The organism is Sphingomonas degradans (genome assembly GCF_053502645.1).
This window is the reverse complement of record NZ_CP177172.1, coordinates 1,752,895-1,810,565: the sequence shown is the minus strand read 5'-3', so window position 1 is coordinate 1,810,565 and position 57,671 is coordinate 1,752,895. Positions and strand designations below refer to the sequence as shown.

General features: G+C 63.7%; 39 protein-coding genes, 1 tRNA gene and 3 pseudogenes (2 of these 43 only partly in view). 24 read left to right on the top strand and 19 right to left on the bottom strand.

All coding sequences use genetic code 11. The annotated features are described in order from the left end of the window. Both ACG3SL_RS08110 and ACG3SL_RS08105 read left to right on the top strand, forming a co-directional pair. On the top strand, positions 1-1,576 hold the 3' portion of the coding sequence (locus tag ACG3SL_RS08110) for a TonB-dependent receptor (protein WP_448664625.1). The gene continues 365 nt to the left of window position 1, outside the view; only the last 1,576 of its 1,941 coding nucleotides appear in the window; its start codon lies beyond the left edge, outside the window; it ends in the stop codon at positions 1,574-1,576. 76 nt (positions 1,577-1,652) lie between these two features. Beyond that, positions 1,653-2,360: a superoxide dismutase gene (locus tag ACG3SL_RS08105; protein ID WP_448664624.1), complete on the top strand. Its 708-nt coding sequence runs from the start codon at positions 1,653-1,655 to the stop codon at positions 2,358-2,360. A gap of 139 nt (positions 2,361-2,499) precedes the next feature. Here ACG3SL_RS08105 and ACG3SL_RS08100 read toward each other — a convergent pair whose 3' ends face one another. Continuing rightward, positions 2,500-3,075: an alpha/beta hydrolase family protein gene (locus tag ACG3SL_RS08100; RefSeq protein WP_448664623.1), complete on the bottom strand. Its 576-nt coding sequence runs from the start codon at positions 3,073-3,075 to the stop codon at positions 2,500-2,502. Positions 3,076-3,082: 7 nt separating this feature from the next. Between ACG3SL_RS08100 and ACG3SL_RS08095 the strand changes: the two are divergent. After that, a pseudogene (locus tag ACG3SL_RS08095) lies at positions 3,083-3,178 on the top strand (transposase); the annotation flags it as partial. Positions 3,179-3,264: 86 nt separating this feature from the next. Here ACG3SL_RS08095 and ACG3SL_RS08090 read toward each other — a convergent pair. After that, positions 3,265-4,665, bottom strand: a complete 1,401-nt coding sequence (locus ACG3SL_RS08090; RefSeq protein ID WP_448664622.1) for a short-chain fatty acyl-CoA regulator family protein — start codon at positions 4,663-4,665, stop codon at positions 3,265-3,267. A gap of 44 nt (positions 4,666-4,709) precedes the next feature. On the opposite strand from ACG3SL_RS08090, the gene ACG3SL_RS08085 reads away from it, so the two are divergent. Together ACG3SL_RS08085 and acnD are read left to right on the top strand one after the other, a co-directional pair. Continuing rightward, positions 4,710-5,063 (top strand): hypothetical protein, encoded by a 354-nt coding sequence (locus tag ACG3SL_RS08085; RefSeq protein WP_448664621.1) that lies wholly within the window; start codon positions 4,710-4,712, stop codon positions 5,061-5,063. Further along, a complete protein-coding gene (gene acnD / locus ACG3SL_RS08080) occupies positions 5,060-7,663 on the top strand; it encodes a Fe/S-dependent 2-methylisocitrate dehydratase AcnD (RefSeq protein ID WP_448664620.1) in 2,604 nt (867 codons plus the stop codon). The genes ACG3SL_RS08085 and acnD overlap by 4 nt, the downstream gene beginning before the upstream one ends. Here the strand turns inward: acnD and ACG3SL_RS08075 are convergent. After that, entirely contained in the window at positions 7,660-8,574 is a 915-nt protein-coding gene (locus ACG3SL_RS08075) for a helix-turn-helix domain-containing protein (RefSeq protein ID WP_448664619.1), read from the bottom strand. The genes acnD and ACG3SL_RS08075 overlap by 4 nt on opposite strands. Positions 8,575-8,624: 50 nt before the next feature. Between ACG3SL_RS08075 and ACG3SL_RS08070 the strand changes: the two genes are divergently transcribed. Both ACG3SL_RS08070 and ACG3SL_RS08065 read left to right on the top strand, forming a co-directional pair. Then, positions 8,625-10,817 carry a TonB-dependent receptor gene (locus tag ACG3SL_RS08070; RefSeq protein ID WP_448664618.1) on the top strand — a complete coding sequence of 731 codons (2,193 nt, stop codon included), beginning with the start codon at positions 8,625-8,627 and terminating at the stop codon, positions 10,815-10,817. Then, positions 10,814-11,662, top strand: coding sequence for a class I SAM-dependent methyltransferase (locus ACG3SL_RS08065; protein ID WP_448664617.1), 849 nt, complete (start codon positions 10,814-10,816; stop codon positions 11,660-11,662). The genes ACG3SL_RS08070 and ACG3SL_RS08065 overlap by 4 nt, the downstream gene beginning before the upstream one ends. 249 nt (positions 11,663-11,911) lie before the next feature. Here ACG3SL_RS08065 and ACG3SL_RS08060 read toward each other — a convergent pair. Beyond that, positions 11,912-13,083, bottom strand: a protein-coding gene (locus ACG3SL_RS08060) for an IS3 family transposase (RefSeq protein WP_448664616.1) whose coding sequence is annotated in 2 segments (ribosomal slippage) — positions 11,912-12,819 and positions 12,819-13,083 — 1,173 coding nt in all. Because the reading frame shifts where the segments join, the coding sequence is not laid out codon by codon here. Positions 13,084-13,144: 61 nt separating this feature from the next. Beyond that, positions 13,145-13,261, bottom strand: a pseudogene (locus ACG3SL_RS08055) (IS110 family transposase); the annotation flags it as partial. A 339-nt stretch (positions 13,262-13,600) separates the two neighbouring features. Here ACG3SL_RS08055 and ACG3SL_RS08050 point away from each other — a divergent pair. Genes ACG3SL_RS08050 through ACG3SL_RS08040 form a run of 3 tightly spaced genes read left to right on the top strand, consistent with a single transcriptional unit; the run spans position 13,601 to position 17,897 of the window. Beyond that, a complete protein-coding gene (locus tag ACG3SL_RS08050; RefSeq protein WP_448664615.1) occupies positions 13,601-15,877 on the top strand; it encodes a TonB-dependent receptor in 2,277 nt (758 codons plus the stop codon). Beyond that, on the top strand, positions 15,877-16,434 hold the full coding sequence (locus ACG3SL_RS08045; RefSeq protein ID WP_448664614.1) for a hypothetical protein: 558 nt from the start codon (positions 15,877-15,879) through the stop codon (positions 16,432-16,434). The genes ACG3SL_RS08050 and ACG3SL_RS08045 overlap by 1 nt, the downstream gene beginning before the upstream one ends. Then, positions 16,431-17,897, top strand: a complete 1,467-nt coding sequence (locus tag ACG3SL_RS08040; protein ID WP_448664613.1) for a PepSY-associated TM helix domain-containing protein — start codon at positions 16,431-16,433, stop codon at positions 17,895-17,897. The genes ACG3SL_RS08045 and ACG3SL_RS08040 overlap by 4 nt, the downstream gene beginning before the upstream one ends. 196 nt (positions 17,898-18,093) lie before the next feature. On the opposite strand, the gene ACG3SL_RS08035 is transcribed toward ACG3SL_RS08040, so the two are convergent. Continuing rightward, a complete protein-coding gene (locus ACG3SL_RS08035; RefSeq protein WP_448664612.1) occupies positions 18,094-18,309 on the bottom strand; it encodes a helix-turn-helix transcriptional regulator in 216 nt (71 codons plus the stop codon). Between the two features lie 735 nt (positions 18,310-19,044). Here ACG3SL_RS08035 and ACG3SL_RS08030 point away from each other — a divergent pair. The 3 genes from ACG3SL_RS08030 to ACG3SL_RS08020 all read left to right on the top strand — a co-directional run bounded on the left by ACG3SL_RS08030 (position 19,045) and on the right by ACG3SL_RS08020 (position 22,049). Beyond that, positions 19,045-20,787: a ParB/RepB/Spo0J family partition protein gene (locus tag ACG3SL_RS08030; RefSeq protein ID WP_448664611.1), complete on the top strand. Its 1,743-nt coding sequence runs from the start codon at positions 19,045-19,047 to the stop codon at positions 20,785-20,787. Positions 20,788-20,844: 57 nt separating this feature from the next. Beyond that, positions 20,845-21,078 carry a sigma-70 region 4 domain-containing protein gene (locus tag ACG3SL_RS08025; protein ID WP_448664610.1) on the top strand — a complete coding sequence of 78 codons (234 nt, stop codon included), beginning with the start codon at positions 20,845-20,847 and terminating at the stop codon, positions 21,076-21,078. 68 nt (positions 21,079-21,146) lie between these two features. After that, entirely contained in the window at positions 21,147-22,049 is a 903-nt protein-coding gene (locus tag ACG3SL_RS08020) for a HEPN domain-containing protein (protein WP_448664608.1), read from the top strand. Positions 22,050-22,069: 20 nt separating this feature from the next. Here the strand turns inward: ACG3SL_RS08020 and ACG3SL_RS08015 are convergent, their stop codons facing one another. The 3 genes from ACG3SL_RS08015 to ACG3SL_RS08005 form a co-directional block, all read right to left on the bottom strand. Further along, complete coding sequence (locus ACG3SL_RS08015) at positions 22,070-22,576, bottom strand: MucR family transcriptional regulator (RefSeq protein ID WP_448664607.1); 507 nt, start codon at positions 22,574-22,576, stop codon at positions 22,070-22,072. A gap of 111 nt (positions 22,577-22,687) precedes the next feature. Next, positions 22,688-22,900: a conjugal transfer protein TraD gene (locus ACG3SL_RS08010; RefSeq protein ID WP_448663834.1), complete on the bottom strand. Its 213-nt coding sequence runs from the start codon at positions 22,898-22,900 to the stop codon at positions 22,688-22,690. Between the two features lie 19 nt (positions 22,901-22,919). Next, entirely contained in the window at positions 22,920-23,240 is a 321-nt protein-coding gene (locus ACG3SL_RS08005) for a conjugal transfer protein TraD (protein ID WP_448663835.1), read from the bottom strand. Between the two features lie 171 nt (positions 23,241-23,411). Between ACG3SL_RS08005 and traA the strand changes: the two genes are divergently transcribed. The 10 genes and pseudogenes from traA to ACG3SL_RS07955 all read left to right on the top strand — a co-directional run bounded on the left by traA (position 23,412) and on the right by ACG3SL_RS07955 (position 43,617). Beyond that, a complete protein-coding gene (traA, locus tag ACG3SL_RS08000) occupies positions 23,412-26,432 on the top strand; it encodes a Ti-type conjugative transfer relaxase TraA (RefSeq protein WP_448664606.1) in 3,021 nt (1,006 codons plus the stop codon). After that, a complete protein-coding gene (locus ACG3SL_RS07995; RefSeq protein ID WP_448664605.1) occupies positions 26,429-27,220 on the top strand; it encodes a DUF6118 family protein in 792 nt (263 codons plus the stop codon). Before traA ends, ACG3SL_RS07995 begins: the two co-directional genes overlap by 4 nt. A 20-nt stretch (positions 27,221-27,240) precedes the next feature. Beyond that, the gene (gene tnpA, locus ACG3SL_RS07990; protein ID WP_448664604.1) at positions 27,241-27,696 is read left to right on the top strand and encodes an IS66-like element accessory protein TnpA; all 456 of its coding nucleotides are present in this window, start codon (positions 27,241-27,243) and stop codon (positions 27,694-27,696) included. Continuing rightward, entirely contained in the window at positions 27,693-28,046 is a 354-nt protein-coding gene (tnpB, locus tag ACG3SL_RS07985; protein WP_448664603.1) for an IS66 family insertion sequence element accessory protein TnpB, read from the top strand. Before tnpA ends, tnpB begins: the two co-directional genes overlap by 4 nt. A gap of 64 nt (positions 28,047-28,110) precedes the next feature. Next, a complete protein-coding gene (tnpC, locus tag ACG3SL_RS07980; RefSeq protein WP_448664602.1) occupies positions 28,111-29,751 on the top strand; it encodes an IS66 family transposase in 1,641 nt (546 codons plus the stop codon). A 441-nt stretch (positions 29,752-30,192) separates the two neighbouring features. Then, positions 30,193-30,974: pseudogene (locus ACG3SL_RS07975) on the top strand (IS5 family transposase). A 1,178-nt stretch (positions 30,975-32,152) separates the two neighbouring features. Beyond that, entirely contained in the window at positions 32,153-34,990 is a 2,838-nt protein-coding gene (locus ACG3SL_RS07970; protein WP_448664601.1) for a hypothetical protein, read from the top strand. Beyond that, positions 34,987-36,054: a hypothetical protein gene (locus ACG3SL_RS07965; RefSeq protein WP_448664600.1), complete on the top strand. Its 1,068-nt coding sequence runs from the start codon at positions 34,987-34,989 to the stop codon at positions 36,052-36,054. Before ACG3SL_RS07970 ends, ACG3SL_RS07965 begins: the two co-directional genes overlap by 4 nt. A gap of 12 nt (positions 36,055-36,066) precedes the next feature. Next, positions 36,067-41,610: a DEAD/DEAH box helicase gene (locus tag ACG3SL_RS07960; RefSeq protein WP_448664598.1), complete on the top strand. Its 5,544-nt coding sequence runs from the start codon at positions 36,067-36,069 to the stop codon at positions 41,608-41,610. Between the two features lie 18 nt (positions 41,611-41,628). Then, the gene (locus tag ACG3SL_RS07955; protein ID WP_448664597.1) at positions 41,629-43,617 is read left to right on the top strand and encodes an RNA helicase; all 1,989 of its coding nucleotides are present in this window, start codon (positions 41,629-41,631) and stop codon (positions 43,615-43,617) included. A 17-nt stretch (positions 43,618-43,634) separates the two neighbouring features. On the opposite strand, the gene ACG3SL_RS07950 is transcribed toward ACG3SL_RS07955, so the two are convergent. The 10 genes from ACG3SL_RS07950 to ACG3SL_RS07905 form a co-directional block, all read right to left on the bottom strand. Then, on the bottom strand, positions 43,635-45,656 hold the full coding sequence (locus ACG3SL_RS07950) for a Druantia anti-phage system protein DruA (protein WP_448664596.1): 2,022 nt from the start codon (positions 45,654-45,656) through the stop codon (positions 43,635-43,637). Between the two features lie 100 nt (positions 45,657-45,756). Next, positions 45,757-47,346 carry an ATP-binding protein gene (locus ACG3SL_RS07945; RefSeq protein WP_448664595.1) on the bottom strand — a complete coding sequence of 530 codons (1,590 nt, stop codon included), beginning with the start codon at positions 47,344-47,346 and terminating at the stop codon, positions 45,757-45,759. 337 nt (positions 47,347-47,683) lie between these two features. Continuing rightward, positions 47,684-48,913 (bottom strand): tyrosine-type recombinase/integrase, encoded by a 1,230-nt coding sequence (locus ACG3SL_RS07940; RefSeq protein ID WP_448664594.1) that lies wholly within the window; start codon positions 48,911-48,913, stop codon positions 47,684-47,686. A 163-nt stretch (positions 48,914-49,076) separates the two neighbouring features. Continuing rightward, positions 49,077-49,151: transfer RNA gene (locus tag ACG3SL_RS07935), tRNA-Glu, on the bottom strand. 43 nt (positions 49,152-49,194) lie between these two features. Continuing rightward, entirely contained in the window at positions 49,195-50,517 is a 1,323-nt protein-coding gene (locus ACG3SL_RS07930) for a PepSY-associated TM helix domain-containing protein (RefSeq protein WP_448664593.1), read from the bottom strand. Next, positions 50,517-52,493: a TonB-dependent receptor family protein gene (locus ACG3SL_RS07925; RefSeq protein WP_448664592.1), complete on the bottom strand. Its 1,977-nt coding sequence runs from the start codon at positions 52,491-52,493 to the stop codon at positions 50,517-50,519. Before ACG3SL_RS07925 ends, ACG3SL_RS07930 begins: the two co-directional genes overlap by 1 nt. 59 nt (positions 52,494-52,552) lie before the next feature. Next, a complete protein-coding gene (locus ACG3SL_RS07920; RefSeq protein ID WP_448664591.1) occupies positions 52,553-52,969 on the bottom strand; it encodes a hypothetical protein in 417 nt (138 codons plus the stop codon). 51 nt (positions 52,970-53,020) lie between these two features. After that, positions 53,021-53,374, bottom strand: coding sequence for a DUF952 domain-containing protein (locus tag ACG3SL_RS07915; RefSeq protein ID WP_448664590.1), 354 nt, complete (start codon positions 53,372-53,374; stop codon positions 53,021-53,023). Beyond that, on the bottom strand, positions 53,371-56,115 hold the full coding sequence (gene gyrA, locus ACG3SL_RS07910; protein WP_448664589.1) for a DNA gyrase subunit A: 2,745 nt from the start codon (positions 56,113-56,115) through the stop codon (positions 53,371-53,373). The genes ACG3SL_RS07915 and gyrA overlap by 4 nt, the downstream gene beginning before the upstream one ends. Before the next feature lie 141 nt (positions 56,116-56,256). Beyond that, positions 56,257-56,877, bottom strand: coding sequence for a hypothetical protein (locus ACG3SL_RS07905; RefSeq protein ID WP_448664588.1), 621 nt, complete (start codon positions 56,875-56,877; stop codon positions 56,257-56,259). Between the two features lie 198 nt (positions 56,878-57,075). Here ACG3SL_RS07905 and ACG3SL_RS07900 point away from each other — a divergent pair, with 198 nt between their 5' ends. Next, on the top strand, positions 57,076-57,671 hold the start of the coding sequence (locus ACG3SL_RS07900) for a tetratricopeptide repeat protein (protein ID WP_448664587.1). The gene runs 673 nt beyond the window's last position; the window shows 596 of its 1,269 coding nt (coding positions 1-596); it begins with the start codon at positions 57,076-57,078; its stop codon lies off the right edge, out of view.

Here is a 57,671-nt window from a genome sequence, read left to right as displayed (position 1 = left end):
CTATTTCGCGCAGGACGGCGACTTTTCCCTGGTCGCCGCCGCCGCGATGCGCACGCTGGACCGGGTCGACCGACCCTCGCTGACGATCGAGGGCGGGAGCTATGGCTATCGCCGGTCGGCCGCCATGGCCTCGACACCGCTGGCTGGCGGCGACCTGCTTCTGGCGGGAGACTTCGTTGCGAACAACGGCCCGTGGCAGTTGCCCGAGCGGCTGCGGCATTATGCGGGCTTCGCCAAATATTCGGCCGAAACCGGCTGGGGGAAGCTGCGGGCCAGCCTGTCCATCTATGATGCGCGCTGGCAGCCGACCGAGCAGATTCCGGTGCGCGCGATCGGCACCGTCGTGCCGGACCGGTTCGGCACGCTCGACCCCCATCTTCGCGGCATGACGCAGCGCCAGATCGCGACGCTGGGGCTGGAAGGCGATCGTTTCTCGGCTAGCCTGTATGCCCAGCATTATCGCTTCGCGCTGCTGTCCAACTTCACCTTCTTTCTCAACGATCCGCTCCGCGGCGATGAGCTGGAACAGGCGGAGGACCGCTGGACCTATGGGCTGATGCTGCAACGGCGCGTGCCGCTCGCAGAGCGCTGGCAGCTGAGCCTGGGGGCCGATGCGCGGAGCGACCGGATCGACGACCTCGCGCGCTACAAGACCGCGGCGGGGCAGCGCATCGCCACGGCCAGCCTGGCGGACGCCCGCAAGACATCGCTGGCCGGCTATGCCGAGCTGCGCTGGCGGCCGGTCGATGCGCTGACCGTCTCGGGGGGCGGCAGGATCGATCATTATCGCTTCAGTATCCGGGGTCGCGACGGAACGACCCCCGACAACAGCACCAGTGCGAAGATCGTGACGCCCAAGCTGAGCGCCGCGTGGAAGGCGATGCCGCAGGTCGAGCTCTTTGCCAATTACGGCCAGGGCTTTCATTCCAATGATGCGCGCGGGGTCCTTTCCAAAAGCGATGCCACTCCTGCATTGGTGCGCGGCACCGCCTATGAGCTGGGCGCTCGGGTCGAGCGCGGCCCGGTCGTGTTCACGCTGGCGCACTGGTGGACGCGTTCGGGCAGCGAGTTGGTGTATTCGGGTGACGACGGGACCGTCGAGCCGTCCGGGCCGAGCCGTCGGCGTGGCTGGGAGGGGACAATGCTCGTCCGCCCGACCTCGTGGCTGGCGATCGATGCGCTCTATGCGACCAACCATGCCCGGTTCGTCGATGCGCCGGGGCAGGACCGAATTCCGAACGCGCTTGAGGCCGCAGGCTCGCTCGGGCTCACCGCGACCAGCAAGGACGGCTGGGAAAGCGCCGTCCGGATTCGGCATGTCGGCGCGCGTCCGCTGATCGAGGACAACAGCGCACGCGGTCCGGCGACAACCGTCGTCAATCTGCGGCTCGCCAGGCATTTCGAGCGGTTCGAACTCGCCGCCGACCTTCTCAACCTGCTCGACACGAAGCGGGCCGATGCCGACTATTTCTATGCCTCCCGTCTCAAGGGCGAGCCACTCGGTGGCGTGAAGGGTATCCATAGCCGCTCCGTTGAACCGCGGCAGCTACGCTTGAGCGGAAAGGCATTTTTTTGAGTGCGCCAATGCCCTGCGCGCTGCGCAAGCGTTCTGGTTGGATCAATGACCCAAAGCCTTCCTCAAGGAGAAGCAAATGAAGCGGTTTTCCCTCTGCCTGGCTCTCGCGAGTGCCGCCGTTTCCCCTGGCGTCGTGTTTGCGCAAACCGCACCCGCGCCCGCCGCCTTCACCCTACCGGCGCTGCCCTATGCCGCGAACGCGCTGGAACCGGCGATCGATGCGCAGACGATGACGATCCACCACGACAAGCATCACCAAGCCTATGTCGATGTGCTGAACAAAGCGGTCGCCGCAGACAAGGCGCTTGCCGGCCAGTCGCTCGAACAACTGGTCGCCAAGGCGGGAACGTTGCCGACGCTGGTTCGCAACAATGCCGGCGGGCATTGGAACCACAGCTTCTTCTGGAAAACGATGGCGCCCGCCGGGCAGAGCGGCGCTCCTTCGTCCGCGCTCGCGGCGGCGATCGACGCCAGTTTCGGTTCGTTCGACGCCTTCAAGGCGGCGTTCAAGGATGCGGGTGTCAAGCGCTTCGGTTCGGGCTGGGTCTGGCTGATCGTCGCCGACGACGGCAAGCTTGCCATTACCTCGACGCCCAACCAGGACAATCCGCTGATGGACGTCGCCGAAACCAAGGGTATTCCGATCCTTGGCAATGACGTGTGGGAACACGCCTATTACCTCAAATATCAGAACCGGCGCGCCGACTATCTCGACGGATGGTGGCAGGTGGTGAACTGGCCCGAGGTGTCGCGGCGTTTCGCACAAGCGACGGCGCGGAAGTAGGGCAGTGGCGCTGTGAACGGTCTACACCTGTGGTGGAGTCGCCGCGCCGTTTACAGCGCAATTCTGCCGCCTCCGGCAGGGGCGGTGAGAGCATTCGAGTCCCGCCAGGCTTTATCTCCGGAGATTTGGGCTGTCGTGTCTACTCCATTCCGGTTTCTTCCGCAGACAATGCTGTAACGCCGTTCAGTGGTGCGGTGACGTGATCGCGGACATAACGGTCGAGCCAGCGGTCCATCTCTTGCCGGACATCCGCCCAATCGCCGATCAGATCGTGCGTGCCGCCTTCGTACAGTTTCATCCGGTAGGGTCGCTGAAGCTGCTGAAGCGCCTGCGCCATGCGAAGGGTGTCGCCAGGCTCGACGCGCGGATCGTCTCCGCCATGCAAAAGCAAGACCGGCGTTTTGGATGACAGGCGCTGCGCCCAGCGGAGGGGGGACAGCCGGGCGAGCGCACCCGCTTTGTCGTTAGAATAATCGCGGATCACGTGCGAGTAGATGAACCGGTCGAACTCGGCGCGTCGTCGCGCATTCACCAGGTCCGTCGGACCTGCAATGATAGCGGCGGCCGCTATGCGATCGGTTCGTGCCAACGTGCCATAGGTTACGAAACCGCCGCGGCTTACGCCCCACATGCCAATCCGGCGCGGGTCCGCGCCCGGGAGCCGATCGACCAGGTCGAGCATGGCAAGAACGTCGGAGACGTCGCCTCCGTCCATACTTGGCTGGGGATCAGCGCTCACACACCACCCGCATGTGCACATGATCGTGCCCGGCGGTGGGATCGCGCTGGACGGCACGCGCATCCGATCTCGGTCGCCACCTATGCCGTCGAGACGATCGCCGCGCTGGCGGCGACACCCCGCCATGCTTGCATCGTGGCGCGCCGCGGATTTGGAAAGCTCCGGTCAGGTGACAGGATAGGGAACCGGCACGGCCATATTCTCGTCGATCGTCACAGTGCGCCCGATCGGCGGGAATGCGCGTTGCGGACAGGCAGGGCGCTCGCACACCTTGCAGCCCGCGCCGATCGGCGTGGCGGCGGACGGATCGGCGATATCCAGGCCGCGTGCATAGACCAGTTGCCCGGCATGCCGGATGTCGCAGCCCAGTCCGATCGCGAAAGTCTTGCCGGGATCGCCGAAGCCATCGCCGCCGCTGGTCACGGCGCGCGCGATCCACAGATAGGTGCGGCCATCGGGCATTTGCGCGATCTGGCGAAGGACGCGGTTGGGCTGGGCGAACGCCTCATAGACTTTCCATAGCGGACAGGTGCCGCCGACCCGCGAGAAGTGGAAGTTGGTGGCCGACTGGCGCTTGGAGATGTTGCCGGCGCGATCGACGCGCACGAAGAAGAACGGCACCCCATGCGCGCCGGGGCGTTGCAGGGTGGAAAGGCGGTGGCACACCGTCTCGAAGCCAACGCCAAAACGCTGGCCAAGGCGCTCGATATCATAGCGTTCGCCTTCGGCTGCGGCGAGAAAATCGCCATAAGGCAGCAACAGTGCGCCTGCGAAATAGTTCGCCAGGCCGATACGCGCGAGGCGGCTGGCCTCTCCATCGGCGAGGATGGCGTTGTCGGTCAGGCGACCGATCGCATCGTCCAGTTCGAGAAAGGCAAGTTGCGTCGCCATCTGGAACGCCTGCTGCCCGGGTGTCAGCGCCGCCGAAAGATGGAAGACGCGGGAGACCGGATCGAAGCGTCGCTGCACCGATGCCGTATCGTCCAGGACGATCTCGACGTTGTGCTTGCGCTTCAGCCAGGCGGCGATGCCGGCATGGATATTTCGCGGCGTCAGACCCGCGTCCCGGTAGATGCGCTCCGCCGCCTCGTCGAGCAGCTCAACATGATTGTGCTGGGCGTAGAAGAAGTCGCGGACCTGCTCGAATGGCTGGCGGCTGCGCCCACCGGTCGTCCATTCATCGCCCAGTTCGGCGGCCATGGCATCGCCACGCTCGATCGCATCGCGATAGCGGCGGTGCAGCCCGATCAGCGTGCGTCCGACCGCCGGCATGTTCGCGGCCAGCTCGCGCAGTTCCGCGACCGATACGCTCTCGCCGCCTTCGGCGATGGCGTCGCGCATATCGGTGATCAGTCGGGCTTCCTCGTCGTCCGAGAAAAGCTGAACGTCGATGCCGAAGACTGAATTGAGCTTGAGCAGGATCGTCACGGTGAGCGGACGCTGATTCTGCTCAAGCTGGTTGAGGTAGCTGGGCGAGATGCCGAGCGCCTGTGCCAGTTCGACCTGCTTGAGCCTGCGTTCCTCGCGCAAGCGCCGCAACCGCACACCCATGAACGTCTTGCGCATATTCGTCCGATCTTCGCAAAATTTGCTAAGTTGCAAGCGCGTGTTTGCAGGCGTTCGCCCTTTTAGTTCTTCCAAAAAAACGTCGGCGTGCGGATTATGCGAATATGTTAGCAAGCGCTCTTCCGCAAGGTGCCGACCTGCTCAACCGTGTTGTTGAGGCCGCAACCGCGCGTGCGTGGATCGCGCTTGGTGACGGACTGGTGCTCGCCGGTTGCGACGCGATCGAGATTGGATCGTGCGAAGGCGATCTGACCTTCGAGGCATGGTCCGTGCGTCAGCAACCCGGCTGCACGACAATCGCGGCCTATGCGATGGCGCGCGACACTTGCGGCCGGGAGCGCATTGCCGCTTCGGGCCGGTTCACCTTCTCCTGCATCACGGACGGCCCGACAACATGAATAGCGCCCATCGCAAGCCGTTGGCCGGCACCGCGCTCGACTATTTCGATACGCGCGCCGCGATCGAGGCGTTGCGCCCCGGCGCTTACGACACGCTCCCCTATGTCTCGCGCGTTCTGGCTGAGCAGCTGGTTCGCCGCTGCGGTCCGGCGCTGCTGAGCGACGCGCTTCTGCAGATCGCCGACCGCAAGCGCGGTCTCGACTTCCCATGGTATCCCGCCCGCGTCGTCTGCCACGATATTTTGGGTCAAACCGCGCTGGTTGATCTGGCGGGCCTGCGCGACGCGATTGCCGACCAGGGCGGCGATCCCGCCAAGGTCAATCCAGTGGTGCCGACTCAGTTGATCGTCGATCACAGCCTGTCGGTCGAGCATGGCGGCCAGGATCCCCAGGCCTTCGCCAAGAACCGCGCGATTGAGGACCGGCGCAACGAGGACCGCTTCCATTTCATCGAATGGACCAAGCGCGCATTCGAGAATGTCGATGTGATCCCGGCCGGCAACGGCATCATGCACCAGATCAACCTGGAGAAGATGTCGCCCGTCATCCAGAGCCGCGATGGCATCGCATTCCCTGACACCTGTGTCGGCACCGACAGCCATACGCCGCATGTCGATGCGCTCGGCGTGATCGCGATCGGCGTGGGCGGGCTGGAGGCGGAGACGGTGATGCTCGGCCGCGCTTCGATGATGCGCCTGCCGGACATTGTCGGCGTGAAGCTCGCCGGACAGCGCATGCCGGGAATCACCGCCACCGATATTGTGCTGGCGCTGACCGAGTTCCTGCGGAAGGAACGTGTCGTCGGCGCGTGGCTGGAGTTCTTCGGCGACGGCGCGGACAGCCTGACCATCGGCGACCGCGCGACCATCTCGAACATGTGCCCCGAGTACGGCGCGACCGCCGCGATGTTCTACATAGACCAGCAGACGATCGACTATCTCAGGATCACCGGCCGCGAGCCGGAGCAGGTCGCGTTGGTCGAGAATTATGCGAAGACGACCGGCCTGTGGGCCGATGCGCTGAAGACCGCGAAGTATGAGCGCGTGCTGGAGTTCGACCTGTCGAGCGTCGTGCGCAACATGGCCGGGCCGTCCAATCCGCATCGCCGCCTGCCCACTTCGGCGCTGGGTGAGCGCGGGATCGCCGTCGATCTCGACAAGGCGCAGGCCGAGGAGCGTGAGGGGCTGTTGCCCGATGGCGCGGTCATCATCGCCGCGATCACCAGCTGCACCAACACATCGAACCCGCGCAATGTCGTGGCCGCCGCGCTGCTGGCGCAGAAGGCCAATGCGCTGGGCTTGACGCGCAAGTCCTGGGTGAAGAGTTCGTTCGCGCCGGGATCGAAGGTCGCGCGGCTGTATCTTGAAGAGGGCGGCTTGCTGAGTGAGCTGGAGCAGCTCGGCTTCGGCATCGTCGCCTTTGCCTGCACGACCTGCAACGGCATGTCCGGCGCGCTCGATCCGGCGATCCAGCAGGAGATCATCGACCGCGATCTCTATGCCACCGCCGTCCTGTCCGGGAACCGCAATTTCGACGGGCGCATCCATCCCTATGCCAAGCAGGCCTTCCTGGCCTCGCCGCCGCTGGTGGTCGCCTATGCGATTGCGGGCACGATCCGCTTCGATATCGAGCAGGATGTGCTCGGCGTCGTCGATGGCAAGGAAATCCGCCTCAAGGATATCTGGCCGTCCGACGAAGAGATTGACGCGATCGTCGCGTCGGCGGTGAAGCCGGAGCAGTTCCGCCAGGTCTATGAACCGATGTTCGGCGTGCGCCGCGTTGCTGCCGAGAAGATCAGCCCGCTCTACGACTGGCGGCCGCAATCCACCTATATCCGTCGCCCGCCTTATTGGGACACGCGGGGCGTCGGTGCGCTTGCGGCCAATCCGCGGACGCTCAAGGGCATGCGGCCGCTGGCGATCCTCCCGGACAATATCACCACCGATCATTTGTCGCCGTCCAACGCCATCCTGCCGAACTCGGCATCGGGCGAATATCTGACGCGGATGGGCGTGCCGGAGGAGGATTATAACTCCTACGCCACCCACCGCGGCGACCATCTGACCGCGATGCGCGCCACCTTCGCCAATCCGCAGCTGGTCAACGAAATGGCGGTGGTCGACGGCGCGGTGAAGAAGGGATCGCTGGCCCGGGTCGAGCCCGATGGCGTGGTGATGCGGATGTGGGAAGCGATCGAGACCTATTCCGATCGCCGGCAACCGCTAATCATCATCGCCGGCGCCGATTATGGCCAGGGTTCGTCGCGCGACTGGGCGGCCAAGGCGGCCAAGGGCGTACGGCTCGCCGGGGTCGAGGCGATTGCGGCCGAGGGTTTCGAGCGCATCCATCGCACCAATCTGATCGGCATGGGCGTGCTACCGCTGGAGTTCACATCGGGCGCGACCCGCCTAAATCTCGGCCTCGAGGGCACCGAGACCTACGACGTGATCGGCGAACGCAAGCCGCGCGCCGTTCTTACGCTGGTTATCCGGCGCAAAAATGGCTTCGTCACCCAGGTTCCGGTGATCTGCCGCCTCGATACCGCCGAGGAAGTCTCGATCTACGAAGCCGGCGGCGTGCTGCAACGTGGGCGGAACTAAAGATCCAAATTTTTTCGCCATACAGATGGCGAATGTCCGGTGATACGCTTGAAGGCTGAGGAGAATTTCCCTGGATTGGCGTAGCTCAACGCAGCCGCGATTTCCGTGACGGAGATTCCTGCGCGCAGCTGCATCATCGCTCGCCGCATCCGGCGCTGTGTGAGCCATGCATAGGGTGTGAGGCCCGTTCGTGCCTGCAGCGCACGTGAGAAGCCGCTGCTGTCGAGGCCGACGATCTCCGCCATCTCCGAGACAGAGAGGTCATAAGACAGGCGGTCTTCGACATATTGCACAAGGCGGCCAAAGCGAGTGTCCGACAGGGGATGGATATTTCGGACCGTGGCCTTGAAGCCCCTGAGCTCCGACAGACGCCTCAGAATAAGTGACTTGCCATGGTCGAAAAAGGCGGTGGATGCCCCGTGGGCGAGGGCGCCGTAGTGCAGGGCGGTGATGATCGACACCAATATCGCATCGTCGTGAAAATGGCCGGCAAGACCTGTGACATGGTCCAAATCAAAACCGCTGTCATCAGCCGGGGGCGATGCATCCAACGGTAACACGGCAAGTCCAATTACCGAAATGCTGCCTGTCTGCGCGATGCCTTTCGCGTTGGGTGGGCTGATTGTCAGGCTGCCCGAGCGCCACACGCCCTCAAGTTTTGCGCCGTCCACATGTTGGACGAGCCTTGTCGAAGATCCGGTGGCCAGAGCCAGACGAAGGAAGGGGCCGTTGTGGATAGCGCCTTCGAAACTCGGATAGTCCTTCGTTATCAGCAGCGCCGATCCATCCTGGCAGGTCTCTATGCGACCGCTTTTGCCGAGATGATGCTCAATGCGCGCACGGTCTGCCTGCGGACAGCGATTAATTCCTGTTTCGGAGCAGTCTGTCTCGGATCGGAGTGGCGCGCTCATGATATGTTGTTACACGGCACGAGAATCATTCTCAATAAGATTGTCCAAACATGCGGCCATCATCCCGTTTCATCGTATCGATTCTTGCTTTGTCCGCTGGCTTGGCACACCCCGCCCGCGCCCAGACCACAACAGGACAAGGGGAAGACCAAGCCAAGCCAGGCGAAATCATCGTCACTGGCACGCGCCGGGAAACGCGCCTGCAGGATGCTGACGTGTCCGTTACAGTCATCAATCGCGAAGCGCTGAATCAGGCGCGTATCAGGGATGTGCGCCAGTTGGATGCGGTGGTGCCCAATGTGCAGTTCAACGAAAGCGGTCAGCTTGGCAGCACATTCATTTCGATCCGCGGCATTGAGTCCAATCCATTCATCGTCAATCGCGCCGCCGTCTATATTGACGGAATTCCCTTTCGTGAGCTGTCCAACGCCGTTCTCAATCAGGTGGAATCCGTGGAGGTGCTGCGCGGGCCTCAGGCAACGCTTTACGGGGCCAACAGCGAGTCCGGCCTCATCGTTATCAATACACGTGCGCCGACTAACCATCTCGTTGCCGAGGCGCGCGCCACGGGAACACTCTTCAGCGGCGGCGCAGGGGGAACGGTCGACGGCTTCGTCGGCGGACCGCTCGCAGGTGGCCGCCTCACCGGATCGGTCGCTTTCAAATTATCACAAGCAGACAGCTTCCTGCGCAATATGCAGCGAGGTCAGCCCGAAGGTCGTATCGGCGAAACATTCCTGCAGGGGCGCCTCAAATGGGAGCCGAACGATCGGCTGACCGTGAATGCGACCGCCTATATTCTAAACACGCGGGCGCCTGGCGTCTTCGATCAGGAGTATCTCCCGCTCGACGTTGACCGTTATAACCAGAGCTATGCGGATCTGTTCAACGCAGGACGCAAGGCTGGGCGTTTCACTTATATCAATGATGCTCCCAAGCGGACCGACGAGCGTGAAACTGTGCTCGGCGTCAGCGCGAGCCACCGGCTTGGCTACGGTACACTTGATGCCGCCATGTCCTACCGGCGGCTCAAGACAGACGCCAAGGGGCTTGATTTCGACTTCACGGCGCTTCCGACCGCCGCGGGTCAGGATTACAAGGACAAGGATTTCTGGAACTTCGAGCTCCGCTTCGCGTCTCCCGTGAGCGAGCCGTTCAATTATATCCTAGGCGTCACGCACTACCGGCAGGAGGATGAGCGCTTCCAGACGACCTTTGTCGGCCCCGGGACGCTCGCTTCCTATAGACCCTCACCACGGCAATATGCGCAAGCGCGGGACTGGGGGGCCTTTGCTTCGGCCAGCTGGTCGCCCGTTCATCTTCCGGCGCTGACGCTAAGCGCTGGTGTGCGCTACGATCATGCGCATCGCTCGGCCCAGCAAAATGCCGGACAGATCGATCTGGGTGGCGGTAATCTGTTTATCTACCGCGATGCTTCCTTGTCAGGCGATTTCGAAGCGGTGCTGCCGCGCGTTTTTGTACGGTACAAGGTGTCACCGCAACTCACCATTTATGCCAATGCGGCCAAGGGCTACATTCCGGGAGGCTTCAATCTCACCGCTGCACAGGCCCAACTGACCGATGATGTCCTACGCTTCAGCTCCGAAACGATGTGGAGCAGAGAGGCGGGGTTCAAATGGCAGTCCGAAGACGGGCGATTGAGGTTGGCGGGCGCTGCCTTCTATATCCGGTCGAACAATTGGCAGGAGATACAGGTCGCCACCGATGCGGCGGGCCGTATCATCTCATCTGACTATATCGGCTCAGATGCGTCGATCGATAGCAAGGGCTTTGAATTGGAAGCCTCCGCGGAGCCGACGAGGGGCCTCACGCTGACCGCTAATTTCGGACTTTCCGACGCCAGATATCGCGATCTCCAGATCGATGCGACGACCAATGCGCGAGGCAAGCGGGTGAAGCTTGTCCCAACCTATGATGGCTATCTTGCAGTCCGCTACCAGGCGCCCAGTGGCATTTTTGGACGAGCGGAGATAGCGTTCACGGGTAGGGAATCGCTCGAAAGTCTCGGTCGCGCCATGCAACCGGCCACGCAGACGCTGGGTTTGCAGGCTGGCTATGAAACCGAGCGCTGGAGCCTGCGCTTGTTCGTCGAAAATCTCACTGACGTACGCCGAGGCACTGGCCTTGCGTTCCGGAACCTGGCCTTCGGCAATGATGGCAATTGGTACTCACCGATTGGCCGGTCGCGGCAGGGCGGGGTTGAGTTCGGATGGAAGCTATGAGCGCATCTGAAATGGACCGCGTGAGCACAGCCCTTTCCGGTGTTCCTGAGACTCTGCTTATTACGTTAGCCGCGCGCCTTGTCGCGCATTCGCAAAACGCCGATCTGGGCTTTGTCGATCCCGCTGCGGGGCAGGTCGGGGCTATGCTGGATTTCGACCCCGCGCGCTTCTGCGACGATCGCGCAAGCATGCGGGGGACGATCGTGCGCGCTCAGTGGTTCGACGGCATTGCGCGCCAGTTTGTTGAAGCGCAGCCCGATGGTCTGGTCATCTCCATTGGGTCCGGCCTTGATACGCGGGCCAATCGGATAGGCCCGCCTGCCGGTGTCGACTGGATCGACATCGACTTCCCTGAGGTGAAGGCGTTGCGCGACAGGCTTGTGCCGCGCCTTGAGCGCGTGCGCAACCTCGCTGCCGATGGTACGGCGGTTTTGACTTGGGCACAGGCTGTCCCCTGGGACAAGGAGCGCGCAACACTCGTGATGGCCGAGGGTGTGTCCATGTATTTAAAGCCTCAGGAAGCAATCGCTTGGTTGCGAGGCCTGACCGAGGCTGCATCGGCACGTCAGTCCCGTATGACACTCGCGTTGGATCTGGCCTCCCCGTTGATGGTTCATCAGTCGCACCGCCATCCCAGCGTATCCAGAACGCAGGCGCGTTTCCAGTGGGGTGTACGTCGACCCGATGATATCACCGCCATGGCGCAGGGGTTGGAGCTTGCGGAAAGCTATGATGTTGCGGCGCGCAGTGGAACGGCATCGCGCATCGCGGCCATCGTCTACCGGATCATTATGAGAGGGTGCCCCATATACAGCTGTGCACGCTTTGAATATGGAACCGAATGAGCGGGACAGCCTGGTGACCTGCCCCCCCGCTGGTCCCGCAGTCATAACGAGAGTCCACCGGTTTGATGAGCCGCTACCCGTTCTTGGACCACTCGGCTGGCGTTCATCCAGCATCTGCCGGCAGCGGCGGGCCATGTGCCGCTGACTGGTTCACCAGCGATATCGGCGTCTTGTTGCCGATGGCGCTATGAGGTGGTCCCGCCTATTTGGACAGTTTTACGGCTGAGCTAAGCTAATCCGGGTTGTCGATCACGCCGCCATTCTGGTCATCAGATCATGGGGGGTATACCCCCCATGATCTGAAGCGCCGATCCACCCATAGGCTTCCGCCGGCGTTCGCCCGGCTAGCCCCGAGTGGGGTCGCTGGTGATTGTAATAGGTGATCCACCGGCCAAGGCCAGCGCGCAGCTCCGAGCCGGTCTCGAACGCGTGCAGATACACGCACTCATATTTGAGGGAGCGCCACAGGCGCTCGATGAACACATTGTCCATCCACCGACCCCGGCCATCCATGCTGATCCGTACCTCGGCGTCGCGCAGCACGCTCGTGAAGGCGAAGCTGGTAAACTGGCTGCCCTGATCGGTATTGAAGATCTCAGGCCTTCCGAAGCGCGCAAGCGCTTCCTCCAGCGCCGCGACGCAGAAGCCCGCGTCCATGGTGTTCGACAGCCGCCAGGCCAGCACCTTGCGCGTCGCCCAGTCCATGATCGCGACCAGATACAGGAAGCCCCGGCGCATCGGGATATATGTCACGTCCGCGCACCAGACGTGGTTCGGTCGCTCGATCGCCAGCTTGCGCAGCAGATAGGGATAGACCCTGTGCTGCGGGTGCGGATCGCTCGTGCGCGGCCGCTGGTAGATCGGCGACAGCCCCATCTTCGCCATCAGCCGCCGCACCCGTCGTCGTCCAACATCATGGCCATTGCGGCGCAAATGCCGGACCATCTGGCGGCTGCCGTACCACGGCATGTCGAGGAACGCCGCATCGATCACCCCCATCAGCGCCAGCCTCTCTTCGGTCTCCGGCACTGGCGCGTAACAGTAGCTCGACCGGCTGATCGACAGCAGACGGCATTGCGCCGCGATCGACAAGCAGTGGTGAGCAGGGTCGATCCACTCCCGCCTCCGTGCCACGCTCATCGACCGGAGGCCTTCGCTAAAAAATCCCGCTCCACCAGTAACTGCCCGATCTTCGCGTGCAGCTTGTCCACCTCCGCGTCGCTCGCCGCCCTGGCCGCCTCGCCGGCACCGGAGAACGTCGCCGACATCCCTTCGATCGCCTGACGCTTCCACGCCGCGATCATCGTGTGGTGGATGCCATGCTTCGCCGCCAGTTCCGCCAGCGTCATATCGCCACGGATCGCCTCCAGGGCCACTTTCGCCTTGAAATCTGCGCTGTAGCGCTTCCTCGTCGTCTTCATTCCCGTTCGTTCCTCACGTCGGGATTAGCTTAGCAACCTGTCCAGTTTTCCGGGACCACCTCAGAAGTTGATCCCGCCGCAGCTTCTTGCGGATCAAGACCGCGCCGCTTCGATCGGCGCCGTGCACCTGGAAAACCGACTTGGCCAGATCGATACCGACTGTGCTAACCTCATCCATGGACGCCTCCTGCAGTGGTGCTTCAACACCTCCACTCTGGCACATTGATGCCGTCAGGGGGCGTCCACTCCAACGGGATTGAGGCGCTTTGCAGACGGGCAGTTCCCGACCCAACATGCGTCATTCCAAAGCCCGCGCCAGCAGGGCCGCTTTTGCCGAAACGCGCCATTCGCGTTCGATTGAGCTGACCGGCAGCATGGCTCCCCAACGTCGGACGTGCAGCCTCGTCTGACTCCATCAGGACCTGTCGTTTGCATCGCGCCAAATGAGGACGGCTCTTTTGCGATTGACTTGCGATAGCATCTTGACGCAGGGGAGCGCGCATCGTTTGGGGGAACAATGCGTCACATTCATATTTCGGCTCTGGCATGCGCGATCTTCTGGGCAAGCGCTGCGAACGCACAGCAGGTTTCGGAAGAACTTCAGGACAGCGAAATTGTCGTTACCGGCGAAAAGTCCAATCGTACGTTGCAAGACACGCCGACCAGCGTTGCAGTGACAACCCCCGAGCGGATCCAGCAAGAGAATATCCTAACGATTCAGGACATTTATAGCCGTACCGCCAATGTCGCCGAGACCTATGGTTCGGCCGGCTTCACGATCCGCGGAGTCAGCAATCAGGGCGTCGGCGGCGGCGGCAATGCCGACACCGCGACCGTCTATGTCGATGGCGCGCCGATCCCGCGGGAGGCACTGTTCGGCGGCCCAACCGATCTGTGGGACATCCAGCAGGTCGAGATACTGCGCGGGCCGCAATCGACGATCCAGGGGCTGAATGCGCTCGCCGGCGCGATCGTGCTGACGACGCGCGACGCCTCCACCACCGAGTATAGCGCGGATGCGCGTGTGCTGTGGAGCGAATACAACGACCGTACGTTCTCCGCCGCGGTCGGCGGCCCGCTAGTGAAGGATGGGCTCGGCATCCGCCTCTCGGTCGAACGGCGCAATGACGGCGGGATCATCCGCAACGTCACGCGCGGCGGCTATGACGATGCCCTGGAGTCGCTCAACCTCCGCGGAAAGCTGAAATGGACGCCGAGCGCGCTCCCGGGCCTGGAGGTGCAGGCCAGCTATAATCGCGTGCGGCGCGACGGCGGCTATCTCTACGAATATGCCCGCACCGACGTGCCCGACTTTTTCGATAATCGCATCTCAACGGGCAACGCGCCCAGCCGCGGGCATATCAAGACCGACATCGCGGTGCTCAACATGGGCTATGAGATCACGCCTCGGTTGCGCTTTTCCAGCATCACGTCGTTCAACAAGACCCACACGCGCGCCCTGATCGATACCGACGGCACCGCGGCGGACCTGCAGGTCGTCGACAACACTAATGACTTCCGCACGTGGACGCAGGAAGTGCGTCTCAACTACAATGGTGAGCGGCTGAGCGGTGTGCTCGGCGCCTGGGCCTATCGTCGCTCGGGCGGGCTCGTCGCTGCCAACCGGCTCAACATTAACACGCCGACCGGCACGATCGCCGCGCTGCTGCAGGGCGGCGGCTTCCCGGCCGCGACGGCGACGCAGATCGCCGACCTGTATACCAATGCGCTGCCGGTGATTCCGGTCGCCTACGCAGCGGACGCGCCGCAACTGGTGCGCACGGCGGCGCTGTTCGGCGACGTGCGCTACAAATTGACTGATCGGCTCTCGCTGATCGGTGGCTTCCGCTACGATCACGAGGCGAACCGCTATACGGCAGAGACGGTGGCGACCTTCACCGGCACGCTGCCCAGCCCGGCTACGTTCGGTGCCGCGGGCACGCCGCTGTACCTGGCGATCACGGCAGTCAATCAGGGCGTGCTCGGGCTGGTGCAGGGCGCGAATTCGGCGCGCGCCACCAACGCGCGGGGCTTCGACGCCTTCCTGCCCAAGGCTGGGGTCAGCATGGAATGGACGCGCGACCTCACCACCAGCTTCACCGTGCAGCGTGCCTATCGCTCGGGCGGGTCAAGCCAGAATCCGGCACGCGCGCTGCTGGTCGCCTATGACCCGGAATATAGCTGGAATTATGAGGGATCGCTGCGCTCGCGCTGGCTGGACGGCAAGCTGACGCTGAACGCCAACATCTTTTACATCGATTGGAAGGATCAACAGACCACCGCGCTCTTCGGGCTGAACGAATACGACTATAATACGGTCAACGCCGGCAAGTCGCACCTCTATGGTTTCGAGATCGAGGCGCAGGGGCGGATCAGCCGCACCGTGGATGCCTATGCCTCGGTCGGCCATGTCCGCACGAAATTCGACAAGTTCACCTTGCCGACCGGCACCACCAGCACCCTGGAACTCGCCGGCTCGGAATTCCCCTATGCGGCGCGCTGGACGATCGCGGGCGGCGTGAACGCACGGGTGGGACCGGTGGTCGGCAACCTCAACGCCAACTATCGCGGGCCGGTGTTTAGCGATGTCGGCACGACCCAGGCGCAGGGACGTCTGCCGGGACGCACCGTCGTTAACGCGCGGCTGGGCTGGGAGATGGAGCGCTTCACGGTCTTCGCCTTTGCTCGCAACCTGCTCAATGAAAAATACCGGCAATATGATTTTGCCAGCAGCGGCCGTGCGATCCTGGGCGAGCCACAGACGGTCGGCGGCGGCGTCGAGGTGCATTTCTGATGCTGGTAATGGCCCTTGCCGGCGTGGCTGGCGGCGCCGGCGGCGCGGCGTTGCTGCGCCGTTCCTGGGCCGACCGCGCGCATACCCGCCCGATGCTGATCGCGGCGGGGTGGCTGGTGCTGATCGCGGCGGTGCTGCTTGGTGGCTGGCTGGTCGGTCCGGTGAAGGGCGTGGCTGGGGTGATCGCCGCGGTCAGTGTCGGGGCGCTAGGCGTGGTCGCGCAGGGGCATGTTGTGCGGTCGGCGCGGGCGGCACGCGACAGCCTCGCGCCCGAACCGCTCGAGGGCCCGTCGCGCGCATGGCGCGGCGTGCTCAAGTTCCTGCTCGCCGGGCCTCTCGGCATGACGGCGGCCATGGGCATTGCGTTTTGCTACGCCACTTGGGCACCGGGTGACCCGCGCACGCGGATCATCATCGGCGGGCTGCTGATGCCGCTCGCCTGGGCACTGGCAATGACCTGGACGCTGGCGGACCAGCGCCTGTTGCGCGCGCTCGCGGTACTGGTCGGAACGACAGTTGCCGGCTTCGCGCTGGCCGCAATGCGGGGGCTCGCATGACCGGAGCCAAGGCAAAGAGCCGCTGGCCGCTGTCGCCAGCGATGGTGCGGGCCGTGCTCAGCGGGCATGGCATCCTGGGGCTGGCTTTCGCAGCAGTGATCTATCTTGTGTGCCTGTCTGGCACGCTGGCGGTGTTTGTCCACGATCTGGAGCGGTGGGAGCAGCCCGCCGCGCCGGCCATCACGCACATCGACGACGCCGCGATGACGCGGGCGCTCGATACGGCACGGCAAAAGGCGCCTGCGGGCACCACCCTCTATGCCTCGCTGCCGTCTCCCGACGAGCCGGGCGCGACGATCATCGCCCATTCGCCCAAGTTCGAGCGTGAATGGGCGGTCGATGCCCAAGGCGCGCTGACCGAGAAGGCGACGACTTTCTCCGAATTCATCCTCAACCTTCATATCGCGCTGCACCTGCCGCGTAGTTGGGGCGAGTTCATCGTCGGGCTAGCGGGCGTGGCGTTGCTGTCTTCGCTTGTATCCGGCATCCTGGCGCACCCGCGCGTGCTCAAGGACGCGTTCCATCTGCGCCTGGGCGGCTCGCGGCGACTGCAGGAAGCGGACCTTCACAACCGGCTGGGCATCTGGGCGCTGCCCTTCCATGTCGTCATCGCGCTGACTGGCGCGTTGCTGGGACTGAGCACGCTGATCGTCGGTGTGCTGGCGCTGCTGCTCTATCGGGGGGATACGGCGAAGGTATACGGCCTGTTCATCGAAGCGCCGCTGGCGGTGAACGCAACGCACGCGCCCTTGCCGTCGCTGACCGCGCTCCTTGCCGAGGCACGCCGCCGCGCGCCGGGTGCAGAGGCGCACCAGCTGATTATCGAGAATGCCGGCCGCGCCGATGCGCGCATCACCATCAAGTCGGAGCGCAAGCGCCTGCTCGTGCCGCAGGATACGACGAGCTTCGATGCGGCAGGCCGCGTGCTGAAGGATCAGCATCCGCGTGATCTGGTCGCGGGTACGCGCATCCTGGGCGGGATCGGCCAGTTGCATTTCGGCTGGTATGGCGGAGTGCCGGTACGCATCCTCTATGGCTTGCTGGGTCTCGCGCTGTGCGTGGTCACGTCGAGCGGGGTGACAATCTGGCTGGCGCGGCGACGCGACAAGGGACGCGCGGTGCCGCAATGGGAGCGGCTATGGGCGGCGGTCGCCTGGGGCCAGCCTCTCGCCTTGGTATTGGCGGCGCTGGTGGCGATCATTGTGCCTGCCGGCGAGGCGGTGCTGTGGGTATGGCTTGGCGCCACCGTGGTGCTGCTGCTCGGCTTTGGCGCGCTGCGCTTATCGGCGACTTTATGCGCGCGCGGAATGCGCTTAGCTCTTGCCGTGGCGTTAGTCGTGCTGGGGACATTTCATCTAGCCGCCTCTCCCACAAACCCGACCGGCCTAGGCATCGACATCATGTTGCTGATCGTCGGCGCTGCAAGTCTGCTGGCGCGTAAGTATCTCCGCCCTCTGGCCTGAAATCCCCTCGACAATGGCGGATGCGGCCCAGTTGCGGCCGCTTTGCGGGGACGGTTCAGCGAACGCTGAATGTCTCTTCGTGGCCAGACCTGACGTTCAGCCCGGGACTCGGATATGGCGGCTTCGTCCCCAGAGTCAGTCGTTCACTAGCATGCAGCGTTCGGACGAGTGGCGGTCGTCAGGAGCAGCACCCTCGCTATTTTAAGGAATGTTCGTCGTCGGAGTAGAACAGCCGGTTGTGCAGCCAGGTGTTGACCGCCGCCTCGCGCCAGCCTGCGCAACGCAGGCTGATCCGGACACTCTTGGGGAAACTGCCGTCCTGCATCTTGCGGTATAGCGTTGAGCGGCTGAGTCCGGTCCGTTCGAGCACCGTTTTGATGCGGAGGATGCGTTCTGGGGTTTCGGTCGTCATCGGATGTGCCTGCATTTCCTGCGCTGGTTTGTGCCCCCTTGGAGCAGACGTGACCCGCTTGTTATGCTGGGATCAAGGGGGCTGTTGCGCTCTGCTTACTGTGGGCGAGAGGAAGAAAGCGTAGCGTAGGCTGAGAATTGGAGAGCCGTTCCCAGGGCGTCTCACGCCTGCGGCGTGACCGCGCTTCTCACGCCGCTGCGCGTCGCCGAGTCGCTCTTCGGCGTCTCGGTCCATTCGGATGATGATCGCATGACGCAGTTTGCCGGACTGTGCCGGTAATCGGAACGCGGTTCAGTTGAGCGTGCACTGGCGCCTCTGACGAGGCTGCCAGAGACCGCGTGTTTTGGTTCGCCGCGTGGCACGCTCGATCCGGCCGGAGGGCGCGGCAGCGGCTGACGCACGGGCGCGCGCGCACGCCGCCGCGACGACCGGCCGGATTTCGAGAGTGCTTGTCTGATGGGCTCCGGTGGAGCCGCGCAGCGCTTCGCGCTGCGAGAGATCTGCGGTCACCGCGCATGGCGCGGTGGCGTTTGCGCCTCCGGCGTCGATCTGGCGGGTGGGCGTCGCTACCCTATGATCCCGCCGCGGCGTGCCGCAACCCGGGCAATGCCCGGGTCCTCCATTTCATTTCGGCCCTGCGGGTGCAGCCCGCCTCTGACGGCGGGACCGTCGGTTCGCTCCTGCCGCCCACCCGCCATTCCGGCGCCGGTTGCGGTGTTTGAAGGAGTGAGGAAGATGGAACTCAAGCACATCGATTTGGCCAGTCTCTGCATCTCGGCTGCGAACATGCGCGCCAAGGGCAAGCCGGATATTTCGAACATTCTGCCTTCGGTCCGGGCGCGCGGTGTTCTCGTGCCGCTGATCGTGCGGCCAGCGGAGGGCGAGGGCCGGTTCGAGATCGTGGCGGGCAAGCGGCGTTATCATGCGGCGCTGGCGGTGGCCGATGAAAGCGGCGAGCGCGACGCGCTGCCATGTGCGGTGATCGCTGCGGGCGACGACGCAGCGGCGCTGGAGGCATCCCTGATCGAGAATGTCGCGCGGCTCAATCCCGACGAAGTGACGCGCTGGGAGAGCTTCACCCGGCTGGTCAAGGAAGGACGCAGCCCCGAGGACATTGCACTGACCTTCGGGCTGACGGAGTTGCAAGTGAAGCGGACGCTGGCGCTGGGCAATCTGCTGCCGCGCATCCGGGGGCTATATCGGAAGGGCGAGATCGACGTTGCCACGGTGCGTCACCTGACCCTCGCAACCAAGGCCCGGCAGCGTGAATGGCTGGCATTGCTCGATGATCCGGAGGTTCGGTGCCCGACCGGCTATCAATTGAAGGCGTGGCTCTTCGGCGGCGTGTCGATCCCGGTGAGCGCGGCGCTGTTCGACGTGTCGGCATATGACGGCGAGATCGTTTCCGACCTGTTCGGCGAGGATCGCTGGTTCGGGGACACCACGGCCTTCTGGACCGCGCAGAACGCAGCCATCGAAGCGAAGGCCGAGAGCTTCCGGGAGGCGGGATGGCGCGAGGTTGTGGTGCTGCCGACCGGTGAGCCATTCCACGGCTGGGAGCATGAGCGTTGCCCCAAGCGCAAGGGCGGCAAGGTGCTCATCAGCGTCGGCGCTCGCGGCGACGTCGCGGTCCATGAGGGATATGTTTCGCTCAGGGAAGCACGCGGTGCTCGGAGGGGTGCGCTAGGCGAGGCAGTCGAGAAGCCTGTCCGGCCCGAAGTCAGTTCGCCGATCCAGAACTATATCGACCTGCATCGGCACGCCGCCGTGCGGGCGGACCTTGCCAACCGTCCTTCGCTGGCGCTGCGGTTGATGGTGGCACATGTCATCGCCGGCTCGTCGCTATGGAATGTGCGAATCGAGGCGCAGCGTGCCGCTAGCGACGCGATTGCCGAGAGCGTCGAGAACAGCGCATCCGAAGCCGCGTTTGACGAGAAGCGGCGGGCGGTGCTGGCGCTACTAGGGCTCGATCCCGAGACGCCCACCGTGACCTGCGGCTATGACGGCGAGCATGGCGTGGCGGGGCTGTTGGTCCGGCTGATTGAGCTTCCCGATCCGGCGGTGCTCGACGTGGCGGCGATCGTCATGGGCGAGACGCTCGACGCGGGAAGCGCGCTGATCGAAGTACTGGGGACGATGCTCGGCACCGACATGGCCAAGGTCTGGCAGGGCGACGACGCGCTGCTCGACATGATCCGCGACCGTGCAGTGCTGCACCATGTGCTGGCGGACGTGGCGGGCGAAAGCGTCGCCGATGCCAACGAGGGGGCAACCGGCAAGGTAAAGCGCAAGATCGTGCGCGATTGCCTGACCGGCGAGAACGGACGCGATAGGCATGAGGGCTGGGTGCCCAAGTGGATGGCGTTCCCACCAGCCGCCTACACCGAGCGCGGCGGCGTCGCGACCGTCAACCGGGCGGCCACCGTCGCCGAACTGGCAGCCTCGCCCGAGCCCGAGCCGCTGCGTCATGCAGCCTGATCCAGTCTGGCGGCCACCGCGCCGCCAGATTTCCCCTCTCCTATGTCGGAGGACATCATGACCGACGAAGCTGATCCCGCGACCTTGAAGCGGCTCGAACGCGCGGTGGGCAAGCTGCCCCGGTTGCAGCGCGAAATCCTCCTCGCCGCCCGGCTCGACGACATGGACTATGTCGAGATCGCCGAGCGCACCGGCCTCAGTGTCCGCGAGGTGGAGCGACAGGTTGCAAAAGCGCTGCTGAGCATCGTGCGCCGCATGGACAAGCAACCCCGGCGCTGGTGGCGTCGATGACCGCGACCTCGCCGGGCTTTGGCCCGGCGAGGTTTGCGCTTGCCCCGCCAAGGGCTAGGAGTGCGAGGATGAAGACCGACCTCGACCATCTGCCGAGCCAGAAGCAGCGCGAATTGCAGCATGTGGTGCGCGTGTTGTTCGAGGAGTTCGAGCGAGAGATTGGCCTCGCGACCCAGTCGTGGAAGAAGCGCGGGCGCATTCTCAAGGTCATTCTCTACGGCAGCTACGCGCGCGGCGATTGGGTCGATGACGCGGTCGGCGGCTACAAATCCGACTATGACATTCTCGTCGTCGTCAACGACGCCAAACTCACCGATCCGCTCGAATATTGGGGCAAGGCGGACGACCGACTCATGCGCGATGCGACGATCAACGAGGCTCTCAGTGCGCCGGTCAATTTCATCGTCCACGACTTGGCCGATGTGAACGACCAGCTCACGCACGGGCGACCGTTTTTCGTCGATATTGCCGAACAAGGGATCGCCATTTACGAGGCCGAGGGGTTCGAACTGGCGACGCCACGTGTGCTGCCGCCCGAGGAAGCGCTTGCCGAGGCGCAGAAGCATTTCGACTATTGGTTTCCGTTTGCTGTTCATGCTCGGCGGTTGGCGGTTACCAGCTGTGAAGACGGCGTTCTTCGCGATGCAGCTTTCATGCTCCACCAATCAGTTGAACGCTTATATCACTGCGCTTTGCTGGCACTCACGCTCTACAGCCCCAAATCGCACCGGTTGAACTTTCTTCGGTCTCACGCCGAGGAGGTGGCGCCGGAGTTGGTCGCTGCTTGGCCACGCGCCGACAAGGTGAGCCGACGCCGTTTCGAACTCTTGCGACAAGCCTATGTGAACGCGCGCTACTCGCCGCATTACGAGATCAACAACGAGGAACTGAACTGGCTCGGCGAGCGCGTAGCCGACCTTCAGGCGCTGGTGAAAACGGTGTGCGAACGGCGGCTCGCGCCGCGCGACTGAGCCGCGCGGCGCTCGCATCTTCAGACCGATTTTGCCGCGCTCGGGGCGCGCTTCGGCTTCTCCGCAGGAGCGGACGCCGCAGCCGCTTTGGCCTGGCGCCCCTTCGACCCAAGGCCGATCTTGTGCGCCATCTCGCGGCGCGCCGCCGAATAATTCTCGGCGACCATCGGATAGTCGGATTTGAGATTGTAGCGGGCGCGATACTCTTCCGGCGTCAGGCCGTGCGTCGAAAGGTGCCGGCGCAGCGTTTTGTACGGCTTGCCGTCGATCAGCGAGATGATGTGATCCTTCGATGCCAGCGACTTTCGCACGGTCACCGCGGGCGTAAATTCCTGCTCGGGAGCGACGTCTTGCGCATCGCCGTCGGAAGTTACCGGACCGCTAGCCAATTCCGTGACCGTTGCGTGCATGGTGCGCAGGAAGGCCGGCACGTCTTCGGCGGAGACGCGATTGTTCTGATTGCCGAGCCAGGCGATCGTGAGTTCGGTCGCGAGCTCGACTGCGTTCAAAGAGTTTTCATCGGACATCAGGGTTCCTATTCAATTGTGTGGCGACCACATTGGCGCCTTCGCGAACCGTCTCCCCCGGTTGCATTGTTCCATGTCGAACGCGCATTTCGAATTCAACTGCCGAGATGCTTAATCGTCGGAAGAGTGTTCAAATGCGCGCTGACCGCGACGCCGCCACGAGGTTAGCGCTTGCTGGCGATGTTCGCCGCGCAATGCAGCGGCACCTTCGACCATCAGGCCGAAGATTACCGCGCGGTCGTCGTCGGTCAGTTCGAGTAGCCCGGCCTTGGCAACAAGCCCGCCAAGCTCGATCAACTGGCGGGTGCGCTCGCGCCGCTTCACGACCCAGTCTCGCGTATCATCACGCGCGATCCTGGCTTGCAACCGATGACGTCCTGCCATCGCCCGCCGGATCGCTGCGCGCGTCACTGCGAGCGACGCCGCCAGCTTTGCGTGACCCTTGAAAGAAGGCGGCTCCGCGCTTGCGCCAGCCCTCCCTCGCGGCGGCATCGTTGCTGTCGACGGCACTCAACAATGCGCCGGCAAGCAGCTCAATTGGCAACGCGTCGGCGCCGGTTGCGGCGACAACCTCGCCGAGCTGCTGAACCTTGCGTTCCTTGAGCAGCTTCGCCTTGTCGTTGAGCGCGTGCAGTTCCGAATCGTAATCGCGGGGTTTGCGCATCGTGCCGTCCTCAATTGCTGTGGAGGGACGCTTCAGTTAGTAACTGCATCGATCAGCGTAAATAGCATGAAACATCGTGGGATGAACCGATCCCGAGAAAGATGAATTCTTTCGAGGGCGCGCTTATACGTCGTGCCGACGTCGCTTGTGTAGTGTAGATGGATTGCCGTTATGGCGATCTATCACTTCTCGGCCAAAGTCATCTCTCGCGCTGCAGGCTCGTCGGCGCTGGCGTCTGCGGCATATCGCTCGGCCTCGCGGCTGCACGATGAGCGGCTCGACCGGAGCCATGACTTCTCCAACAAGGCAGGCGTCGTCCATTCCGAAGTGCTGCTGCCGGAGGGCGCACCGGAGCATCTCGCCGACCGCGACCGGCTGTGGAACGAAGTCGAGGCAGTCGAGAAGCGGATCGACGCGCAGCTCGCGCGCGAGATCGAGTTCGCGATTCCGAAGGAGATGACGAAGGAACAGGGGATCGCGCTGGCGCGCGACTTCGTCCGCGGGGAGTTTGTGGACCGCGGCATGATCGCCGACCTCAACGTCCATTGGGATATTGGCGCCGATGGCGAGCCCAAGCCGCATGCGCACGTCATGCTGACGATGCGCGAGGTGGACTCCGACGGGTTCGGCAAGAAAAACCGCGACTGGAACCGCGCCGACCTGCTCGAGAAATGGCGCGAGCGGTGGAGCGGCCATGTCAACAAACGGCTCGCCCAGCTCGATATCGATGCGCGCATCGATCACCGCTCGTTGGAGGCGCAGGGGATCGAGCTCGAACCGCAGCACAAGATCGGCCCAGCGGCGTCGCGGATGGCAGCACAGGGCCTCGAGTCCGAGCGTGCCGCCGAGCATCTCGAGATCGCGCGCTTGAACGGCGAGAAGATCATCGCCCGTCCGGGGCTCGCGCTCGATGCGATCACTCGCACCCAGGCGACCTTCACCACCCGTGACCTTGCCCGGTTTGCGCACCGGCATAGCGACGGCAAGGATCAGTTCGATTCTGTGATGGCGGCGGTGCGCGCATCGCCTGACTTGGTCGCACTTGGCAGCGACGGGCGCGGCGAAGAGCGGTTCACCAGCCGGGACATGATCGAGACCGAACAGCGTCTCGCGCGCGAGACGCAGGCGCTGGCTGAGCGCGAGCGGCACCGCGTCGGAGCGCGGAACCGCGAGCGCGCGCTGGCAAATGCCGAGCAGCGCGGGATGCTGCTGTCGGGCGAGCAGCGTGCGGCGTTCGAGCACGTCACAGACGGCAGGGATCTCGGCATCGTCATCGGCTATGCCGGCACGGGCAAGTCAGCGATGCTCGGGGTTGCGCGCGAGGCATGGGAGCGTGCCGGCTATCAGGTCCAGGGGCTCGCGCTGTCCGGCATCGCTGCCGAGAATCTCGAGAGCGGCTCGGGCATCGCGTCGCGCACCATCGCCAGCATCGAACATCAATGGGGGCAGGGCAGGGAGCTGCTGACCGACAAGTCTGTCCTCGTCATCGATGAAGCCGGGATGATCGGCTCGCGACAGATGGAGCGGGTGATCGCCGAAGCCGAAAAGCGCGGCGCCAAGGTCGTGCTGGTCGGCGATCCCGAACAGCTCCAGGCGATCGAGGCGGGTGCCGCGTTCCGCGCCACCGCCGAGCGGCACGGCGGCATCGAGATTACCGAGGTTCGCCGCCAGCGCGAAGACTGGCAGCGCGATGCAACCCGGCACTTGGCGACTGGCCGAACCGAAGCGGCGCTGGGCACCTATGCCCGAGCCGGAATGCTCGTCGAGTCGGAGACCCGCGCGGAGGCGCGCGAGGCGCTGATCGACCGCTGGGATGGCGACCGGGTCGCCGATCCGGCGCGCTCTTCGATCATCCTGTCGCATACCAATCAAGAATGCGATGAACTGAATGCGCTGGCCCGGGACCGTATGAAGCACGACGGGACGTTAGTTACTGAAGTTGCTGTGAAAACCACGCACGGCGAGCGCTTGTTTGGGCCTCAGGACCGCATCATGTTCCTGCGCAACGAACGCGAACTGGGCGTAAAGAATGGCTCCCTTGGCACCATCGAACAGGTTGATCGCGCCCGCATGGCAGTGCGGCTCGACGATGGTCGGCGGGTCGCGTTCGACGTCAAAGATTACGCCGACCTCGCCCATGGCTACGCCGCTACGATCCACAAGGCGCAGGGGCTCACCGTCGATCGCGTGCAAGTGCTGGCGACGCCTGGTCTGGATCGTCACGCTGCCTATGTTGCGCTGTCGCGGCACCGCGACGCGGTGCATCTCCATTATGGCCGTGACGACTTCGAGGGCGTCGAACGGCTCGCCCGCACGCTGTCGCGCGACCGGGCAAAGGACAGCGCGCTCGATTACCAACAGAGCGCAACCCGCTTTGCCGAGCGGCGCGGGTTCGATCGGTCGCGAATTCTCGACGCAATGGCCCGCGCGCCGCTGGTCGACCGTAGCCATACGGCACCCGAACCGCCGAAGCATGGCAGGTTCGATGGGTTGCGGCTGCGGGTGCATGATGCCGAGCCGGCGCGACCGCGCAGCCGGTTCGACGGTCTCAAGCTATCGACTTCTCCGGAGCAGGCCCCAGGCGATCGGCAGGCCGTGCTCGGCTCGGCGGTCCAGCGCTACGCCCGCGCAGTACAGGACATGGATCGCATGACCGGGCAAGGCCTCCCTGCACTCAAATATCAGAAGGCTGCCAAGCTTCAGGCCGCCCAAGCGCTCGACGCTGCCCATGCCAACGGCGCGCGCGACCTCGACGTGGCGTTCGCGCGCGAACCCGCTCTGCTCGGCGAGGCGGCCAACGGCCGCACTGCCGGCGCTATCCGCCAGATGCAGCTTGAGGCGGAGGTGCGCATCAATCCCGAGCTTCGCGCCGACCGGTTCGTCCAGCGCTGGCAGCAACTTCGCGAGCAGCGCGATAAATTCCCCGGATGGCAGGATCGCGATGCCCGCGGCGCCATCGAAAGCCACCTGCGTGCAATGGCCAAGGGGCTCGAAGCCGACCCGGCGCTCGGCGCCGCGCTCAGCCGCCGCGGCAGCGACCTCATCGGGCGGCAATGGTCGCTGGAATGGGCGCCCGGCAGCCATGACGGCGGCATCGGTGCCGCGCTCACCGAGCAAGCGCGGACGCGGTCGATCGCCCAGCAACTGGCGCTCTCGATCGATCGCGGGCGCAATCTGGGGATCGGGCTATGACCGAAGAGACCACTGCCACACCTGCCAGCGACATCGACGATCCGGAGGTCGCATTCGCAACCATGAGCCGCAAGCTTGCCGGGCTGACCGTTGCGGTCGAAGGGTTCGCGGCGCGACAGCAGGAGCTGCATGCGCGCGATTACGGGCCGGACCTCGCCAAGATCCACGAGCGGTGGAACATGGTGGTGGAGTCGTTCGAGATGCTCGCGGACAAGCCAGGGGTTGCGCTTACCCCCCAGACGATCGGTCAACAGATTGCCGAAGCCGGCGTGCAGGTAAGGTCCGCCGACCATCAGGCATGGGACCAGGCCAACCGAGAACTGGGCATCGCGATCCGGTCGCTGCAGGGTATGGTTGCGTCCGCAGCGACCGCCGAGAACCAGAAGCGTTGGATGATCGGCATCGCGGTCGGCGCGTCGGTTCTGGGGTTCGCGCTGGGGGCGACCCTTCCGACGACGATCGCACAATCGGTGCCTGAGAGCTGGCGCTGGCCGGAGCGCGCCGCTGCGCGAATGCTCGAGCGCCCCGAATGGGATGCTGGCGTACACTTGCTCCGGGTGGCTGACCCGGCGCGGCTGCGCGCTTTGGACGACGCCGCGCGGCTTGTGCAGGACAATGCCAAGGCATTGGCCGAATGTCGCAAACGCGCCGCGCGATCCAGTGACCGGATTAGGTGCCGAATCGAGGTAGGAACGCCGAAGGTAAGCGTCCGCCCTGACCCGTATTGCGTGGCAACTTCTGCTGCGCGAGGCGTGGAGCACTCAGGAGTGTCCTTTCGCACTCCTTAAGGAGAGTGCGGATGTCCCGAATGGAGGTCATCACCCGAGCGGAGCGCCGGCGACGCTATTCACACGCGGAGCGCGCCGCGGTGTTGGCACAATGCGATGTACCGGGGGCTACCATCGTTGGCGTTGCTCGGCAGCTGGGGATGTCGCCCAGTCTGATCCATGGCTGGCGCAAGCGGCAGCGCGAAATGGCGCTTCTGACGGGCGAGCCGCTCCAGTTTGTGCCCTATGGCGAAGTGGCGAGCGGATCTGCTGCGGAGCCCGCCGTGGCTCTTCGGGGCACCGAGGTTGCTGCCTCATCCCGCGCCGCTGCGCGCGAGACAGGGCTGACGCAGGAGGAACTGATACGGCCAGGCCCCGGTTTGCGACCCGGCGGCATCGACATTGAACTGCCCGGTGGGGTGCGCCTGTCGGTCGACACCTATGTCAACGAGAAAGCGCTGGCCCGCGTGCTGCGGGTGCTGCGGGAAACGGCATGATCTCGCTCCCACCCGGCACCAGGGTGTACCTGGCCAGCAAGCCGGTCAGCATGCGGCTCGGGTTCGATGGCCTGGCGGCGCTGGTGCGGCCGCTGTTCGACCAGGAGCCATATGGCGGGCACGTCTTCCTCTTCCGCAGCCGCAAGGGCAGCTATCTCAAGGCGCTCTATTGGGACGGCACCGGCCTCTGCCTGTTCTCCAAACGCCTTGAGCGTCATCGCTTTGTCTGGCCGCCGCTGGTGAATGGTGGCATTGTGCTGAGCGCGGCGCAGTTCGCCCTGCTGATCGAGGCGATGGACTGGCGCCGCACGGTCGCCCCGGTAGCACCTCGGTTGCCCGTCCAGATGTAGCGGAAAGCTGCAGAAAACCGCGCATTCTGCTTGGTCGCGAGTCGCTGTTCTGGTATGAAAAATCATGTCTTCCGATGCGCTGGACATCCCCGACAATCCCGATGCGGTGAAGGCGCTTTTTGCGGCGATGCAGGCCAAACTCGCAGCCTCCGAGCAGTCGCTGGCGGCGGAGCGATCTGCGCATCAGGATACCCGGCAGCAGCTCGCCGCAGCCGAAAATGCCATCAAGCTGACCACGCTGCAGATCGAAAAGCTGAAGGTTCAGCTTGCCCGCCTGCGCCGGATGAAGTTCGGCCAGTCCTCGGAGCGGCTGTTGCTGCTGGCGGACCAGCTGGAGTTGTCGCTGGAGGATCTGGAAGCCGCGCAGGCGCATGCCACTTGCGTCATCGCCGGCAGGACAGCCAAGGAACCTGCCCCGGAAAGCAGCCAGCCTCGCCGTCAGCCGCTCCCTGCGCATCTCCGCCGCGAAGAGGTGCTGCACCCGGCGCCGGCAGCGGACGGCTGCACCAGCTGCGGCGGCGCCATGGCGCGGTTGGGCGAAGACGTGACCGAGGTGCTGGAATATGTGCCAGGACGCTTTCACGTCGTGCGGCATGTTCGACCGAAGCTGGCCTGCAAGCGCTGTGACGCCATCAGTCAGGCACCGGCACCTTCGCTGCCGGTGCCCCGCGGCCGAGCCGGACCCGGCCTGCTGGCGCATGTGGTGGTGTCGAAATTCGCGGACCATCTGCCGCTCTACCGCCAATCGCAGATCTTCGCGCGGGAGGGTGTCGAGATCAGCCGATCGACGCTGGCGGACTGGATGGGTCAGGTCAGCTGGCTTCTGCAGCCGCTGGTCGACGGTATCGCCGAGCATGTGATGGCCAGCCCCAAGCTTCACGCTGACGACACGCCTGTTCCGGTGCTGTCGCCGGGTAGCGGCAAGACGGCGACGGGGCGGCTGTGGGTGTATGTGCGCGACAGGCGCCCCAGCGACAAACCCGCGGCGCTCTACCGCTACAGCCCGGATCGCAAGGGAGAGCGCCCTCGCGAGCACCTCAAGACGTTCGCCGGCTTTCTGCAGGCTGACGCCTATGCCGGGTTCGAGAAGCTCTACGCGGCCGATCGCCAGCCGGGGCCGATTACGCCGGTTGCTTGTTGGGCCCATGTGCGCCGCAAGCTGCACGACGTGCTCGATGCCGACGCCCGCTCCAGCGCCCGTGAGGGGCTGGTGCTGATCGGCGACCTATACGAGGTCGAACGGCAGATCACCCGGGATCCGCATGATGATCGCCGGCGGGCACGCAAACTCTCGATGCTGAAAGCGCTCGACTTCTTCAAGTGGGCAGACGGCGTGCTCGCTCAGGTGTCCGCGCGGTCGCCGCTGGCGGAGGCGCTCCGCTATGCCGTTCGTCTGAAGTCGGCGCTTCTCACCTACACGCAGGACGGCCGCCTGGAGATCGACAACAACCTGGCAGAGAATGCCCTGCGCGGCATCGTTGTTGGCCGGAAGAACTGGCTCTTTGCCGGTGCCGACTGCGGCGGCGAGCGGGCTGCCGCAATCTACAGCCTGCTCGAGACGGCGAAGCTGAATGGCATCAACCCACAGGCCTGGCTCGCCGATGTGCTCGATCGGATTGGACGAGGTCACCCCATCAACCGTACGGACGAGCTGCTGCCCTGGAATTGGGTCGGCCTTGACGCCTCATCGTCTGAAAGTGAGTGAAAAGCGGACCGGCAGCTCGCGCCCCAAAGTCGGCCGTTCCGACCGATAATAAGCATCGCCCAATAGCCGCCGTCAGCTAGCTGCCGGGCAATCGTCAGTTTGGCTTCAGGACGAATCGTGCTTACGCAGCCTTGGCAGAGGCTTGGTCGACCGAAAACACGTAAAAGCGCCTTAAGCCAAGGCGCTTCACATCCTGAGAGTCGATCTCAATAGCGAGATGGAACGTGCTACGGTCGGCGTAGCACTGCAGGAACGACAACTTTTCGATGCGGGCGTTTTTGATCGCAGCATTTATAGTAAGCAGCGCCTCTGGCGCGTTCCTCCCATTGATGGAGAGAGAGGTAAGCCCAAGTGGACCAAATCCATCTAGGCGGTGTTGACAAAGTTGATTCCCAAGCGGGCTGATCTCTGATTCAAGGCTGCTCTTTGCGAGGAGCGGCAATGGCGCGTGGCGATCTGACGGACGAGGAATGGGCGGTGCTCGAAGGTCTACTGCCATCCGAGCGCGGCCGAAAGGCGCGCCCCGCCCATGACAACCGGCGATTTCTGAACGGCATGCTGCATGTGCTGCGGGTCGGTTGCCCCTGGCGGGACATGCACGAGCGCTACGGCAAGTGGAACTCGGTCTATGTGCGGTTCCGGCGTTGGGCGGAACAAGGCGTCTGGGATGCGATGCTGGCCACGCTGGTCGAGTTCGGGCTGACCGACGACTGGCAGCACATGATCGACAGCACCACGGTTCGCGGCCATATTTCGGCAGCGGGCGCTAAAGGGGGACTCATAAGGAGGCTTTTGGTCGATCACGCGGCGGCTTTACGTGCAAAGTCCACGCCCGCTGTGACAATCAGGGTCGCCCTCTCGGCTTCGTCCTGACCGGCGGCGAAGCGTCGGATTACGGCACTGTCGATGACCTCATGGCGCTGCCGGTCAACAAGCCCAAGGCGCTGCTGGCCGACAAAGGCTATGACGGCGATGCGGTCCGGGCGAACCTATTGATCCGCGGTATCCTGCCGATCATCCCGCCAAAGGCCAACCGGCGCGAACCCATCGCCTGCGACTTCCGTCGATACCGAGACCGGAACCGCATCGAGCGCATGTTCGGGCACCTCAAGCATCAACGCCGTATTGCCACCCGGTACGACAAGACCGCACTGTCGTTCGCCAGTTTCCTCAATCTCGCCGCCATCCGCCGGTGGCTGCCTAACTTTGTCAACAGGACCTAACCAGCTATTACGGTAAGTAATCTTGATGCTACTTGTTTTGCATGAAGCAGACAGAGTGACGTCAATCGGAGAAACCGTGTCGCCCTCAACGTCTGGTGCTGCGGCTGCACAGAGAAGAAGCCCGCTTCCAAGGAGCGTGATTTTTTTCAGATATTCCATGCGCATTGTGGCTCGATCCTTGACGGTGGAGCCAATCTGACCCTCACCGTTTACACCAGTCAATGCGGGGTGGTCCTTCCGCAAGGTCATCAAAACAACTGCTTCCGCGACATGCTTGCCTTGAAGCCGTCGTTCCGCTCTCCACCCATGAGCAGCCAGGCCGCTATTGGAATAACGGGCGGTCGGGAATGCGCCCCAATTTCGGCCATTCGCGACGAACGCGACCGGGCCTGAAAGCGGCCGTTCGTGCCAGTCGAGGTGGCGTGATCGCAGCTGGTTAGGAAGTAGTCGAAGCGATCTTGCTCTAAGGCGCTGGCAAGGACCGCGCGTTCCACTCCATGTGAACGTCGTCCCCGCCTCGGAGCAGGCCCCTTTGAGCGACTGGCCATCCGTCGCATAAACTAACCGGCAGCTGCCGGTCACGCCGCTCCGTCTGAAGTAGTTGAAAGTCAGCAGCCGGTCGACAGGAAACGTTTCCTGCAGCTCGCCATTCAAGGCCTTTACGCCATCAGGACTGATAAGCTGGCCGGCCATTCCCATCAAATCGATGTCCTGCCCGAACGGCTTGATGCCCTGACCCTGGAGAGTCAAAAAGAGGTTGGTGCGGGCGCCCTCGTCCGTCTGCATCTTCCACGGGCCGCCTATCGTCACGCGCAGCGCCAGGGACGGACCGGAAGGCGTCGGCGCGGTCTTCTGCTTTCCGGTGGTCCGGCAATTTTTGCTTGAGCCTCAGGATCTCTCTGGTGATCAGGGGCACGATCTCGTGACACCGATGACGGGCGAGTCCGCCGTCAAAACGTTGGCGCTGCGGCGTCGGAGGTAGAAATAGCTTCATTTCGGATGAAAGGTCGAAGCGTAATCGCGCTAGATTTTCTTCAGCGCCTGAGTCTTAATCTGCATGTGGGGCTGTCGCGGCGTCGGATTGCGAAAAGGGGGAGATAACTATGCTTGCTGAAGTCGCTTTGGCGCCGGAGGTAGCCGCGTGATCTCTGCCGGCACACTGCTTCGCATCATCTAGTATGTCGGACGCCCTCGCGGATTGGAACGCGCGGCTTGAAGCGCACTTCCGGGCCTTGGCGGAGATGCGCCGCGCTGGCGGCCTTCCAGTATTCGCTTTGGAGCACGGGCTCAACGCGAGTGAACGACAGGGTCTGGCCCAACAACTCAATGCTGCGTTGGCCAGAGGTGAGCGGACATCGAAATATTGGCTGTTATGGATCGTCTATTCCGCCGAGCAGGGTTACGAATACGATGGTGAGGAATTCTGGGAGACATTTGAGAGAAGAACTCCCCGATGGACACAGCATTTCTACCGGCGATCACTGAGAACCTGGTTCGGAAAGTTTCACGATCTCTACGAGGGGTTCAATCCGACCGGCCCCTGGGCTTCCTGGTTCTCCATCATCGCGTGCCCGATTACGCATGCGCTGCTGCCGCGCGACCTGCAACTCCAGTTGGCGAGAGCGCTATATGTGTGGCGCCACGCGCTGGCGAAGCGGATCGACGCGCCGCCGTCGGAACTGGGCCATTTCCTCGCGACGATGAACTACGACGCAAGTTCCCGCTTTCGTAATTTCCTTCAGCAGGAAGAAATCGTCGGCAGGATCGTGTTCGCGCTCCTCGGGGGCAAAACCGAGGCTGTCGAGCGCTTTATCCATCCGGCGGCGCTCGAACGCATCGTCACCGATCTGCAAACGGCTGGCAGCGGGCGTGCCTGGCTGCAGGATGCCCGTAAGGTCGTTGAGCGCGCGCGCCTTCATGGAACATCATCTGTTCATCAGGAAAGCAATCTGGCGAGCGCGGATCGCAGGGAGCCTGCATCCAAGGAGCGTAGGCTGGAAATCCGCCCGGCGCTGACACTGCGACGCGTGTCGGCTGACGAATGGACGCCGGTCGTCGAACTTCCCTCGTTACGGCCGCTGGCCGAAATCAGCTCCGACCTTAGCAAATTCCTCAGCCAGACCCGTTGCCGGGTGACAGGCTCGCCAGGCGCTTTGCCGGCGGGCTGGCTGCTCCAGAGCGACCAGCGGCGTGTCTTGTCGTCTTGGCCACCATTGAACGAGCCTATCGTCAAATTCGACAAGGAGCAGCCTATCCTGGAACACCTGCTCCGGGTCGACGGGTGCATAACGCCGGGGCCTGCCTGGCTCTTCAAAGTCGGTCCGGACGGGCTTGCGCGCGAGATCATCAGCCGGGTGGTTCGCCCCGGCGGCCGCTACATCTATATCTCGTCGGATCCCATCGCGGCCACGCCCCTCGGAGATCCCGTTCGCATCATGGCCACCGGGGTGAACGCACTAGCGCTCGATCTTCCCACCGTGCTTGCGCCCGCGCAGGTGGATGCGCTTCGGGCGCTGCAGCTTGGCGTCGCCAAGAATGTGAGGCTCGCGCCCGTCGGCCTCGATGCGAGGCGGTGGGATGGTGAAGGCTTCGCCGAATGGATGGATGGCGAGACGCCCTGCGTCTCGCTTCTCGCCGACTTCGCCGTCGAGAGCTGTTGCGTGAAGCTCGACGCGGAATTCGCGCATGTCGATGTTGGCGGGCGCTCCGATCCCATATTGCTCAGGTTTCCGGATCTGAGCGTGGGACTGCACGCACTGATCGTCGAAGTTCGACCGACCGATAAGACGGCGTCCGTGATTTCGGGCCTTCTGCAGATATCGATGCGACATGCTCGGCCTTGGATTGCCGGCACCTCCGCGCATACGGGCCTCGTTACCACTTTTGAGCCCGAAGCCCCGAGCCTCGACCAATTGTGGGAGGGCGACGTAAAATTGCAGGTCTTCGGACCCGCCGACCACCATGTCCGAATTAGCGTGGATTTGCTCGACGCGGCAGGTGCGAAGCTCGGCAGCGAACTCATTGCCGAGTTGCCATTACCGGTGACGGTCGATCGCTGGGAACGCGCGATTTCGACCTTTCTCTCTAAAGAGAAGGACCCCTGGGTCTTCCTGCGAGCTGCGTCGGGGCGGCTCGTTGTCGACGGCGATCTACTGGGCGTGCGCGAAATCAGTCTCCAGCGCGATGTCGCCCCCGTCCGCTGGGCGTGGCACAAAGCGGGGCACGGCACGACCCTGCGTCTGGTCGACGACCATGAGGGCGATGATCCGCCAGCCGTTAGCTTCTATCCCTTCTCCCATCCGGCCCGGCCGGAACCGATCAGCCTCAAACGCGCAGTCGAGGGCTTCCTCCCCGAGAATGAGGGGGGCCTCTGCGTCGTCGCCTGCGGGGAGATTGAGCAGGCCTTGATCGTAAGCATGCCGGCGGTCGTTGGCGGGCTGCAAGGTCTGCTCGTGAAGCCGCACCTAGCGAACCTGCCCTACTCGCCGTCGACGATGCCGCAGATTGCCGACCTAATATCGCTCTGGTCCACGGCCAGGCTCGTCGGGCCGCTTGCGGGCAATCGACGCGACAGAGCTGCAATCGCGCTGCGAGACGCCTTGCGCGAACTCGTGTGCGGCGCGGACTGGATGGACGCCGAGGTCGAGTATTCCAGTTCTCGGAAGGGCGTGGCGGACCTGAAGCGCTTCGCCGGGGCAACCGGGGCGCCGGCGGCCTTCAATTTCGTCGTGGCCCGCGAGGTTGCCCGTTTTCAGACCATGCCGCCGACGGAGCGCACGAAGGACCTCATCGATCTCGCCCAACGATACAAGATCGCCTCGCGCGAGGCCTGCTCTCATGCGCTGCATGTCGCCTCCTGGTTGGAGCGCGGCGGCCGTTGGTCGGAGATCATAGCTGAACGCATCACGTCGTCCAAGGAGGCCGTGAGCCTGACGCGAGCGGCTCGCTTCATCTTCGTGGCGACTTCAGTGCCGTTCGAGGAACAGCCGGCAGTGCCGCAGGTGGCACGCCGATGATCGAGATCGTGAAGATGGGCGAAATCATCGCCTCCGCTCGCCACGATCTCGGTCTTCCCGCCAGGACCGAGGTGGACAGCGCCTATTGGTTCGCCGGCATGCGGCGCCTCGCCGGGCAACTGTGCCCGTGTTCGCCACGCACCCTCGTGTCGTCGATGGCAGACAGTCACCGCGCGCTCGCGCTCAACATGGCCGATCTGATCGACCAACTCGAGGATTGCGTGGATGCGTTGGTTGCCGTGGGCGATCTGCTAGAATTCCACGACGTCACCACGCTGGACGAGAAGGTGAAGGCAACCTGGGTCTTCGCCGCGCCACCTTCCTTCGTCATGCATCCATCGGGCACGGCCTACATATTGGGTATGGCACCGGATGACGCCCTTCCTCTTCCGATCGCATGGCGGGAGCGCGTGATCACGAGGGGCCCCGCCCGGGTGCTCGAACCGCTGCCAGGGGAGGATCTCGAGGGATCGCTCAAGAGCAGCGGCTTTCGGCCCTTGTCCCTGAACGCCTGGATGCGCAGCCCCAAGCCGGAGAGCGCGGCCTCGATCATCGCCGGGCTCGACGCCAAGCTCGCGATGCTGGGGCCGGCAGGCCATGTTCCCGACCTCAAGATATTCGACTGGACGAAAGACACGCGAAGCTACCGGGCGCGCTGGGTGGCCCCATCGGGCCAGGACGGCTATTATATCGTCCGCCGCCCGCAGGCCTATGGCGCGGACCTTTGGGGCTATGCGAGCCTCGAACGCGGTGAACTGAGGAAGCTCGTCGACTTTCCGTTCCCCGGGTCCCGATATCGAGGCTGCGACATGGCATGGCGTGCCCAACTTGCGATCGACGCCTTACTGAACAAGCCACAGCGATACCTTGTCGTCACATTGGATGGCGCCAAGCGCTTCGACTTGTTTTTCCCGTTGCCAGACTGGGCACGCCGGCGCCTCTCGACGATCGGGCAGGAGATTGCTTCGGACAAATGCCTGATGTCGTTCAGTATCCCACTCAACGCTGTCATGGCAGAACAGGCTTTCCTTAAAGAATATCTTTTCCTCGAGTGCGAAGAGTAAGGACCGAATTGTATGGCCGCGACGATCCAAGAGACGATCGAACAACTGCACACTTCGCTCAGAGATTATATCGAGGCAACGTACCATATCGGCGATGCGACGCTCATCGGCCAGCGCCAGACTTTGCTGAAGAGGACCGGCGTTACCCACCAGGTCCCTTATCTCGAATCGACGCCCAAATATCAGGTCGGCCAGAATTTCGGGAAGATCGAGGGCCTGCCTCCGGCCGCGCTCGCCGTCTACTCGGCGTTGGCGAAAGCCGATGGCAAGCAGCCAAGGCTGCTCTTCGACCCGCCGTATCGGCACCAGGCAGACGCCATCAGGCACTCGCTCATCGGCGGGCGGAACCTCGTGATTATGACGGGCACGGGCTCGGGTAAGACGGAATCGTTCCTCCTGCCAATCCTTGGGAAATTCGCTCGGGAGGCGTCAGGCAAGCCTAAGGCCTTCGGCAGCCAGCATGGTGTCAGGGCGCTGTTGCTCTATCCCATGAACGCGCTCGTGAACGACCAGCTTGGCCGTTTGAGGGCTATTTTCGGCGATCCGCGCCTTGCAGCGCTGTTCACCGAATGGGCGGGCAGGCCGCCGACGTTCGCGCGCTATACCAGCCGCACGCCCTATGCCGGCATTCGCTCCAGCAAGCGCGACAGCAAGAAATTCACGTCGTTCGAGAGCTTCTACGTCGAGATCGAGCGGCAGGCCTCGGGTCCGCAATCGGAGGACCAGCAGCGCGCGTCGAAGCTTCGCAGCGAGTTGAAGGCGCGCGGAAAGTGGCCGGCCAAGCCCGACCTCGAAAAGTGGTTTGGGGCGAAGGGATCGCGATGGGCGGACCCAAAGACCGGCGAACCGCTAAGGGCGGTCACCCTGCCCGGGGATTCCGAACTGATCACGCGCCACGAGGCGCAGGATGCCGCGCCTGATTTGCTGGTCACCAACTATTCGATGCTCGAATATATGCTGATGCGTCCGATCGAACGGACCATCTTCGATCAGACAGCCGCCTGGCTCGCCGCGAACCCGGACGAGAAATTCACTGTCGTCCTCGACGAGGCCCACCTCTACCGCGGTGCTGCCGGTGCGGAAGTCGGCTTGCTGATGCGGCGGCTTCGCGCGCGGCTCGGTATCCCGGTCAAGCGCTTCCAGGTGATCTGTGCGACGGCCAGTTTCAACGAGAAGGAGCATGCGGGCGACTTCGGATCGCAGTTGACCGGGGTCGATGCCGACAGCTTCATCGCCGTCACAGGCGACCTCGATCTGCGGCCGCACGCTGCCACCGGGAGCAGTGCGGACGCCGACCTGCTGGCTGGGATCGATCTGTCGGGCTTCTACGACTCGGACGAGGATAAGCGGCGAGCCGCCATCGCTCCCGTCCTTCATCATCGTGGCATCGCGCCGACCGGAGATATCGGCCGCGATCTCTATGCGGCTCTCGAGACCTTCCCACCACTCGGCCTGCTGGTGAACACGACCATGAAGGCCGCCCGCCCGGTGGCGAGCCTTGGCTCAGAGCTTTTCCCGGACACGCCCGATCAGGCGGATCACGCGGTGACAGCGCTCCTCGCGCTCGGCAGTGTCGCCCGGGAGAATCCGGAGGCTGCAGGTCTGCTGCCTTGCCGCATTCACAATTTTTACCGGGGCCTGCCAGGCCTCTGGATATGCATGGATCCCGATTGCACCGAACTCGGCGCCAACGAGCATTCGAGCATCTGCGGAAAGATGTATAGCCAGCCCCGCGAGATATGCGGTTGCGGTGCCCGCGTGCTCGAATTCTACACCTGCCGGAATTGCGGCGCGGCCCATGTGCGCGCCCATTCCGACGATGTCGACACGCCGAACGCCCTGTGGTCGGAGCCGGGCCGGCGCCTGAAGATGCCGGGGATGGAGACCGCCCCGCTCCTCGATCTCGATCTCCTGCTGGAGGAGCCCCGGCATCCGGACCTCGCCGAGATAGCAGAATATGATCTCGAGACGGGGCGGATTAACCCGCTCAATCAGAGTCCGCGAACCCGCACCGTCTACTTGCGCAAGGACCGTGTCACCCCGCCCGCCGACGATGAGGGCAATCAGGACAATCGGTTGGAGGTACGCGGCCAGTTTACGCCCTGCGCGGTCTGCGGGGATACGGCGGCCTTCGGGCGGTCCTCGGTTCAGGATCACCAGACCAAGGGGGACCAGCCATTCCAGGCCCTCGTCGCGCGGCAGATCCAGGTTCAGCCTCCCGGGCCGCAGGCGGCATCGAGCTTCGCCCCGCTCCGGGGGCGCAAGGTGCTGGTGTTCAGTGATTCCCGTCAGGTGGCGGCCAGGCTCGCACCGAACCTCCAGCTCTATTCGGTGCGCGATGCGCTTCGAACGCTGATCGTCTGGGGCTTCGACCGGCTTGGTCAGCACCCGATGATCACATCGATGCTCAGCCTCGACGATCTTTATTTCGCCGCGCTTCTTGCTTCCAAGGGTCTCGGCGTCCGGCTCCGACCCGAACTCAAGGTGGGGGAGAACTTTGCCGCCGACGCCGCGATCGAAATCGGTGTTCAGGCGGGCGCGCTCGACGATCCGACACAGTTCATGATGCTCTGGATGAAAAACAGAGGCGATCGTCCGCCGGAGGGCCTGCTCGACGATATCGTCAAGACCGTTAGGGACCGGCATCTCGGGCTGGAAGCGCTCGCGCTCGCCTCGTTGTGCGAGAGTGCTGACAAGGCGGCGGCGGTTCACGGGCTACCGGCGATCCCGGGAATCGCCGACACCAACGAGGACAAGATCGCTTTGGCCCGCGCCTGGCTGCGATGCTGGAGGCCGAAGGCCTTCTGGCTGAACGCCATGCCGAGCACCTGGTACAAGCGGGGCGGCGGAAGTGGGACCAGCGTGCGATCGCAAAAGGGCTCGTTCAAGGCGATGCGTCGCGTGCTCCCCGACAAAACCGCTTACTCGCATTTCGACAAGCAATGGCAGCCTGCCCTAATGCAGATCTTCGCTGAGGAGATGGAAAGCGGGTTCAAGCGCCTCGCCGGCAAGAACCTGTCGCTGCTCATGGACGGCGAGTGGGTGCGCTGCGGCGCGTGCCGCTCGGTTCACCGGCCCGTACCGAAGCTCCCGCATTGCCTCGATTGCGGCAGTGGCGAAATCGTCCCGCTCGATCCCGCCACGGATGCTGTCTTCGTCGCCCGCAAGGGCTATTATCGGGCACCTGTCGTAGCGGCGCTCCACGATCCCGAGCACAGGCCGATGGCGTTGATCGCGGCCGAACATACGGCGCAGCTCAATGCGCCGCAGAGCGAGGATGTCTTTTCGCGTGCGGAGGAGAATGAGCTTCTCTTCCAGGACGTGGCCCTCGATTGGGGCGCGGCGGCGAACCGCTCGACCGCGATCGACATTCTCTCGAGCACGACCACGATGGAGGTCGGCATCGACATTGGCGCGCTGTCTGGCGTCGCCCTTCGAAACATGCCGCCCGGTCGCGCTAACTACCAGCAGCGCGCGGGCCGTGCCGGACGCCGGGGTAACGCGGTCGCGACCGTGGTGGCCTTCGGAAGCGCCGATAGCCACGACGAACACTATTTCAGCGACCCCGAGGCAATGATCGCGGGGCCAGTGGTCGACCCCAAGCTCACTCTCAACAATCCCGACATCGTGCGTCGCCATGTCCGCGCCTATCTCCTCCAGCGCTATCATCAGGATCGGATTCCGGGTTTCGATCCTGAGGCCGATCCGAATCTGTTTTCGGTGCTCGGCACCGTCCCCGGATTCCAGTCGGGCGCAGAAGTCCTCAACCGCGCCGATTTCGAAGCGTGGCTGAAGAAAAATGCCAAGCCGCTCCGGGATTCCGTCGCCGACTGGATTCCGAGCCAGCTATCGCCAGAAGACCGGCAGGAATTGCTCGATGACATGGCGGTCGACTGCCTGAAGGCGATCGACGACGCCCTTAAGGGCAAGGTGCTCGGCGGTCAGAAAGTCTTCGAGGAGCCGGACGGCGAGGGTATCGAGATTCAGGAAGAGGTAGGCGAGGAGGTTCCGCCCGAGAAGGCGCAGACCGGCAAATTGCTGGACCGGCTGCTGTATAGTGGCGTGTTGCCGCGCTACGCGTTTCCGACCGACGTGGCGCCGTTCAACGTGTTCGATATCGACCGATCGACGGACTTCCGCCCGGTGATGAAATTTGCGCCGTCGCAATCTCTGCCGGTCGCGCTGTCGCAATATGCGCCGGGCAAGACGGTATGGATCTCTGGGAAGTGCTACACGTCGGGAGCGATCTATTCGCCGATGTGGGAAGACCGCGTCGAGGCGTGGCAGAACAGACGCCTCTATCGCGAATGTTCCGATTGCCACTTCGCACAGACGGTTCCCCTCGACGAGGGCCTCAAGCCCGGGGTGATCGACGACTGCCATGCATGCGGCGGCGAGGGTACCTTCGGGCCGACGCACTTTTGGCTGCGTCCGCCGGGTTTTGCACATCCCGTCTATGTGGACGAGATGACCTCGCCCGACGACATGCCCGAAACGGCTTATGCGACGCGGGCGAAGCTGACGATGCCGACCCCGGCCGACACTGAGAAGTGGATCGCGATCAATGATCGGATCCGCGGCATGCCCGATCGCAAGCATCTGCTGGTGTCCAACACCGGACCGAAGCAGGAGGGCTATAATTACTGCACGAAATGTGGGGTGATCGAGGCCAGCGCCGAAAGTACAGCGATGCTTGGCGGCCCTCACAAGAAGCCTTATCCTGACGCGAAAGAACCGATGTGCGAGGGCGCGGGCACGACCCGGCACCTCGTCCTGGGCACGGACTTCATTACCGATATCGCGCTGTTCTCGTTGCGTGTAGCGGCGCCGCTTAAGCTGAAGCCAGGTTTTTATCCGACGGACGTCGCGCTGAGGACCGTGAGCGAGGCGATTGCCAAGGCCGCCTCGTCGATGCTCGAGATCGAGCCGGGAGAACTCATGGCGGAATATCGTCCGGCGGTGACGCCAGCGGGGATAAGCGGGCTCGAGGCGGAGATATTCCTCTACGATACTCTCCCCGGCGGCGCGGGCTTCTCCGGCCAGTTGGCCCACCGCGGCGAAGAGCTGTTCAAGCGTGCGCTCACGCTGATGAAGACCTGCCCAGAGAATTGCGACGCCTCGTGCTATCGCTGCCTGCGCAGCTTCAAGAACAAGTTCGAGCATGGATTGCTCGATCGGCATGTCGGCGCGGAACTGCTCGCATATCTGATCAGCGGCGAGATGCAGCCCTTCGACTCGCGGCGGATCAAGACCTCGACGCTCCTGCTCCACCAGGATCTCGAGCGCCAGGCTGACGGGGTTCAGTTCGGTCTCGATGTCGACGTGGATGTCCCAGGGATGGGGTCGGTGACGATTCCGATCCTCGCCACGCGATCGAACGGCCAGCGGTTTGCGATCGCACTCGCCGGCGGATTGACCGGCGACCATCCGGCCGACCCTAGGATTGTCGAGATGCGTGAGAACTGGCCGGATCTCTTCGTGATCCCGGTGAACGAACTGCTAGTCCGGGGCAACTTGCCGGCGGCATCGCTCTCTGTTCTTTCCGAGATCGCTTGAAACGACAGGATGTAGCCCGTGATCGAGATTTTGGGTGTGAACAGCGGCCAGGAGTATGAAGCTGCGGTTCACCTGCGCAAGCAGATGCTGAAACTGTGGCCCGATCTTGCGCAGAGCAAGGACGGCACCGTCAAGATGTTCGTCGGCTTCAAAATGTATGGGTACAAATTCCAGGATCTCGACATCATCGTTGTCGGCAGTTTCGCGACGCCGAGATCGTTCGATGCGGAAATGAAATTCTGTCCGTCCGAGGGAGAGCCGTTCGTTCCGAGGGGTGCCTCCATCCGAAACTTCGCCCTTCTGATTGAGGAGAAGTCCCACGATGCCCCCGGTGTTCGGTTCGAAGGCAGGACCGCCACGGTCAAATACAGCAACAAGAAGGACGGGGAGTGCGTCACCGAGAAGGCGTTCAAGCAGATGTTCGAGTTCAAAAAATATCTGCGCGATCGAGGTGGCGGGAGCATCTTCGTCCAGGAACTGGTGATGTTCTCGGGGCTGAAGGAAGCGCAGCTTCCGCCACGGCCCCATAATTTCATCGCGAGCGACACGAGCTTCGAGAGGCTGCTGAACACGTTGGGGCAGATCTCAAACCCTGTCCGATCCGGCAATTTCGCCAATCTGAACTTCGGATCGACAGACGTCTTCCGAAAGATCCTCGACCCAAGCTTCGAATTGTTCGACGTTCTCGAACCGACGCCCCTCGATCGCAAACGCATGGACCTGATCGCGAAGCAGGCGCTCCCTGACAATTGGATCCAGGAGATGGGCGAGAAGCAGATCCTGCTGAAAGGCCGCGGTGGTGTCGGCAAAACCGTCATACTTCTGCAGATGGCGTATCGGGCCTACCAGTTCGACGAAAAGCGCTCGCTGGTCCTCACCTTCAACAAGGCGCTCGTTGCGGACCTTCGGCGGTCGATGGCCCTTCTCGGCGTGCCCCGCGCTGTGGAGACCGGGGGCATCGGAATTGAGACGGCGCACGGCTTCTTTGGCCGGCTCATGATGGCGCTGGGCATAGTCGACGGCTACGACGACTTTCTGGAACGCTACGCCGAACACAAAGAGGCGCTACTCGCCTATCTAGATTCGGGTGCGGTCAGCCGCGACGATATCGACAAACTCATCCGCGATCAGGGCGATCAATTCGGCTGGGACAGCGTGCTCGTCGACGAGGGGCAGGATTGGCCATCGGACGAGATTGCGATCTTGCGGGAAATCTATGGCCCGGAAAGCCTAGTCGTCTCCGACGGCGTCGACCAGTTCGTCCGCGAGACCGTGGCGGACTGGAGCGCGGGCGTCGGCAAGGCATCGCTAAGCAAACGGCGCCTGACGCGCTGCATGCGGATGAAAGCCAATCTAGCGACGTTCGTGTCCGATATGGCGACGAACCTTGGGATCGATGATTGGGATCTGGAGCCGAACACCGATGCTGCCGGCGGCCGCGTCATTATCATTGAGGGCGATCTAAGTTCCCATCCCGATCGTCTGAAGGAGTGGTGCGACGAGGCGGAGGCGCTGAAAAACGCGCCGGTCGATCTCCTGGCCTGCGTACCTCCGTCATTGGCGGGCACCGCCCACAGTGGCGGGATGTGCAAGCCCGCCGCGGAGTTCGTTTCCTTAGGCCACAGGGTATGGGACGGCACGAGCCAAGAGGTTCGGGAACATTTCGCGACGAACCGCGACCAACTGCGCTTCGTCCAATATGATTCATGCCGGGGCCTCGAGGGCTGGACCGTTATCAATTACGGCTTGGACGAACTCTGGGACTACAAGCATGCCCAGTGGCTCAACGAAGGCCATTCCGTCGATGACCTTTATGCATCGGCCGACGATCTTGCCACGCTGCATGCGTCCCGATGGGTAATGATCCCGCTGACGCGGGCGATCGATACGCTCGTCATCAACATCGGACCGCAGCAGAGCTTCGTGCGCGATGCTCTGCTGAAGGCGGCCAAGGCGCGACCCGACATCATCGAATTGATCGGTTTCGAGAATGCGGCCGCGATCTGAAGCGGCTTCGGACAATCTCAGATTGGGAGCAGTGACGTATCCAGCACTGGCGAGATCAACGCCGCATGGACGCTCTGCGGACCGAGCTTTTCGATGGCGGTGAGGGTTTCCGGCCGTCTGGATCGCTGCAGCAGCCAACGGCGGCGCCACGCGGCACTGATCGACGCTGCGCTGGAAAGCGATGGCGGTTCGGAGTGCATACCGAGGAGTGCATCGCGCGATGCCGAACCGAGCTCGCAGGCGTAGAACAGCCGAGGATTTGCGTGATGGAGAATGGCGTCGCTGTCGATGCCGAGCGCATCGAGGCCTTCTCTGATCTGTCGAAGTCGAGGGCTGGTCCCTTCACCGAAGCGGTTGTTCACGCGTCGAGAGTCGTGGCGGGCTTGCGCCATCTGTCTAAGTGCATGAGCCGTCTCGTTGCCAAGATGGAGCGTTCCAAAGCCGCCGGTCAAGCTCTTGCCGATGGCATCCCAGCGGACATCATGCGCGAGAGCGTCGTGATCTTTGGCTTGCACGACGAGCCGATTATATTGGCTCGAGCCCACGCCGTAGAGACTGGTCGTCGTCAGGATGCGAAGATCGGCGGGTTTGGAGATCGCGCGGCCAGCCATCTGCGACGCGATGACGCTGACCTGTGAGCCATACCGTTCGGCGTAGTAATCGTGGATCTCGCGCGACGCGAGGAGGAGGGCGACCAGCTTGCCTCCCAGCAGTTCGTTGTAAGGATGGATCGCGCCACAGATGCTGACGTCGGCGACCTGGCTCGAGAGGCCGGCTTTGCGGAACTCGGTGAGAGTAATGTCGATCGCGCGCTGGCCGGTCTTCGCAGCGAGAAGCTGCTCGATCGCGGCGCGCGGCTTCTTTGCGAGGCCGGCCGCGCGAAACATCTGCATGGCGAACAGGAGCTGCGCCAGAAGCTCGGACCGTTTGCGCACGAAGAGGAGATCCTCGGAAGCCGCGCGCCAGTCGGCGTCTCCGTGCGCGTCCTTCAAGTTGCCGCGCATCGGCCGGACGCTGCCATCTGCGGCTCGGTTGTCTTCATAGTGGGCGCGTAGCTGAAGATCGCGCGAGTAAGCCGCGCCGGCGGCTTTCTGCTCCAGACGCAGGATCGTCGTTTCGACGGGCGCCTGGATTTCGCTTTTGGACGCAAGGTCGTCCCACCTGAGATTGGCGATCGACGCTTCGACACGACCGAGGAAGGCCTTGGCGATATCCTCCGGCGCCCATTCGCCAGCGAGGAAACGCGCCTCCATCGCTTCTCGGAGCCAACCGATCCAGCGGTCGCGCGCCGTGACCCGCATGACGGGGCTCGCGAGCATTGCGATGCCCATGACGGGGCGGTTCGGGCGAGCAGCGTTCCGGATCAACACCAGCAACTGGCGGCCGGGGATCGGGCGATATTCGTGCGCCCAAGTGTGACGGAAGTAGCGCCATATGTCGTTGAGCGGCAAGCCGGTCGTCGAGCAGCGGTCACGTGCCCTGCAGATCTCGACGACGGGATCGACGACGTCGGCCAATGCCGATTCCTGCTGATCGGAGGGAAGCGAGGCGATCCGTCGAAACTCGGTGGCGAGGTCGGACCCGTTGTCGACCAGATCGAGGATGCAACTGCGCACCCCGGGCGGGCGGAGCGTGCGGCGCTCCATGCGCCGGAGGAAGGCATCGACGGACGGTTCCTGTAGTTGCCGTTGGCGGGCGGCCTGCAGGGCGTCGCGAACGCGGCGCTTCACGTCGTCGACCGACTGTTCCGATTGCCGCGTAATGCCTGGCGCCTCGAAGAGAATGTGGTCGTCCTCGACGGAGACACGCCAGCCTTGCTCGAAGAGATCGGCGACGAGAAGGCAGACGGTGCGGAGCTTCCGGCTCTCGCCATCATCAATGTAGCGACGCGCCAGCGTGCGCAGTTCCTCGGCGAAAGAAGGTTGCGGTGCGCCTTCGAACGTCAGGAGGCTGCGAAACTCCCGCTTCTGATCGCTGCGCAGGAAAGGGGAGACGGTTCGCACTTGCCCTGGACTCAACCGCAACTTCCCTTCCAACATCAATCGCGACCCCCCCCCTTCACAGCCCGTCCTTCTACACCCGATTATGCCAAAGATCGGGGCAGAACTCCAGCGCGCTTGAGCGGGTAAACTGACGCATTCAGGGAGATAACATGTTCGCGATCGATTGGAGGTCCGGGTCGAGCGATTGGCTCCAGTCTGTGAGTATTTTGGTGATGATCCGTCGCCGCGCTGCCGAGTGCTCGCGACCGCTGACGTCGATGGCATGAAGCAGGGCTTCGAGCGCGCCTTGGATTGCTATCGGATCCGGCCGATCGCTTCCGCCGAATGCCGGGTGGGCCAGATTGATGCCGAGCGTACCGCTGCTCGTGCGTAGGAGGAGAGAGGGGAGTTCGCTGGTCTGCTGAAGCTCCGATTGTGAAGACGGTTGTGATCGCCCTATCGAACCTCGTGGATTGCGACGTTCGAACGTGGGCGCGTTGACCGCGGTGCGAGCGCGCTCGCTTTTCAGCGATCGAACCCTGCTGCGAAGTTGCTCGATTGCCTTGACCAGCCCTGCCTCGCGTAGCCGGTCCCACATTTCCGGCGACACAGAGATCTGCTGCTTCGCCGTCGTCACGCCGAAAAGTTCGTCAAGGGACGCCGGGAATTCGACCTCGATACGGATGTAGCGATCGTTGTTGATGAAGGTGGTCCAGGGCGTCTTAGTCTTGCAGTCGATGAGGCGACCGTTCCGGCTGAAGATGATGCCGTGATAATCTTTCAGGACAGTAAATCTTTCGTTGGCGTTGAGGCCGACGGCATCCCTGCTCTTATCAATCGAAGCAAAACTTGGCGGTAGATAGGAGTAGCGGAGAAGCACCTTCCCGAAACCGCCCGACATCGCGACGTCGAACGTTACAGGTTCAAGCTCGACGGCTCGATCGTCATCAATCTGGTACAGAAGGTCACTTGGATTTAGGAAGAGCGGATCAGTGGGCGAGACGGGTTCGCCATCGATAAGGATGAGGGTCGACGCTAAGAGCTTGTGGTATGTGACGCTGAATTGCCGGTTCAAATTCTTTGCGAATCCTAAGGTCGTCGCCCAGTCGAGGCGATCCAGCTTCTCGATTAAAACGATCGTTCCGGACTCCCAACCATCGGGATAGAACCGGTCGACATAGTCCATCAGAAAATCAGGAATTTGGGCATCGCACGGTGAGGGTATGACCGTCTCGCCATCGTCGTCTGTATATTTGCCGCCGTTAAGGTCGTCGAGATCGAGAGTCACCTGTTTGGCGAGGCCTCCGGCGACCTTCGAGATGACGGTGAAGCGCTTGCCGATGCTCATCGTCGAACAGGGCAATCCGTAGCCATACCGGCCCAATCCCGATCGATCATTCTCGCGATGGGTGCCGCCCCACATCATAGCAAGTTGTATCATGTCCGACGCCATACCGTGCCCGTCGTCGAGGACGGCAATCTGAGCCGGCTTCTTTTGCGAGACCCCGTCGTCATAGCCAAACACGATATCGACGTGCTCCGCGTAAGCCTGGATCGAATTGTCGACGAGTTCGGCGATTGCTTCGACGTTGCTCCGATATCCGAGATGGCGAATTCCGCGGACAAATGCGTCCGGCACGGTGAGCCCCAACTTTCCGCTCTTCTGCTTTTCCGCTGAGTATCGAGCTTGCGCAGAAATAGCGGCGATCGCACGTCGCGCTGTTTTCGACCGCGAAACTGGGGTCATGGGAACCTCGTTGTGACTAGCTACTGCTACAGTGGGCGTTGCAATCGGAGATAAGTCGCTCCCCTACCTTTGGACACAGTCTTCCTTGGCCGCTTCGATTTCGGTTCGAACGAACGACATGTCTACACTCGGATTTGAGGTGCTAATCTCTCCTCGAATCCTATTACGTTTGCGGCGGGCTTTCACGAAATCTCCGGACCAGTTCGGCTCCGACCAAAGCGCCAACTGACACCGTGGTGCTGTCAGTTGCCGTTGGGTGAAAAGGAGACGAGTGGCAGCTTTCTCTATTCATTGATTTAAAGCGGCCAGTCCGCAAACGGCCCATTTGAAGTCTCCCCTATCGCCTCTTTTTTTCCCTGAACTTGCCGTCGATCACTCTGGCGCCGTCACGGAGGAAATCGAGATGATCTGACCAATGCTGCATCATGCGTACCCGCTCGTCCCAATATTCCCCGCGCGTGTATGCGCGGCGCACGGCGTTGTTGTCGCAGTGGGCAAGTTGGCGCTCGATTGCGTCGGCGTGCCAGAGCCCCATTTCGTTCAGCAGCGTTGCTGCCATGGCGCGGAATCCATGTCCGGTCATTTGGTCCTGCGCATAGCCCATTCTACGAAGGGCCGCGTTGATGGTGTTCTCCGACATCGGTCGCTCGACGGAGCGTAGCGAGGGGAAAAGATACGGGCTGTGCTCGGCGTCGTGCTTGATCGAGCCGATGATGTGGAGCGCCTGACGGGAGAGGGGGACCGAGTGCGCCCGTCGCATCTTGGTCTTGTGCGGTGGGATCGTCCAAACAGCTTTGCTGAAATCGAAATCTGCCCACTCGGCGAAGCGAAGCTCTCCAGGCCGGACGAACACGTGCGGCAAGAGGCGAAGCGCCAGGCCTGTCGTCGGATGATCTTCGAGCGCTTCGATGGCGCGGAGAAGCGCGCCTGCTTCCGTGGGAGTGGTGATCGCAGCGCGATGAACGTGTCTGGGCACGATCAGCGCGCCACGCAGGTCGGCGGCGACATCGCGTTCGGCACGGGCGGTAGCGATGGCATAGCGAAAAATCTGCGAAGAGGTGCTGCGGAGACGCTTTGCGGTCTCGTATCGACCCTTGGCCTCCATCTTGCGCAGCATGATGAGCAACTCCTGTGCGGAGATCGAGGCGACAGGGCGCTGCCCTATCGCTGTATTGATGAAGTCCAGCAGCCAGCGCAGCTTCTTCATCGTGGCCGCCGAGCGGCCCTCTTTCTCGACTTTCAGCAGCCATTCGTCCGCGACGGATTTGAAGCTGTTCGACGCGGCTACCGTCGCCGCGATCCGGTCGAGCTTGATTCGTTCGGCAGGATCATTGCCAAGTGCCAGCACTTTGCGCGCGGAGTCACGGGCTGCGCGAGCCTCGGCCAACCCGGTGTCCGGCCATACGCCGAAGGCCAGGGTCTTTTGTTTGCCGAGGTGACGGTAATTCATCCGCCAGCACCGAGCGCCAGACGGTGCCACGAGCAGGTAGAGCCCGTCGCTATCGCTCAGCTTGTACGCCTTGTCGCGACTCTTGGCCGCTTTGATCGCCACGACCGACAACGCCATGATGGTGTCTCCATCCAAGCGACCGGCGTGATGCCATCAGAAATACCATCAGATTGCTGGTATGGAGTGGTATTTCGCCGATCCGACTGGGATGCTTATACCACAAAAAACCGCAGAAAATAGCCACTTATGGCGCATTCTCGGACGCCCTGGGATGGCGTTTTGGTGACCCCTACGAGAATCGAACTCGTGTTTTCGCCGTGAGAGGGCGACGTCCTAACCGCTAGACGAAGGGGCCATGTGTGGCGGAAGCGCGGCATTAGGGGGATGGGGGCGCTTCGTCAAGCGGGCATTGCGCGAAGTCCCATCCAGCGGCGCGCGGATGCCCAGTGGCGTAGTGCGATGCGCTCGATCGCCAGCGCCAGCAGCAGCGTCGCGCCGAACAGCGGCATCGCGATGCCGAGCAGCGTCACGGCGCCCGCCAGTGCCCATCCCATCCGGGGGCGGGACAGCGCGGGCGGGGCGCCGAGCCGGCCGTGCGGTCGCCGCCGCCACCACATGACCGCGCCGGATACCGACAGGGTCGCGAGCAGCAGTGCGGTCAGCGTCCCCAGAAGCTGGTTCGCCAGTCCGAACAGCGCGCCTTCGTGGAGCGCGATGCCATAGCCGACGACGCGGTCGACCCAATGGCGCTGGGCGAAGTCGCGCCTAGACACGATCGCACCGCTCTCGCCGTCGATCGACACGCTGGTGCGCAGCGGGCGGTTGGCGGCTTCGGAACTCACTGCCCATGGCGCGCCGGGCGTTGCGGGCGGCGTCACCATCACCGGCGCGGCAAGCCCGAGCGGATAGGTACGCGCGACGACGCGGTCGATCGCTGGGCCGCCGGGCGCGGGTGCGGGCGCCGCCATCATCCCGCCATGTCCGGCATGTTCGTCCAGCACCACTTTCTTGCCGCCGATCGTCCAGTCGGGCGGGCCGTCGATCGTGCCGGTAACCTTGCGCACTTCCAGAAAATAGCTCCCCCAGAATTTGGCCCAGGGCAGGCCGGTGGCGATCAGCACCAGCGCGGCGCCTGCGACCCAGATGCCGCTGACGGCGTGGAGGTCGCGCCAGAACACGCGCTTGCCCCGCCGCAGCCGGGGATACAGCGCGCCGCCAAGCCCCGCGCCACCGCGCGGCCACCACAGGAAAATGCCGGTCAGCAGCATCACCACCGCCCAGCACGCCGCGATTTCCACCATATAACTGCCCGGCGCGCCGGCGAGCAGCGTGCCGTGGAGCAGGAAGACGGTCCGCATCAGCCGCCCGTCCTCCCGCTCCACATGCACCACGCGCAGCCGATAGGGATCGACATAGACGCGGCGGTCGACGCCGGCGGACGTCACCGTTATGCGCGTGGACTGGTTGGCCTCCTGCGGCAGCTGGAGGCGCCGCAGTTGCGACCCCGGCACCGCCGCGACCGCCGCCGCGACCTGTGCGGAGACGGGCGCGCGCGCCCCCGTCCCGGCGATCTGGTCATAGGGGCGCTCGATCAGCGCCTCTATCTGCGGCTTCCACAAATAGAGGGTCCCGGTGGTAGCGAGCCACAGGATGAACGGCATGCACAGCAGCCCGCCATAGAAATGCCAGCGCCATACCGTGTTGTACCACCGGGCGCCCATCAGAATGCGGCCCGGATGCCGCCGAACACGCTGCGGCGCTCGACGGGGTAGTAGATCGCGCTGGCGGGGGTGTATTGAATCACTGCCGATACATCGCCCACGGCCTTGCGGTTGGTCAGGTTGCGCAGGTCGGCAAAGACGGTGAACACCTTGTTCAACCGCGCTTCGCCGCCGAGCCCGAACAGAACATAGCCGTCGCCGCGGAACGTGTTCTTGTAATCCGCCCAGGCGCCCTGCGGCAGATATTCGACGTTCGGGGTGATGCGCAGCGCATCGGTGCCGAGCTGGAGCTCGGTGCGGAAGAAATGCTCGGGGATCACCGGCAGGCGATTGTCGCCAAACTCGGCATCGTCGCGGAAGCGGAAGTCGCTCCACATATAGACCTGCCGCAGCCGCGCCCAGGGCGTGACTTCGATGTCCAGGCCCAGCTCGACGCCCTGATGGCGGGTCTTGCCGGCATTGAAGGTAGAGACGGGGATGGTCGGCGGTGCGACGCTGTACTGAAGCAATTCGCCGTCCAGGTCGGCGCGATAGGCGCTGATGTCGAACTTGACCGGCCCCAACCGCCCGCGCGTGCCGATTTCCGCCGTCCAGGCGCGCTGTGCATCAAGCTGTACGAAATTCGAGATCTGGGCCAGCTCGATAAACCCCGGCAGTTCGTGGCTGCGGCTGACATTGGCGTAGAATTGCAGGTTCTTCGCCGGTTCGTACAGCACGCCCAGCTTGGGCGAGAGCTGGTCGAACGTCTCGCGACCGCTGACGACGCTGGGATAATGCTGGTCCTGTTTGCGCAGGCCCGCCGTGTAGATCGCGCCGGCGATCAGCGTCAGGCCCTCGGTCGGGCGCACGCGGCCCTCGGCATAGGCGTCGAAGGTGCGCGCGGTCTGGTCCGCACGGAACGTGGGGGCACCGCGATCGCCGTTGACGTTGACATAGCGCTTGGAATCGACCGACCCGAACCGCGCGGTCGCGCCCGCCGTGACGCCGACGATGCCGAAATCCTGATCGAGCCGGGCATAGGTTCCCCAGTCGAGCGATTTCTGGTCCACCGCCTGATAGATCGGGTGGTACAGTTTCTTGGCATTCAGGAAAGCGCCGACGTCGAGCGTGCCCGCGCCCAGTTCGAAGCTGGTCTTGTTCTGGAGGCGGAAGGAATCGATGTTGCGCTGCTGGTTGTTGATGTAGTTGCCCGTCTTGGGCTTGGTGGTGGCGACGGCATAGGTCAGCGCGCCCGCCAGTTCCTGTTCGAGCGACTGGACGCTGGCGTAAAAGCGCGTCTCGATGCTGTCGGTCAGGCGGATGCCGGCATTACCGTTGAAGCGGATTGCGCGGCGCTTGCCATGGTCGCGGTCGCTGTCTGAACGATCGCCCGCGACCGAGAGGAACACGTCGCCGCGCTGGTCGGCATAGCCCATGCTGGCGAGCGCGCGGATCGTGTTGAAGCTGCCGCCGTCGACGCGCAGCCGCACGCCGTTGGCCGAACGGCCGGTCGGCGTCACGCCGTTGATCGCGCCGCCCAGCGTCGATGCGCCGAACCGCAGCGCGTTGGCGCCCCGGAAAACCTCGATATGCTGAAGCACGGCGGGGTCGAGTTCCTGGAAATCGCCATTGTCGTCGGCAAGGTTGATCGGCACGCCATCCTGCAACAGCGTGAGCCCGCGCATGTGATAGCCCCGGCTGATCCCCGATCCCCGGATCGAGATACGGACTTCCTGCCCGAAACGCGGCTGCGCATAGACGCCCGGCGAAAAGGCGAGCGCGTCGCGCAGCGATACCGCGACCTTGTCCTGATAGTCTTCGGCGGAAACGACGTTGGCGCCGCCGGGGGTCTCGCTGACCCGCTGGATCGCCTGATCGACGATTTGCTGGGCGGTTACGACGATCTCGTCGCGGTCATTGGGGGCCTGCTGGGCGCAAGCGGGCAGGGCGGCTAGAATGAAGGGTGCGCTGTACAGCGCACGGACGAACTTCTGCATTTTGAAACATTTCCTCACGTGACGAACGGACGGCGCGCGCGGGCGCACGCCGGTTTGGGTCAGGCGAGGGCAGGGGGGCCGGTGGAGAGCGGGGGCGGGGCCGCAAGACCGCGCCCCGGGAACACCGGCAGCGGACGCAGCGCGACGGGCGCGGCGGCGGCGATGGGCGGCAACAGGACAGGGCTATCGGTGCCGGTCGCGGGCTGCGCTGTGGCGGCAAAGGCGCAGGGCTGGTCCGCGCCGGGCTTTTCCTTGGGCGCGCTGTCCTTGCCCAGCGCATTGGCCAGCAGCGACTGGGCACGGGTCTGAACCTCGCGCCCGCTGCTGTCGCTGCACCAGTTGAAAGTGACGCCGCCAGCCTGCGCCACCGGCATCCATCCGGCGGGCACGGCAATGCGCAGGAGCAGCGCGCACGCGACGAGCAGCAGCGCCATGCGCTGCAACGCTCCCCCATGCGTGCGTGCCCCCCGAATCATCAATTCGCCCCTGTCATCCTTCCATGCACCAAGGCAAGGCGACAAAATGCCTCACCCGGCGACGGGCAGCCGCAGCGCGCCATCGGCTTCGTAATGGACTTCGCTATAGGCGATCACGGCGTCGAGCGGCAGCGGGCCATAGATATGGGGGAACAACTGCCCCCCACGCGCCAGCTCCCAGCGTACGGTTTCGTCCAGCGCCTCCAGATCGACGGCGGCAAGCCACAGCCCGTCCTGACCGGCGAAATGCTTTGCCAGCGTCTCGGCCAGCTGCTCGGCGGTGGAGAGGTGGATATAGCCATCGGCCAGATCCACCGGCGCCCCCGCGAAGCTGCCGTCAGCCTCCAGCGCCGCCATCTGGTCGGCGGTCAGGATCTTGTAGGCTGTGGTGGGCATCTCGCTCACTGGCCGTCCTCCGGTCCTTCGGCAAGGTCCTCGTGCACATCGGCGTCGGGCGTCGGCGTGCCGGCGACGGCGCCATCGGCCAGATTGACCTCGGCCTCTTCCTCGCTCTCTTCGATGCGCGCGGCGGAGACGACATACTCGCCCGATGCGACGCGGAAGATCGTCACGCCCTGGGTATTGCGGCCCGCGACGCGGATGTCGCCGACGGTGGTGCGGATCAGCTTGGCCTGGTTGGTCACCAGCATCAGCTCCTGGCCCCGGCTCGCGGGGAAGCTGGCGACGACAGGGCCGTTTCGGTCCGACGTCACGATGTTGGTGATGCCCTGGCCGCCACGGTTGGTGCGGCGATATTCATAGGCGGAGGTGCGCTTGCCATAGCCATTGGCCGTGACGGTGAGGATGAACTCCTCCGCCGCCTCGAACTCGGCCATGCGCTCGGGGCTCAGCGTGACTTCGCGCTCGCCGTCCTTCCAGGGCGCGGCCTTGAGGTAATCCTCGCGCTCCTGCGGAGTCGCCTCGAACCCGCGCAGCACCGACATCGAGATGACTTCGTCGCCTTCGGCCAGCCGTGCACCGCGCACGCCGGTCGAATCGCGGCTCTGGAACTCGCGCACGTCGGTGCCGGCAAAGCGGATCGCCTTGCCCTGCTTGGTCGCGAGCAGCACGTCGTCGCCTTCGCTCAACAGCGACACGCCGATCAGCCGGTCGTCGGAGCCCTCTTCGAATCGCATCGCGATCTTGCCCGAGCTGCGGATATTGGCGAACGCATCCATCGAGTTGCGGCGCACCGAACCCTTGGCGGTCGCGAACATGACGTGCAGGTTGCCCCAGCTCTCTTCGTCCTCGGGCAGCGGCAGCACGGTCGAGATCGTCTCGCCGCTGGCGAGCGGCAGCAGGTTGATCATCGGGCGACCGCGCGTGGCCGGCCCGCCTTCGGGCAGGCGCCACACCTTCATCCGATACACCTTGCCCTCGGTCGAGAAGAACAGCACCGGCGTGTGGGTCGACGTGACGAACAGGTGCGTGACCGCATCCTCGTCCTTGGTCGCCATGCCGGCGCGGCCCTTGCCGCCGCGCTTCTGCGCGCGGAAGGTGTCGAGCGGGGTCCGCTTGATATAGCCTTCCATGGTCACCGTGACGACCATGTCTTCGCGCTCGATCAGGTCCTCGTCCTCGATCCCGTCGGCGGCGGCGGCGATTTCGGTGCGGCGCGGCGTCGCATAGGCGTCACGCACGATCACCAGCTCCTCGCGCATCACTTCGTACAGCTTGGCGCGGTTGCCGAGGATTTCGAGCAGCTCGGCGATCGTATCGGCCAGCCCCTTCAGCTCCTCGCCGATCTCGTCGCGGCCCAGCGCCGTCAGGCGATGCAGGCGCAGGTCGAGGATCGCGCGGACCTGCACCTCGGACAGGCGATAGCTCTCGCCGCCCATGTCGGTGTCGATCGCTTCGACCAGGCGGATATAGGGTGCAATTTCCGCGATCGGCCATTCGCGCAGCAACAGCGCGTCGCGGGCGACGGCGGGGCTGGTCGAGCCGCGGATGATCTTGACGACTTCGTCCAGGTTGCTGACCGCGATGACCAGGCCGAGCAAGATGTGCGCCCGGTCGCGCGCCTTGGCGAGTTCGAACTTCGAGCGGCGGGTGATGACCTGCTCGCGGAAGCCGACAAACGCCTCGATGATGTCGCGCAGGTTGAGCAGTTCGGGACGGCCGCCGCGAATCGCGAGAATGTTGGCCGGGAAGCTCGATTGCGCGGGCGTGTTGCGCCACAGCTGGTTGAGCACCACGTCGGGCGTCGCGTCGCGCTTCAGATCGATGACGATCCGCACGCCTTCGCGGTTCGATTCGTCGCGGATGTCGGCGATGCCCTCGATCCGCTTTTCCTTGGCGGCCTCGGCGATCTTTTCGACCAGGGCGTTCTTGCCCTGCTGGTACGGGATCTCGGTCAGCACGATCGAACGGCGCTCGCCGCGCTGTTCGGTGATGTAGCGGCTGCGGACGATGATCGATCCGCGCCCGGTCTGATAGGCCGAGCGGCAGCCGCTGCGGCCCAGGATGACCGCGCCGGTCGGGAAATCCGGGCCGGGGACGATTTCCATCAGCTCTTCGAGCGTGACTGCGCCATTATCGATATAGGCCAGGCACGCGTCGATCACTTCGCCCAGATTGTGCGGCGGAATGTTGGTCGCCATGCCCACGGCGATGCCGCCGGCGCCGTTGACCAACAGGTTGGGGAAGCGCGCGGGCAATACCGTCGGCTCGCTTTCGGAGCCGTCATAATTGTCCTGGAAATCGACCGTGTCCTTGTCGATATCGTCCAGCAGCGCCGATGCGACGCGCGCCAGCCGCGCCTCGGTATAGCGCATCGCGGCGGGCGGATCGGGGTCCATCGAACCGAAGTTGCCCTGGCCGTCGATCAGCGGCACCCGCATCGCCCAATCCTGGGCCATGCGTGCCATCGCGTCATAGATCGAGCTATCGCCGTGCGGGTGATATTTACCCATCACGTCACCGACGAGGCGGGCAGACTTGCGATACGCGCGCCCGGCGACATAGCCGCCCTCTTGCGCGGCATAGAGGATACGGCGGTGCACGGGCTTCAGGCCGTCGCGAACATCGGGAAGCGCGCGCGCCACGATCACGCTCATCGCGTAATCGAGGTACGAGGTCTTCATCTCGTCGACGATCGAGACGGGAGTGATGTCGGAGGGGTCCGCGAGGACGGTCTCGTCGGTCAAAGTTACGGGTTTCCAGATTTGTTACGAATACGGGACTGCTCTAGCGCCGCCCACGGCACCTGTCCAACCCCGCGCGCACGCGCGCACGCGGGGACGCGCGCAGATTTCAACGGTGTGGCGGCGTTTTCGCGCGCGGGACGGTCAGACGCCGGAAAGGCCGCACTTGCGGGCTACCGCCAGTGGTTCGCCGATCTTCATGGAAGCGATCAACTGGTCGCCCATCCTTTTCAGGAAATCGGCCTCGCCGTTCACGCCATTTGCCTTGAGCGTGTCATCGGTCATCCGCGCGAGAAGGGGCGCAAGCGTCTCCTGGATGTGTTCAAGCGGCTCCTTGGCACCGCCGTTCGATGCAAATTCCTCTGCCGCGCCCTGCAATAGCGACAGCGTTCCGAAGCACATCACGTCGCGGTCGAAGCCCGTCGGCATCGCCGGTGCGCTGGGCGCCGGTGCGATGGGAAACCGCTTCTTGCATTGGGGAACGAGCGCGGCGGCCGCAGCGGCCTCTGTCGGTTCGCCGCTGGACGCCTCGCCCGAAAGCGTGCCGAGCCGATCGAGGAACGGCTTGCCCATCGGCTTCGCAAGTGTCGCGTGCATGACGTAATAGGTGTAGCCGGACGCCAGATCGAGAGGGCTCTTGGTGCCCATGCCCGCCAGGGTGACGGCGCGCGCGCACATCGTGGCGGCCTCGAAAGGCTGCGTCGGCAGCGCGGCGGCAGGCGCCGGTGCGGCCTGCGCCGCAATGAGAGCAATGATCGTCAGCATCCTCGTCCTTCCGCCTTGCAATAACGGCATCTAATCCGGCCGCGTCGATCAGCGCCAGTGGCTTTGGAACTTCGTCATTCAATCGGCATTCATTTCGCGATTGGCATCCGCCGGGCTATTGCGTCCGCTTGAATGGCGCGAGAGTGGCATTTACAGGGGCCAGCGATCCGTCCGCCGATCCCACGAGGAGAGTAGTACATGACGTTCGTTTCGAAGCTGGCGATGGCCGCCGTGCTGACCATGGGGACTACGGCCCTGGGCACTGCACCTGCCATTGCGCAAAAGGCGGCAAAGAATGCCGGCGAGCCACAGCTCAAGGTCAGTGAAGAATTCCGCAAGGCAGCAGCCGCCGCCGAAACCGCACTCAAGGCCAATGATCTGACCACGGCCGACACCCAGCTCACCGCTGCGGAAACCGTGGCGAAGACCGACGACGAACGCTATTATGCCGCGTCGATGCGCCTCCAGATCGAACTGGCGCGCAAATCCACCGCGGGGCAGCTCAAGGCGTTGCAGGCGCTTTGGACCAATCCCAAGACCCCGGCCGATCGCGTGCCGCTGTACGGTTCGGTGTACAACTTCATGGCGGGCTCTGCCGCCGCCGACCAGAAAAAGCACGCCGAGGCGATCCAGTTCCTGCTCAAGGCGCGTGAACTGGGTTCTAAGGAAGGCGACCTGCCGGTGCTGCTCGCCAATTCCTATGCGGCGACCGGCCGCCAGGCAGAAGCGATCGCCGAAGTCGACAATGCGATCAAGATCAGCAAGGCCGCCGGGCGCAAGGCGCCTGCCGAATG

Excerpts from the sequence above, each read along its gene's own strand:
- ACG3SL_RS08065 (WP_448664617.1), top strand. The coding sequence starts at position 10,814 with ATGAGCGCATCTGAAATGGACCGCGTGAGCACAGCCCTTTCCGGTGTT.
- ACG3SL_RS08030 (WP_448664611.1), top strand. The coding sequence starts at position 19,045 with ATGGAACTCAAGCACATCGATTTGGCCAGTCTCTGCATCTCGGCTGCG.
- tnpC (WP_448664602.1), top strand. The coding sequence starts at position 28,111 with ATGTCTTCCGATGCGCTGGACATCCCCGACAATCCCGATGCGGTGAAG.
- ACG3SL_RS08015 (WP_448664607.1), bottom strand. The coding sequence starts at position 22,576 with ATGTCCGATGAAAACTCTTTGAACGCAGTCGAGCTCGCGACCGAACTC.
- ACG3SL_RS08100 (WP_448664623.1), bottom strand. The coding sequence starts at position 3,075 with ATGGACGGAGGCGACGTCTCCGACGTTCTTGCCATGCTCGACCTGGTC.
- ACG3SL_RS07925 (WP_448664592.1), bottom strand. The coding sequence starts at position 52,493 with ATGCAGAAGTTCGTCCGTGCGCTGTACAGCGCACCCTTCATTCTAGCC.
- ACG3SL_RS08075 (WP_448664619.1), bottom strand. The coding sequence starts at position 8,574 with ATGAGCGCGCCACTCCGATCCGAGACAGACTGCTCCGAAACAGGAATT.
- ACG3SL_RS07920 (WP_448664591.1), bottom strand. The coding sequence starts at position 52,969 with ATGATTCGGGGGGCACGCACGCATGGGGGAGCGTTGCAGCGCATGGCG.
- ACG3SL_RS07960 (WP_448664598.1), top strand. The coding sequence starts at position 36,067 with ATGGCCGCGACGATCCAAGAGACGATCGAACAACTGCACACTTCGCTC.
- ACG3SL_RS08070 (WP_448664618.1), top strand. The coding sequence starts at position 8,625 with ATGCGGCCATCATCCCGTTTCATCGTATCGATTCTTGCTTTGTCCGCT.
- ACG3SL_RS08035 (WP_448664612.1), bottom strand. The coding sequence starts at position 18,309 with ATGACGACCGAAACCCCAGAACGCATCCTCCGCATCAAAACGGTGCTC.
- traA (WP_448664606.1), top strand. The coding sequence starts at position 23,412 with ATGGCGATCTATCACTTCTCGGCCAAAGTCATCTCTCGCGCTGCAGGC.
- ACG3SL_RS07940 (WP_448664594.1), bottom strand. The coding sequence starts at position 48,913 with ATGGCGTTGTCGGTCGTGGCGATCAAAGCGGCCAAGAGTCGCGACAAG.
- ACG3SL_RS08025 (WP_448664610.1), top strand. The coding sequence starts at position 20,845 with ATGACCGACGAAGCTGATCCCGCGACCTTGAAGCGGCTCGAACGCGCG.
- tnpB (WP_448664603.1), top strand. The coding sequence starts at position 27,693 with ATGATCTCGCTCCCACCCGGCACCAGGGTGTACCTGGCCAGCAAGCCG.
- ACG3SL_RS07970 (WP_448664601.1), top strand. The coding sequence starts at position 32,153 with ATGTCGGACGCCCTCGCGGATTGGAACGCGCGGCTTGAAGCGCACTTC.
- acnD (WP_448664620.1), top strand. The coding sequence starts at position 5,060 with ATGAATAGCGCCCATCGCAAGCCGTTGGCCGGCACCGCGCTCGACTAT.
- ACG3SL_RS07995 (WP_448664605.1), top strand. The coding sequence starts at position 26,429 with ATGACCGAAGAGACCACTGCCACACCTGCCAGCGACATCGACGATCCG.
- ACG3SL_RS08040 (WP_448664613.1), top strand. The coding sequence starts at position 16,431 with ATGACCGGAGCCAAGGCAAAGAGCCGCTGGCCGCTGTCGCCAGCGATG.
- ACG3SL_RS07965 (WP_448664600.1), top strand. The coding sequence starts at position 34,987 with ATGATCGAGATCGTGAAGATGGGCGAAATCATCGCCTCCGCTCGCCAC.
- tnpA (WP_448664604.1), top strand. The coding sequence starts at position 27,241 with ATGGAGGTCATCACCCGAGCGGAGCGCCGGCGACGCTATTCACACGCG.
- ACG3SL_RS07950 (WP_448664596.1), bottom strand. The coding sequence starts at position 45,656 with ATGTTGGAAGGGAAGTTGCGGTTGAGTCCAGGGCAAGTGCGAACCGTC.
- ACG3SL_RS08045 (WP_448664614.1), top strand. The coding sequence starts at position 15,877 with ATGCTGGTAATGGCCCTTGCCGGCGTGGCTGGCGGCGCCGGCGGCGCG.
- ACG3SL_RS08090 (WP_448664622.1), bottom strand. The coding sequence starts at position 4,665 with ATGCGCAAGACGTTCATGGGTGTGCGGTTGCGGCGCTTGCGCGAGGAA.
- ACG3SL_RS07930 (WP_448664593.1), bottom strand. The coding sequence starts at position 50,517 with ATGGGCGCCCGGTGGTACAACACGGTATGGCGCTGGCATTTCTATGGC.
- ACG3SL_RS07905 (WP_448664588.1), bottom strand. The coding sequence starts at position 56,877 with ATGCTGACGATCATTGCTCTCATTGCGGCGCAGGCCGCACCGGCGCCT.
- ACG3SL_RS08050 (WP_448664615.1), top strand. The coding sequence starts at position 13,601 with ATGCGTCACATTCATATTTCGGCTCTGGCATGCGCGATCTTCTGGGCA.
- ACG3SL_RS08105 (WP_448664624.1), top strand. The coding sequence starts at position 1,653 with ATGAAGCGGTTTTCCCTCTGCCTGGCTCTCGCGAGTGCCGCCGTTTCC.
- ACG3SL_RS08005 (WP_448663835.1), bottom strand. The coding sequence starts at position 23,240 with ATGCGCAAACCCCGCGATTACGATTCGGAACTGCACGCGCTCAACGAC.
- ACG3SL_RS08020 (WP_448664608.1), top strand. The coding sequence starts at position 21,147 with ATGAAGACCGACCTCGACCATCTGCCGAGCCAGAAGCAGCGCGAATTG.
- ACG3SL_RS07945 (WP_448664595.1), bottom strand. The coding sequence starts at position 47,346 with ATGACCCCAGTTTCGCGGTCGAAAACAGCGCGACGTGCGATCGCCGCT.